This is a genomic window from Parasphingorhabdus sp. (assembly GCF_039968395.1).
In the GTDB taxonomy this organism is placed as follows: Bacteria; Pseudomonadota; Alphaproteobacteria; order Sphingomonadales; family Sphingomonadaceae; genus Parasphingorhabdus.
In genome coordinates, this window is record NZ_JBDVPV010000005.1 from 1,207,440 (window position 1) to 1,249,408 (window position 41,969).

General features: G+C 51.9%; 35 protein-coding genes (1 of these 35 only partly in view). 13 read left to right on the forward strand and 22 right to left on the reverse strand.

Annotated features, from left to right (window positions below):
* From ABJI30_RS16455 to ABJI30_RS16465, 3 genes are all read left to right on the forward strand, one after another.
* Window positions 1–584, forward strand: partial view of a PQQ-binding-like beta-propeller repeat protein gene (locus tag ABJI30_RS16455; RefSeq protein WP_348025465.1) — the final stretch only. The gene continues 1,300 nt to the left of window position 1, outside the view; the window shows 584 of its 1,884 coding nt (coding positions 1,301–1,884); its start codon lies beyond the left edge, outside the window; its stop codon occupies window positions 582–584.
* Window positions 581–1,663, forward strand: coding sequence for a VOC family protein (locus tag ABJI30_RS16460; protein ID WP_348017773.1), 1,083 nt, complete (start codon window positions 581–583; stop codon window positions 1,661–1,663). The genes ABJI30_RS16455 and ABJI30_RS16460 overlap by 4 nt, the downstream gene beginning before the upstream one ends.
* Window positions 1,664–1,746: 83 nt before the next feature.
* On the forward strand, window positions 1,747–2,364 hold the full coding sequence (locus ABJI30_RS16465; protein ID WP_348017774.1) for a TetR/AcrR family transcriptional regulator: 618 nt from the start codon (window positions 1,747–1,749) through the stop codon (window positions 2,362–2,364).
* Window positions 2,365–2,418: 54 nt separating this feature from the next.
* Here the strand turns inward: ABJI30_RS16465 and ABJI30_RS16470 are convergent, their stop codons facing one another.
* From ABJI30_RS16470 to ABJI30_RS16485, 4 genes are all read right to left on the reverse strand, one after another.
* Window positions 2,419–4,020, reverse strand: a complete 1,602-nt coding sequence (locus ABJI30_RS16470; protein ID WP_348017775.1) for an alpha/beta fold hydrolase — start codon at window positions 4,018–4,020, stop codon at window positions 2,419–2,421.
* Window positions 4,021–4,031: 11 nt separating this feature from the next.
* Window positions 4,032–5,042, reverse strand: coding sequence for an NADP-dependent oxidoreductase (locus tag ABJI30_RS16475; RefSeq protein ID WP_348017776.1), 1,011 nt, complete (start codon window positions 5,040–5,042; stop codon window positions 4,032–4,034).
* A 90-nt stretch (window positions 5,043–5,132) separates the two neighbouring features.
* The gene (locus ABJI30_RS16480) at window positions 5,133–5,987 is read right to left on the reverse strand and encodes an enoyl-CoA hydratase/isomerase family protein (protein ID WP_348017777.1); all 855 of its coding nucleotides are present in this window, start codon (window positions 5,985–5,987) and stop codon (window positions 5,133–5,135) included.
* A 15-nt stretch (window positions 5,988–6,002) separates the two neighbouring features.
* The gene (locus tag ABJI30_RS16485; protein ID WP_348017778.1) at window positions 6,003–7,157 is read right to left on the reverse strand and encodes a cupin domain-containing protein; all 1,155 of its coding nucleotides are present in this window, start codon (window positions 7,155–7,157) and stop codon (window positions 6,003–6,005) included.
* Window positions 7,158–7,239: 82 nt separating this feature from the next.
* Here ABJI30_RS16485 and ABJI30_RS16490 point away from each other — a divergent pair, with 82 nt between their 5' ends.
* A complete protein-coding gene (locus tag ABJI30_RS16490) occupies window positions 7,240–7,785 on the forward strand; it encodes a pseudouridine synthase (RefSeq protein ID WP_348017779.1) in 546 nt (181 codons plus the stop codon).
* 9 nt (window positions 7,786–7,794) lie between these two features.
* Here the strand turns inward: ABJI30_RS16490 and dgcA are convergent, their stop codons facing one another.
* From dgcA to ABJI30_RS16505, 3 genes are all read right to left on the reverse strand, one after another.
* Window positions 7,795–8,805, reverse strand: a complete 1,011-nt coding sequence (gene dgcA, locus ABJI30_RS16495) for an N-acetyl-D-Glu racemase DgcA (RefSeq protein ID WP_348017780.1) — start codon at window positions 8,803–8,805, stop codon at window positions 7,795–7,797.
* Entirely contained in the window at window positions 8,802–9,794 is a 993-nt protein-coding gene (gene dgcN, locus ABJI30_RS16500; protein WP_348017781.1) for an N-acetyltransferase DgcN, read from the reverse strand. The genes dgcA and dgcN overlap by 4 nt, the downstream gene beginning before the upstream one ends.
* 198 nt (window positions 9,795–9,992) lie before the next feature.
* Window positions 9,993–10,622, reverse strand: coding sequence for a helix-turn-helix domain-containing protein (locus tag ABJI30_RS16505; protein ID WP_348017782.1), 630 nt, complete (start codon window positions 10,620–10,622; stop codon window positions 9,993–9,995).
* Window positions 10,623–10,697: 75 nt separating this feature from the next.
* Between ABJI30_RS16505 and ABJI30_RS16510 the strand changes: the two genes are divergently transcribed.
* From ABJI30_RS16510 to ABJI30_RS16530, 5 genes are all read left to right on the forward strand, one after another.
* The gene (locus ABJI30_RS16510; protein ID WP_348017783.1) at window positions 10,698–11,105 is read left to right on the forward strand and encodes a c-type cytochrome; all 408 of its coding nucleotides are present in this window, start codon (window positions 10,698–10,700) and stop codon (window positions 11,103–11,105) included.
* Window positions 11,102–12,514 (forward strand): D-arabinono-1,4-lactone oxidase, encoded by a 1,413-nt coding sequence (locus ABJI30_RS16515; RefSeq protein WP_348017784.1) that lies wholly within the window; start codon window positions 11,102–11,104, stop codon window positions 12,512–12,514. The genes ABJI30_RS16510 and ABJI30_RS16515 overlap by 4 nt, the downstream gene beginning before the upstream one ends.
* Window positions 12,514–13,794: an alanine racemase gene (locus tag ABJI30_RS16520; RefSeq protein ID WP_348017785.1), complete on the forward strand. Its 1,281-nt coding sequence runs from the start codon at window positions 12,514–12,516 to the stop codon at window positions 13,792–13,794. The genes ABJI30_RS16515 and ABJI30_RS16520 overlap by 1 nt, the downstream gene beginning before the upstream one ends.
* Window positions 13,795–13,887: 93 nt before the next feature.
* A complete protein-coding gene (locus ABJI30_RS16525; protein WP_348017786.1) occupies window positions 13,888–14,415 on the forward strand; it encodes a cytochrome c in 528 nt (175 codons plus the stop codon).
* A gap of 6 nt (window positions 14,416–14,421) precedes the next feature.
* Complete coding sequence (locus ABJI30_RS16530) at window positions 14,422–15,096, forward strand: cytochrome b/b6 domain-containing protein (RefSeq protein WP_348017787.1); 675 nt, start codon at window positions 14,422–14,424, stop codon at window positions 15,094–15,096.
* A gap of 29 nt (window positions 15,097–15,125) precedes the next feature.
* Here the strand turns inward: ABJI30_RS16530 and ABJI30_RS16535 are convergent, their stop codons facing one another.
* Window positions 15,126–16,466: a prolyl oligopeptidase family serine peptidase gene (locus ABJI30_RS16535; protein WP_348017788.1), complete on the reverse strand. Its 1,341-nt coding sequence runs from the start codon at window positions 16,464–16,466 to the stop codon at window positions 15,126–15,128.
* Window positions 16,467–16,924: 458 nt separating this feature from the next.
* Between ABJI30_RS16535 and ABJI30_RS16540 the strand changes: the two genes are divergently transcribed.
* Both ABJI30_RS16540 and ABJI30_RS16545 read left to right on the forward strand, forming a co-directional pair.
* Complete coding sequence (locus ABJI30_RS16540) at window positions 16,925–17,728, forward strand: PEPxxWA-CTERM sorting domain-containing protein (protein WP_348017789.1); 804 nt, start codon at window positions 16,925–16,927, stop codon at window positions 17,726–17,728.
* 33 nt (window positions 17,729–17,761) lie between these two features.
* On the forward strand, window positions 17,762–18,001 hold the full coding sequence (locus ABJI30_RS16545; protein WP_348017790.1) for a hypothetical protein: 240 nt from the start codon (window positions 17,762–17,764) through the stop codon (window positions 17,999–18,001).
* Here ABJI30_RS16545 and ABJI30_RS16550 read toward each other — a convergent pair.
* The 5 genes from ABJI30_RS16550 to ABJI30_RS16570 all read right to left on the reverse strand — a co-directional run bounded on the left by ABJI30_RS16550 (window position 17,998) and on the right by ABJI30_RS16570 (window position 24,592).
* Complete coding sequence (locus ABJI30_RS16550) at window positions 17,998–19,035, reverse strand: hypothetical protein (RefSeq protein WP_348017791.1); 1,038 nt, start codon at window positions 19,033–19,035, stop codon at window positions 17,998–18,000. The genes ABJI30_RS16545 and ABJI30_RS16550 overlap by 4 nt on opposite strands.
* A gap of 5 nt (window positions 19,036–19,040) precedes the next feature.
* A complete protein-coding gene (locus tag ABJI30_RS16555) occupies window positions 19,041–20,426 on the reverse strand; it encodes a vanadium-dependent haloperoxidase (protein ID WP_348017792.1) in 1,386 nt (461 codons plus the stop codon).
* Window positions 20,427–20,559: 133 nt separating this feature from the next.
* Complete coding sequence (locus tag ABJI30_RS16560; RefSeq protein ID WP_348017793.1) at window positions 20,560–22,611, reverse strand: TonB-dependent receptor; 2,052 nt, start codon at window positions 22,609–22,611, stop codon at window positions 20,560–20,562.
* A 416-nt stretch (window positions 22,612–23,027) separates the two neighbouring features.
* Complete coding sequence (locus ABJI30_RS16565) at window positions 23,028–23,978, reverse strand: FecR domain-containing protein (protein WP_348025466.1); 951 nt, start codon at window positions 23,976–23,978, stop codon at window positions 23,028–23,030.
* 32 nt (window positions 23,979–24,010) lie between these two features.
* Window positions 24,011–24,592 carry a sigma-70 family RNA polymerase sigma factor gene (locus ABJI30_RS16570; protein WP_348017795.1) on the reverse strand — a complete coding sequence of 194 codons (582 nt, stop codon included), beginning with the start codon at window positions 24,590–24,592 and terminating at the stop codon, window positions 24,011–24,013.
* Between the two features lie 272 nt (window positions 24,593–24,864).
* Between ABJI30_RS16570 and ABJI30_RS16575 the strand changes: the two genes are divergently transcribed.
* Complete coding sequence (locus ABJI30_RS16575; RefSeq protein WP_348017796.1) at window positions 24,865–26,118, forward strand: cytochrome c peroxidase; 1,254 nt, start codon at window positions 24,865–24,867, stop codon at window positions 26,116–26,118.
* Between the two features lie 91 nt (window positions 26,119–26,209).
* Here the strand turns inward: ABJI30_RS16575 and ABJI30_RS16580 are convergent, their stop codons facing one another.
* From ABJI30_RS16580 to ABJI30_RS16605, 6 genes are all read right to left on the reverse strand, one after another.
* Window positions 26,210–27,961, reverse strand: coding sequence for an ABC transporter substrate-binding protein (locus ABJI30_RS16580; RefSeq protein ID WP_348025467.1), 1,752 nt, complete (start codon window positions 27,959–27,961; stop codon window positions 26,210–26,212).
* Between the two features lie 27 nt (window positions 27,962–27,988).
* Window positions 27,989–28,261 carry a DUF2160 domain-containing protein gene (locus ABJI30_RS16585; RefSeq protein WP_348017798.1) on the reverse strand — a complete coding sequence of 91 codons (273 nt, stop codon included), beginning with the start codon at window positions 28,259–28,261 and terminating at the stop codon, window positions 27,989–27,991.
* A gap of 29 nt (window positions 28,262–28,290) precedes the next feature.
* Window positions 28,291–29,067: a carbohydrate ABC transporter permease gene (locus ABJI30_RS16590; RefSeq protein ID WP_348017849.1), complete on the reverse strand. Its 777-nt coding sequence runs from the start codon at window positions 29,065–29,067 to the stop codon at window positions 28,291–28,293.
* 71 nt (window positions 29,068–29,138) lie between these two features.
* Complete coding sequence (locus ABJI30_RS16595) at window positions 29,139–30,014, reverse strand: sugar ABC transporter permease (RefSeq protein WP_348017799.1); 876 nt, start codon at window positions 30,012–30,014, stop codon at window positions 29,139–29,141.
* Complete coding sequence (locus tag ABJI30_RS16600; protein ID WP_348017800.1) at window positions 30,014–31,114, reverse strand: ABC transporter ATP-binding protein; 1,101 nt, start codon at window positions 31,112–31,114, stop codon at window positions 30,014–30,016. Before ABJI30_RS16600 ends, ABJI30_RS16595 begins: the two co-directional genes overlap by 1 nt.
* A gap of 2 nt (window positions 31,115–31,116) precedes the next feature.
* A complete protein-coding gene (locus tag ABJI30_RS16605; RefSeq protein WP_348017801.1) occupies window positions 31,117–32,214 on the reverse strand; it encodes an ABC transporter ATP-binding protein in 1,098 nt (365 codons plus the stop codon).
* Window positions 32,215–32,418: 204 nt separating this feature from the next.
* Here ABJI30_RS16605 and ABJI30_RS16610 point away from each other — a divergent pair, with 204 nt between their 5' ends.
* Window positions 32,419–34,107 carry a hypothetical protein gene (locus ABJI30_RS16610; RefSeq protein WP_348017802.1) on the forward strand — a complete coding sequence of 563 codons (1,689 nt, stop codon included), beginning with the start codon at window positions 32,419–32,421 and terminating at the stop codon, window positions 34,105–34,107.
* Window positions 34,108–34,279: 172 nt separating this feature from the next.
* Here ABJI30_RS16610 and ABJI30_RS16615 read toward each other — a convergent pair whose 3' ends face one another.
* The 3 genes from ABJI30_RS16615 to ABJI30_RS16625 form a co-directional block, all read right to left on the reverse strand.
* Window positions 34,280–35,551 (reverse strand): tetratricopeptide repeat protein, encoded by a 1,272-nt coding sequence (locus tag ABJI30_RS16615; protein WP_348017803.1) that lies wholly within the window; start codon window positions 35,549–35,551, stop codon window positions 34,280–34,282.
* Between the two features lie 1,532 nt (window positions 35,552–37,083).
* A complete protein-coding gene (locus tag ABJI30_RS16620) occupies window positions 37,084–38,655 on the reverse strand; it encodes a winged helix-turn-helix domain-containing protein (protein WP_348017804.1) in 1,572 nt (523 codons plus the stop codon).
* A 596-nt stretch (window positions 38,656–39,251) separates the two neighbouring features.
* A partial coding sequence (locus ABJI30_RS16625; protein ID WP_348017805.1) for an autotransporter domain-containing protein occupies window positions 39,252–41,969 on the reverse strand: 2,718 nt, incomplete at its 5' end.

A 41,969-nucleotide genomic window follows, 5' to 3' on the forward strand; every position in this document is an offset into this window, starting at 1 on the left:
TCATCCTGGCGGGTCAGAAATCGGGAATGATCTTTGGACTCGACCCGGATGATGGTGGGAAAATTATCTGGCAGACCCGCGCGGGCATGGGAGGATTTAACGGCGGCGTACACTGGGGCATGGCAACCGACGGGCAAACCCTGTTTGTCGGGATTGCTGATACTCCTGGCAACAAATTCGCGGAAGGCCCGGCGCGCCAGGGCATCCATGGTTTTAATCCGGCGACAGGCAAGGCACTGTGGAGCAGGCTTGAGCCTGACATCTGCGAAGACAAGGAGCATAAGTGCCGGACGGCCCTATCCTCCCCGCCAACAATTTCTGCCGGCATGATCTTCGCCGGTGCCTTGAACGGGATATTGCGGGTCTACGATTCCAAAGACGGCCAGATTCTCTGGACCACCGATACACGACGAGAATATGAAACGATCAATGGTATCGACGCACGTGGCGGTTCGATTGACTCCGGCGGCCCAGTGGTTGCCGGTGGATTGCTCATCGTCAACAGCGGCTATGACAAATTCGGGCAGATACCTGGCAATGTCATGTTGGTCTTCAGTGCAGATGACAAAGGAGCAGGACAATGAAGCATTTGGTTTTGGCGATGGCATCCGGTTTATGTTTAAGTGCCTGTGCGCAGTCCGAGACGGTCACAAGTGCGGGAGCGAAAGGCCCTGTAATCATCCAGTCCGCATTCTCCAGACCCGCAGATCTGGGTGACACCCGGATCAAAGGTGTGCGTTTCATTGGAAAAACCGTGTCAGATATCGATACGACAATCGCCTTTTATCAAAGCGCAGTCCCCTTTGAACTGGTCAGTCGTTATCGCCTGCCGGCAAGCGAAGCCTATCATCCGGGCATGGCGTCGAAAGAATATGGTGAAGTGGAAGTGGCACTGATCAAGACCGCCACGGTGTTCATCAAGCTGACCGATTTCGAGCCGGATGCCAAGACCCCGCCTTATGCAAAGCCTGTGAACGGGCCAGGCTATACGCATATCTGTTTTCAGTCGCCTGCCACCGATTCAGCCCTTCCCAAGTTTCGGAAAACCGGACTTGAGATGGTCACCCGCGGTGGCGGTCCTGTCGATCTGGGCGGATATGGTGTGACATATGCTTATGGGCGTGATCCCGACGGAACAATGATCGAAAACGAGACCGTCGACAAACCCCGACGCAGTGACAGCGCCTGGATCACGCATATTGGCGGAGCAACTTCCGACGTCGACCGCATGGTCGCTTATTATACAAAGCTGATCGGCTATGGTGCGCGCAGACGCGGCGAATATGCAAATAATCCGAAGCTGGACGACATCGCAGGAATCGATGGTCTCGTTTTACGCAGTTCCTGGTTTGTTGTCCGCAATCTGGAAATTGAATTCTGGGAATATGTCAAACCCGCCACGCCCGAACGCAACGTACCTGCGAAGATTGACGAGATTGGGTATAGCATGACCGCTTTTGAAGTGACCGATGCGGATGCCGAGCGCGACAGACTGGCTGCCCTGGGCATTGAAATGATCGGCGATGCGAAAACAAGTCGCGGCTGGAAAATATACTATGGATATGACCCGGACGGGAACGTAATTTCGCTGCAGGAAAACATATCAGCAGACAAATCGGAATCCATTGATGACATGATGTGGATTGACCCCACCACATTCTGATTGTCCGAAAAAGGCGCACGAACTATAAACTTGGCACTGACGGGATGGTTTGACAGCATCTCACCATGTATTGGCGGAACACGATGAATGAGCAAATTCCTGTAAAGCGCCGGCGTTTCAGTCCTGAAAAACGCAAGTCGCTGATTCTCGATCACACCGCCGAGATGGTTGCACGTGACGGAGTAGCCGTGCTGAGCATGGAGCGGATTGCCAAAACGGCCGGCATCAGCAAGTCGCTGGTTTATACCTATTATGACAATTTGACGGAGCTGCTCCAGGAATTGCTGCAACGTGAGCTGAAACGCCTTCGTAGGCTGCAGGCTCAAGAAGCAGAAGCAGCAGAAACATTTGAAGCACTGGTGCGCGGAGTAACGCATCAATATCTCAAATATATCGAAGACCGTGGATTGCTCATCGAACGCTTGCAGGCAGAGCCCAGCGTTTCCGACGGTCATGATCCAACCGACTATAGCCGTAGCGATGCGGTGGAATATGTTGGCAAAGTTGTCGCCAAGAATTTCGATTTACCGTTGGATTTTGCATATGCTGTCTCTGATATTGCGTTCGGACTTCCCGCCAATGCGGGAGCTTACTTTCTTCACGGAAACATGAGCAGACAAGAAATTGAGAACATCACCGTAACCATGATCCTGGGATCAATGGACGCGCTGAAACGCGAATATGGAATGCAAAACAAATAACCGCAATTTTGGAATGCCGAGTGCCCGTGAAAACCGATTTTGTATCCCTGCCATTTAGTTCAGAATGGCACTTAGCCTGTCCGCACAGGGATGATTTTCGCTGCTCGAAATGTCGACAGGTATTGCAACTCCTTTGAGTAATTCTGGCCAGTCTATCGAAGCTTCCAGAGTTGCAAAGGATTCAAATGCAGGACCGGCCTGCAATAGTTCGCACACGCGCTGATGCAAATATTCAGGATCGAGATTTGCGTTTTGACTGCGCGCTGCTTCCGGGTTTTTATTGAACCACGGCCAGTAGAATTGGGAATCCACGACCATTGCCCAGGCGGTCATCAGATGAGATCCGCTAGATTGGGGCGACATGTCCGGCAGACCTGACTCGATCAATTCTCGGCGTTCCTGCTCGGTATAGATTATCGGATCAATCAATTGTATCTGATTGATCTGCAATACTTTCATCAACTCCAGGCCGATCGCTCCCCCCAATCCCGCACCAATAATATCAACTGGTTCGTTTGTGAACTCCGTGATTGCCGGACCGATTGTTGCGGCCAGGGACTCAAGGCTGACGGCTTCTGAATCGATCGCCGATGACGCGCCGTGACCAGGCAGATCGATCAGCATGACGGGTCGGTTTCCAATATAAGGCTCGGCCAATCCGATCATCTGTTCGCTGGAACGCAGCGCATCATGGACAAGTATAACGGGAGCGCCCTGACCGGCCCTATTGGCAAGGGCGTGTACCCGGTGATCGCCGGAGCCGAAATACCGGCGCTCCAATTTTCCGGCAGAAACAGTGTTCGCAACCGGGTGCAAGGGGCCAGTGTCGCCAAGTTCCGAAATTGCTGACTGAAGTGCCTCGACCTGCACCGAAAAACGGGCTTCGACAGTTGGTTCTGCGTGCAACACTTGCATGCAATCCGGTACGCCTTGCGCAATCAGCGCGTCGGTTATCGCCAGTGCAATACTGCCCTGCCACCGCATCATCGTCGCCGGGACATTCAGGCCATCCATATGGGACCGGCTCTCGGTTTCAAATGCCGGACGGTAGGCTTTGGCATATCCTGAACCCGCTTGCAGATATCGCAACAACATGGTTTGCGTCACTGCAGCTGGCGGCAACGGAATTCCAAGACGATCTTCCGCACGCTGAGACTGCCAGGGGAATACAACAAACAAGTGCCGGCACATATCCCAGTAGGTCATCAAATGACCGCCGTCTCGCCGCGGTGTTACGTCCGGAAAATAACCATCCATCAGTCGTTCCCGGTCGGAATCCGAAACATGCCCGTTGGAATCCAGCATCACCAGCTTCACGCGGTCCGGATATCGCTTGCCCAACTCTATTGCTATTTGCGAGCCGGTAGCCGCTCCATAAAGATAGAAACTCTCCATCCCCAGGGCATCAGCGGTCGCAATCACGCTGTCAGCATAGTGGGACATGTCGGGATGCGATTCTGTGATGTCATCGGACAGGCCATAGCCGGGCGTATCCAGCGCATAACAATCACAGACTGCCGAGAAAGCCGTGATTGCTCCGATGATCGCTTCGGAAGATTGCGGCGAAGGGTGCAAGAGGATCATCGCCGGACCCGACCCGGCGCGACGGTAATGCACTTGGCGTCCGTCCGATAAGGTTACATATTCACAACGCATGTTAAATTCCCTCAGAGCGATTCCGGCGCGACTGCGACAATTGCTTTTCCGACATTTTCACCGCGCATCAGTTTCTCAAACAATATCGGCGCCTGATCCAGCCCTTGAACGCGGTCTTCGAGATAGGCCATATCGCCATTCGCAATCCACTGACCAATTTTTTGGGACACCATCGGCTGGTCTTCGGCAAAATCATAAACAACAAGGCCCATGACCTTGGCGCGCTTGACGATAAACACTCCGGGATTGGGTCCCGCTGGTCGTTCATCTGCATGATATTGCGACGCCAGTCCGCATAAAACAACCCGGCCATAATCGGCGAGATTGGCCAGCGCGGTATCCAGCAATTCTCCTCCGACATTGTCATGATAGACATTGATACCCTTGGGAAACGCGGCTGCAATCTGGTCTTTCCAGTCCGGATCCTTGTAGTTGATGCAATCATCAAATCCGTAAGCATCAGTGACCAAAGAACATTTCTGATCCGAGCCCGCGATACCGACCACATTGGCCGCTCCCATGATCCGCGCGATCTGTCCGACCGTTCCCCCGACCGGGCCGGCGGCAGATGAAACCAGAACCTGGTCTCCAGCCTTGACTTCGGCGAGATGATGCATGCTCGCATAAGCTGTCAGCCCCGGCATGCCGGCAACTCCAATCTGCGTTGACAGCGGTGCGATACCCGGGTCGACTTTTCGCATCTGGCCTGCAGAAACCAGAGCAAGTTCCCGCCACCCCATCTCACCCGTGACATAGTCGCCAACGAAAAATTGTGCGGAGTTTGATTCAACAACCTGTCCCAGAGCCTTCCCGGGAATCACGTCTCCAGGCTGAGGCTGGCGCGTCATATGGCGTCCCCGCAAAGCCGAACCAACGTAGGGATCCAGAGACAGATAGATCACGCGGACCATTAACTCACCCTCGCCCGGCGCTACTAGCTCCGACGCTTGCATCCTGAAATCACCGGCAACCGGCTTGGCATCAACGGCGCGTGCGAGGATGATCGCATTTGTTTGTGTCACTTTTCCATCTCCAGCAGGAATCGATTCCCGTGGAATCGTATCTTCATAAATGCTGTATATTTGTCCGGACAAATTGTGAAGCACTATAAGTCAAACTTCGCGATCCTTAAGTCCCAGACCGTTCAAGGACGCCGCCAACTTGTCGACTTGCAATTCGCCTGTCCGAGTTTGCCCGCCAATTTCGAGAAATTTTTGCATGTTCTCGCGCGCCGCATCGGTGCGGATCAGTTTCTGGAAATGCCAGGCCTCATCCAGCAGGCCAGCTTCTGGAGCACCCGATGCATTGTCGACAGATTGCTTGCCAAGCCGCACGGCTTCAATCGGATAGCTCGCAATCTTCGTGGCCAATGCGGCGACTTTGTCATCAATCTCGTCCGCATCATAAATCCGGTTCAGATACCCCCAGCGCTCTGCCGTTTCGGCATCAATATCCTCGCCGGACAGGATAATCTCCATGGCCCGGGCCCGTCCGACAATCCTCGGCAGATTTTGCGTTCCGGTACCGCCTGGCAATATTCCCAGCGGAATTTCCATCTGGTTGATCCGGGTCCTGTCCCTGACGCCGAAACGCATGTCCATGTTCGAAACGATTTCGTTGCCGCCCCCTCCCACACGTCCCTCGACCTGGGCGATGGTGATTTTATCCATCGTCCGAAAGCGGTTGCAAAGGATATGAAACGGATTTGGTTCAGTACTCCGCTCTGCTGGCCCTTCAATCGGAAAAGACAGGATCAGCTCGACATCAAAATGGGCGATAAAAAAGTCTGGGTCTGCGCTTTTGAAGACAATCACTGAAAGATCGGGGTCGGTGTCCAGCTCTTCACTCAGCGCCAGCAGTTCTTCGTACATTTCCAGGGTGATGATGTTGATCGGAGGCGCATTTATTGTGATATTTGCCAGACGGCCGTTTTTAACCACGTCGAACAATTGATAGTCATAGGGCATTTTCTGTTCCTTGCATCAGCTGTTCCCGTCTTCAAAAGTCACGCAGCCCCTATTGTAGAGATGGGCAATCAATGCCAGCAAAGCCTCCGAAGCTGTGCTTTTCTGGCCGATAGCAACCAGGTCGCGAGCGCAAAGTTCTTCTGCAAAAACCACCATGTCATCCGCGCAAATATGGGCTTCCCCGTCAACGAAAAGGGTTAGCGTATGGGCATCTCGCCGGACAAATGAAAACCGGCTGGCCGGATTTCGACGGATCAGATTTTCAGCATTGATCTTGTTCCGGACCGCCGATGAATCCATCATTTCTTCCGGAGCCCAATTCTGCTCGGGATATTTTGCTATGGTCTCAAATTTACCGAACCAATGAACAAAGGCGTCCCGGTCAGATATTTTTTCCAAAACCAGATCATGCAGTCGTGCGATCGCCTGTTCGGTGATTTCACCAGGATTTTCCTGACGGCTCAGATCCGGATCTTCATATCGATCATCATCCGATAAATTGTCGATAATCTCATCGCCCCAGTTTCCGATCAATTCCCGTCGCGAAGGCGCGCGAAAGCCGATCGAATAGGTCATGCAATCCTCCCCGACAGCAACCCCGTTGTGGGATATGCCGGGCGGCACGTAGAGAATGTCGCCCGGTTCACATATCCATTCGTCGGTAGGCTCAAACTCGGCCAGCAGACGGAGATCATCATGCGGCAGCAACCGGGTTTCTGAATTGCACGCATCGCCAATTTGCCAGCGACGCCTGCCTGATCCCTGAATCAGGAACACGTCATATTGATCAAAATGCGGCCCCACTCCTCCGCCGTCGGCGGCGTAGCTCACCATCACGTCGTCAATGCGCCAGTTCGGAATAAAGCGGAAAGGTTCGATCAATGCCGCGACATCAGGCAGGACCTGATCCACAGCCTGAACCAGCAAAGTCCACTGTCGCTCACCAATCTTGCCAAATCGCGATTCCGGAATCGGGCCGTTTTCAACGGACAGCGTATCGCCTGACTGCGTAATCAGTCGCGATTCAATCTGCTCTTCACAGGCCAGTCCTGCCAGTTCATCGGGCTCGAGCGGATTGCTCCAGACCTCCCACGGATTGCAGATCATCATAGGCTTCTTCTGCCAGTAGTCGCGGAGAAAAATGTCAGGATCGAAATTTTTAAGCTGCATATCATTCCGCCGGAAAAAAGAGAGACCGCAAAGTCCGTGCAATGGCATTGCCGACATAAGTCTCAGCTGTCAAAGAGACGGCATGGCCCAACTGATCCTGTTCAACAAACCATATGAAGTACTTTCGCAATTTACCGATCGCGGAACCGAAACGAAACGTGAGACGCTTTCGGACTACATCGATGTACCCGCCGTCTATCCTGCCGGGCGGCTCGATCGGGACAGTGAAGGATTGTTGTTGCTGACCGATGATGGAAAGCTGCAAGCGCGCATCGCAGATCCCAGGCACAAAATGCCAAAAACCTACCTCGCCCAGATTGAAGGCGAAGCAGATGAAGCAAGCCTTGACCAGTTGCGTAAAGGGTTGCGTTTGAAAGACGGCATGACGCGGCCCGCCGAGGTGGAACGAATTGATGAACCCGCCCTCTGGCCGCGCAATCCACCGATACGAATACGCAAAACCATCCCGGACAGTTGGTTGCAAATTACGATCAACGAAGGAAAAAACCGGCAAGTTCGCCGAATGACAGCAGCTGTCGGACATCCCACATTGCGTCTCGTGCGGTGGGCTATCGGCGAGTGGAGCGTTGCAGATTTGGAACCGGGCCAATGGAAGCTCGCTCCATAACTGCAGGCTTTAACCGGGCGAAACAGGCTTTCCGCCACCGCCCCAAAGCTCTGGCGACAGCGGTGATACCCTGCCATCACTGATCTGAATGGCGTGTTCGCGATCCTCAGCAAGCAATGCGGGTGCGTCAATATCGACATATTTTGCGGTCGTCGCCAAAAACATTGCAGGCGCGATTCCTAATGACGTACTGACCATGCATCCCAGCATGATGTCGAACCCTTCCCGTGATCCGGCGTCGGCCAGACGGATTGCTTCTGTCAGACCACCAGTTTTGTCGAGTTTGATATTTATACCCTGATATTTGCCTTTCAGTTTCGGCAAGTCGGCGCAGGTATGACAGGCTTCGTCAGCGTAGATGGGCAAAGGACCGGAATAATCTGTCAGGTCATGATCCGCATTTGCATGCAAAGGCTGTTCGATCATTTCCACACCTAAACGCGCCAGCTCCGGCGCGACTTCCCGCAGGATGTCGATGGTCCAGCTTTCATTGCCATCGACAACAAGTCTGGCATCCGGTGCGTTTTCGTGGACGGCTGCAATGCGCTCGACGATCCGCTCTGCGTTCGCTTTCACCTTGATCACCGGAAACCTCGCCAGTTCTCTGGCCTCTGCACCCATTTCTTCGGGTTCAAATATGCTGATTGTCTGTACCGTCTGGATATCCGAAGGCCAGCCGAGGCCGGACAACTGGCCCACATCCTGTCCGGTGCGCTTCGCTTCCAGATCCCAAAGGGCGGCATCGATGGCATTGCGTGCAGCTCCGGCGGATATCGCTTGCTGCAGCGTTTCGGAGTTCATCTCGTCCACCAGTGCGTTGGTCATCGCTTCAATCTGGCGCGCGACCGATGCGCTGGATTCCCCATATCGGGGCAAGGCAACAGCTTCCCCCCTGCCGATCAGGTCTCCGTCATGAATTGTTACCGCAACCGTTTCCGTTTCATGCCGTGTTCCCCGGGCAATGACAAACGGCTTCCTGAGTGGCCATTTTTCAATATCAATGGAGATGCGTCTGGTCATGAAAGTAGGTCAATAAATCCGCCGGCACCGTGAATCATCGGATCGAAGCAAGGCACCGAAAATTGTTCCTCCAGTTCGTGACACAGACGATTTGCCTGATCCGCACCTACCAGCCTACAGTTCAGCGAGATAGCCCCCAATCTTGCTTCAGGATTGGTCAGGCGAGCCATTTTCAGATTTGTCTCAATACAATCTTGCATGTCGGGAATAGCATAACCCGGCTTGTCTTTGATCTGCTCTCGACCAGCTTCGTGACACATCACAAGCACATCCGCCTGCGCCCCGTGCAAAAGACCCAGAGAGACGCCGGCATAGGCAGGATTAAACAGGGAGCCCTGCCCTTCAATCACATCCCAGTGAGCGTCATTGCTGGCCGGGCAAAGATGCTCGACAGCGCCCGCTATGTAATCGGAGACCACGGCATCAATGGGAACACCTTCCCCGGCGATCAATATTCCCGTCTGACCTGTCGCGCGAAAATCGACGTTAAATTCCCGGGATTTCATTTCCCTTTCCACGGCCAGCGCAGAGTACATCTTCCCCACGGAGCAATCCGTCCCGACCATCAACATACGTTTGCCAGATCTCTTCTGGCCAGTACCGATGGGCAATTCGCCAAATTGATGCCGAACATCGTGCAGCCGGACATTTTTCCGTTCCGCAGCCACACGGATTTCTTTGATGTCGCGCAAACGCTGGTGCAATCCGTTGGCAATATCCAGTCCGGCATCAATTGCAGCAAGAATGTCCGGAATCCAGCCTTTGGAAATCTCGCCGGTTGTGTTGGTCAGACCAATCACAAAAGTCCGGGCTCCCTTCTCGGCGGCCTCACGGGGATTAAATTTGGGCAAATCCAGTGTGAGCTGACTGCCATTTTCCCCGATGCACAGGTCCGGTCGCCACTGCGCGATGCCTCTTGAGGTCTTGATGGCCAGTGGATTGGCCTCATGTCCAAGAAACAGCAGATAAGGGGTTTTCAGGTCAAACATATATCTATTCCAAAATGCAAGTCATCGAGGCCTGAATGAGAATTTGCACGCAGACGCCAAATTGAAAGATGCATTATCCTATTCAAGTTCAACAACAATCATAGAACAGACGATTATCCATCCATTCATAATATTTCGAGCGAACATCATGCGTCTACGGCATGTCGAAACTTTCGGTGCCGCCAGCGGAGCAGGCTGCTACGCGTCACCAATCGGTAAATCTGCCAGCAGCATCGCCATCATCCGGGCAGCATCTCGCAGAATATCGTCCACCGACAAGTCGGGATTATCGATGAGCATCTCGAGCATGGCATAGCCGGTTTCCGTCGTGATCCGGAATTTCCGTTCGGCAATGGATCGATCGAGATCCGGTGTAGTTTCCAGTTGGCGCAGTACGAGTTTCTCAACCATCAGATCATGAGATTGCAGCCGCACATTTTCAAGCAAGGGAGACGCGTGAAGCGATCGCATGATCCATGGTCCGCCTTTACGGGCGCAGGTGATATCATATTGTCCACGCAGAACGGACTGCAGACTTTCCGCTTCGCGCAGGCTCTGGACGTCTCCTTGCAGCCATTCAAAAACGGCTTGATTCTGTTCGGCCATTAGCTGCTGTCCGAGCTCTTTCAGCACCGCATATTTATTCGGAAAATAGCGATAGAGCGCAGGCGGCGTCAGGCCTGCCCGTTCGCAAATCAAATTGGTTGAAAGCTTGTCGAAGCCGACCTCTTCCAACAACACGGCGGCGGTTTCCAATATCAGGTCGAACGTTTCCGCAGCGCGCTTCTGTCTCGGACGCTGCCGTGTATCCTGCAGAATGCCAGCCATCGAGATTCCCATACTTGACCTAAACAAATTAATTATGATAGTAATAACTATTGTTTTGGAAATTTGCAAGGAATAATGATGCGAAACTTGCTCATATATGGCCTGATTCTAGCGACTACAGCGTGTAGCGGCGAAAATGGAAAAAGCGATGCTGGCCAGACACAAACCAGCAAAAATGAAACAATCACGGCCACAGCTGAAGATATTGCGCTGGCCCAAACCCTGGTTCCGGATGACCCGGCCCTTGCAGCAAAATATGATCGATCCTGTCGCACGTGCCACAGTCTTGTCGATGCAAAAGCACCGCTGACCGGCCATGTCCCGGACTGGCGTGTCCGCCTTGATGGAAAAGCCTCGGAAATCGTTCTTGCGAACATCAAAAACGGTTTGAATGCCATGCCGCCAATGGGATTGTGCAATGATTGCTCCGATGACGAATTGATCGCGCTAACCGACTTCATGTCCGGAGATTCCAGCCAATGAAAATTTCTCGCAGAACGCTTTTACTGGGCGGGGCAGCGACTGCCGTTGCAATTCCTGTCGGCAGTCATTTCTGGTGGAGCGGCAAGGACTATGTCCGTGACGATTATGCCCCCGGCCTCCCTGAAGCACCGACCGGCGAAAGCGCTTGGTCCAACTGGTCAGGAATCCAGAAAGCCACGCCCAGACAGATATTGGCACCGGCTTCGACGGAGGGACTTGTTGACCAGATTCAGACTGCCGCAACGCCTATTCGCCCGGTTGGTAGCGGTCACAGCTTTACCGGTCTGGCCCCGGCTGAGGGAACGATGATCGATATCAGCGCCCTTTCCGGCCTGATCACGCATGACAGTGCCAGGCAGACCGCAAGCCTTGGTGCCGGCACGCGATTGCAACAAGCCGCCAGGCTGCTGAGCGAACAGGGCCTCGGTTTCGCCAACCTGCCGGATATTGATGTTCAGACTCTTGCCGGTGGCTATGCGACCGCGACCCATGGAACAGGGCGCGAGCTTTCGGCGATTCATGACTATGTTCAAGGTTTTGAACTGGTTACGCCTGAGGGTGAAATCCTCGAAGCCAGTGCCTCTCAAAACCCCGAACTGTTTCAGGCCGGAAAAGTTTCACTGGGCGCACTCGGCGTCATCACGCGCTATGATCTGAAACTGCAAAAGGCATTTAACTTGCGTCGTCAGGCCGGTCTCGAAAAACTGGACAGTTTGCTCGGCCGCTTTGATGCTCTGTCAAAAAAGCACCGCAATTTTGAAATCTATTACTTCCCCCACACCGGATATGCTGCCTGGATTATTCATGACATTCATGAAGGTCCGGTCGAAGGCAAACAGCCGAGTGAAGACGAGGACATATTGGGCGGCCTCAAGCATCTGCGTGATACGCTGGGTTGGTGGCCCTGGTTGCGCCGCCGGATTGCACAGGGAGAATTTGAGGAAGGACTGGTCGAAGACACCACAGACGCTGCCTGGAAACTTCTTTCGACAAGCCGGCCGACCAAGTTCAACGAAATCGAATATCACATGCCTCTGGACGCCGGTCTGGACACCTTGCGAGAAGTCATTGACCGGCTGGAAATGCGCAAAGACAGTTTCTTTCCACTGGAATGCCGAATCACTGCGCCTGATGCGGCTTGGCTGAGCCCGTTTAATGATGGCCATCGCATTTCAATTGCTGTCCATGCCGCTGAAAACGAAGACTATTCCTATTTCTTTGATGATATTGAACCGGTATTTTTGAACAATGGCGGACGCCCGCATTGGGGCAAGTTACATAGTCGCGTTGCGCGGGACTTTCGTGAACTTTACCCGAAATTTGATGACTTCAATCGCCTCCGCAAGGAACTGGATCCACAAGGAAAATTTGTCACTCCCTATATGGCAAAAATTCTGGGAGATGCATAATGCCGAAACTCAACAGACGAACCGTGCTGGCTGGCGGCGCAGTTCTGGCCGGAGGAGCAATAGCCATGAGCCGATCATCAGATAAGAGTGGGCCGCGAGATCCGTATTTCATTCAAATGCAACAAGCATTGATGGCAGCCAATATCGCGCAACCCACGCTGGTTGTGGACCGGGCAAGGCTGAACGCCAATATCGATGGACTGATGACGAGCCTGCCTGACGGCATGGGATATCGCATCGTCGCGAAATCCCTGCCCTCGCTGGATCTCATTTCTCATGTCCGACAGCGCAGTGGCACCGATCGTCTGATGACATTCAATCTCCCCATGCTGCTGGCTTTGGCACAGGCGATGCCGAACGCCAGCCAGCTGATCGGCAAGCCCTTGCCAGCGGCGGCCGTGCGCAATTTTTTCAATGAACTCCCAGCGGACAATGCGGCTGCGGCGAGCAACATCCAGTGGCTGGTTGATACGCCGCAGCGCGCTGAACAATATGCCGAGATCGCCGAAGCGGCCGGGGTTGATATGGCGATCAATATCGAACTGGACGTCGGCCTGCATCGCGGCGGCATGAAGCCTGGCGATGACTTGAACGGAATGATGGAAAAACTGCGGCAATCCAATCGACTTCGTTTTGCCGGGTTCATGGGCTATGAGCCACATCTGTCCAAGCTACCCACGGCCTTGGGCTGGCGAGAGCGCGCGACCAATGGCGCCTGGGAAATCTACCAGGCCGCCCTTTCGGCAGCCAATTCCATTTATGATGATGCGACCATGCAGTCCGCAACCCGAAACGCAGCAGGCAGCCCGACATTTCGCTTGTATGAGAATACCGATCTGGCCAATGAAATTTCGGTCGGATCCGCGTTGGTCAAACCGACTGACTTTGATACCGATATGCTGGAGTCATTTACACCTGCGTCATTCATCGCAACACCGGTGCTCAAGACAAGCGATCAAACTCAGATCCCTGGTCTCGAATTTGCGGATGATGCGCGGAAAGTGATGGACCCCAATCTCGACAAGACGGTCTTTATCTATGGTGGTCACTGGCTCGCCCATCCGGTTGACCCTCCGGGCCTGAGTTACAACAGCACATTCGGTCGATCGAGCAATCAGGAGATGCTGAACGGCGGCAGTGAGCTATCCATAGCCCCGGATGATTTCGTCTTCCTGCGTCCCACGCAAAGCGAAGCGGTATTTCTGCAATTCGGAGATATTGCAGTATATGATGATGGAGAAATCGTGGATCGCTGGCCAGTGTTCCCCGCTTCTGCCTGAGCCATGATCCTTTGCGCCAGTCTGTCGGGGGCAGGCTTGTAATTCTCTGAGATCGTTCTATTCCTTGAGTTTCCCCTCTAAAAGGAGTTCTGGATGAGAAATTTCAAGGTACAAATTACAGTTGCCGCCCTGGCAGGATTGACCATGCTTAGCGCATGCGGACAAAGCGGCGACACGGACGCAACTTCTGAAGCAACGGAAGAAACAGCCAGTGCGACGCTACCCAATGGAATGACTGTCAAGGATCAGATAGAAGCGCGTCAGGGGCAGCTGAAAAAAGTTGGCAAGGCGTTCAAGACGATTATCGATCAGTCGAAGTCCGATAGCCCTGACATGGCCGCAATACAGGCTGCAACGGCGAGTATCACCGCAGAAACCGAGGGCATGGCAGACTGGTTCCCCGAAGGCACGGGTCCGGACTCCGGGATTGAAACCGACGCGCTGCCAATCATCTGGGACGAAAAAGAAGACTTTCTCCAGAAAGTATCTGACATGCAGGAAGCCGCTGCAAAACTTGATGCAGCTGCCCAAAGCGGAGACGCCGAAGCAATTGGAGCTGCCTTTAAAACGGCTGGCGGAACATGCAAATCCTGTCACGACAAATATCGTCTGGACGACTAACCGGCAATGACAAGCGATCCGGCACAACGCCTTGTTTGGGACTGGTCCGTACGCCTGTTTCACTGGCTGATTGTGCTGATCGTGCCCTTGATGTGGTGGACGGCTGAAGAAGGCTGGATGGACTGGCATCGGCGGCTGGGCGTGACGATGGTTGGGCTGGTTGTTTTTCGACTATCATGGGGGTTGCTCGGAACATGGACCGCGCGCTTCCTGCCCATGATCAGACGGCTTGGCTCAGTAGGCACTTATACCGGTGAATTGCGCAGACGCCAGCACAAGCCGACATTTGGGCATAATCCAATTGGGGTGCTGAGCGTTTTTGCCATGCTGACAACGTTGTTGCTGCAGGTTAGCACTGGCCTGTTTGCGGTCGATGTTGACGGGCTAGAGTCCGGCCCACTGGCGGTATTCGTCTCGTTCGACACCGGGCGGGAACTCGCGGAATGGCATGAATTCAACTTTGATGTTCTCGCGACGTTCATCACTTTGCATGTCGCAGCCATTGTCACCTATCAGTTCATTTTAAAGGACAATATTGTCCGCCCGATGGTGTCCGGTCGCCGCAACAGTTCTGATTTTGCAGCAGATACAACCCAGGATATCACGATGCGCCCGGTACGGTTCCTGTTGGCTGTCAGCATTGCGGCTGCCTGTGTCTTCGCCATTTTGAACGCCGGCTAGGACACGGTATCTAAAGGGTAGTTGGACGACTATTCTCCGGCGACAGCATGATGCATTTCCAGACCGGCGGCCCAGCGGCGCTGAAAGCCCTTCCAAAAGTCTTGCTCTTCCGAACCAGCCAGTTTTCCGTTGAGCTGTTCTCCAAAACCAACCGGCCAATTGCCTTTGTTTGAATCAACCGTCGGCACATTCAGATAATCAGCCTTGTCCTCCTGGCCTTTCAGTTTCCAGTCGAGAAACGCGGTCACAAAATGCTGGTTGATCGCGTTTAGTCGATCGCTCCGCCAGACCGGCTCCTTGAGAAACTCTATCGCGCTGAATGCAAAATCAGACTGAACGTCAAAGTCGTTACCAACAATATTGTGCCGCGCTTCACGATAGACCAGCATGTAACGCTCGGTTCCGGTCAAACTGGCATGGAGCCATTTCACGCCTTCCTCATAATTCACCACATCATCCTGATTGCCGGAAATCAACAGAACAGGGGCATGGATTTTCGACAGGTTCTCCGCACTCCATGCGCGATTATCCGGCTGTCCGCCCCACGGAGCAAATGTCACCAGTGCCTTAATCGGAGCAGGTTCCTTTGATATTTCCTGCAACTGCGCCTGAGCCACTTCGGGGATGTTAGACATCGGACTGTTTTCATACACATAGGGCGCGCCCGCGGATGCAATGGCACCATAGCCGCCCATCGAATATCCAATCAGACCAACCGTCTGCGGATCGATCAGCGCCGAATAGCCAGTCGAGGCACTTTTGGTGTTCTCCAGTATCTGTGTCAGGATCTGGCGTTGATCAAGCGTCCGATCCACCAGCACATTACCGAACGAGAGGATCGCTGATGTCACACCATCCACCGGAGCGTCTCCGTGATGGATAGATGCAACCACATATCCCCGTGATGCGAGATGCTCCCCCAAATTGCTGAACTGCGAATTCCAGCCACCATAGCCATGCGACATCAGAACAAGAGGAAATTTCTCCCCTTCCAAAGCCTCTGCATCTGCATGGGCATACCCGCTGCTGACGATATCAAACGGGTCTTTCCCCGGAAGATTCATGCTATGCACATATTGCGCAGTTTCGTCAGTTGATCCTGCTTTGGCAGGGAACCAGAAACGCACCGACAAGTTGCGGTCTGCGGATTCCAGATTACCGGTCAGCGCCCCCCAGCCCGTGATCCTCTGGCGGTTGGTGAGCGTGAAGTTTTTCGCGACCGTTCCAACCGCATATACTCCAGTTCGCCCCAGTTCGGGAGCTTCACCAGTTTGTCCTGCGTGAACGGTGGGCGTGATCACATAAGCAGTCGCCCCCACCCCAACAGCCAGGACCGCCACTATTCCGGCAAATAAATGTCGCTTTTTCATCCAATCTCCCATTGAACAACCGGACGACAAATTCAAGGCTGTTGAAACCGAAGCAGGATTTTGGAGAATTGAGCCGGTTAGTCCATTTTGTACAATGCGACTCATTCAACTGCTGCTAATTCAACTCTCGGAACGGTAATTGCGACCCGCTGTTCCAAAGCCCCGCTCGACAATATTTGTCGGCGGGGTTTTTACATTCATCAACAACATGCTCAATCGTGGAACCCAATGTACATACCGTTATCCGCACCAGGGCAAAAGCGTAATCAGATTCCGGATTCAACTGAAACGGGGGACAATCTAACTGCCCGTGTCTCCAATTTCACGTATAAAGCAATTGCTCTCTGACCGAAAATTGGTAAAATCAAAATCTCGGATCCGCGAATGGGCAACGCGTATCTCGTCTTTGATTACCCAGCCCGATTAGCAACAGGGTCGCTAATTGAAGGGATGTTTCCATGAAAATAAAACTGATGCAGTCCATGGCTGCGATCGCGATAACCGGAGCAGCAGCAAGCACTTCTGCCCAAGCCTCAACGGTACTCTACGATCAGGATTTTGAGAGTCCCACAGGCTTCGTCAACGATGGCGGCGATATCAACATCTTCAACCCCGTAAACGACCTCTATGGCGGTCAACCAGCCGGGTTTTCATTCGCGCAAGCGTTTACGGTCGAAACTTTGCTACTCACCGGGGATCAGGCGTTTGGTACAGGCTATTCCGATCCAACAGGCACAGGCGGCAACTACGCAATCGGAATGTTGTCAGATCGCCAGAATGACCTGCTTGGCCTTTCATTCAATGTCGGTTCGTTCGATTTTCTGAATTTGCGAGCGGATATTTCAAGCATTGATCTGGATCGATTTGGCGGACCGTTCATACCTGCTGGCGGCCTGGCTCCGGTCTTCCGTTTCTCGCTATATGACAATCCGACAGGCGCTGTGGGTCTTGGCACCGGTCCCGTTTTAGACATGTTTGATGTGACGGGAACCACATCGGCGCGAGATACATTTGACTGGACTGAAGCGTTAGGAGGCCTCGATGCCACCGGATCAACAAATGGCGAGGTGATCTTGCGGATCGATCTGCTGTCTGGTCAATACGCTGCGTTTGATAACTTACGAATTGTCGCATCAAATACGCCAGGTGATGTTGGCGGAGTACCCGAACCAACGACCTGGGCAATGATGATCTTTGGTTTCGGCTTGATCGGAAATGCAATGCGCCGTCGCAAGACGAAGATACGGTTCAGTTTCGCCTAGCGATGCAGAGGGTCCGAGATTGGAAAACCCCGCTTGAGCAATCGAGCGGGGTTTTCCATTGGTGGTTTCGGTAGTCCATTGTCTCGATTGCTGAACAGCAGAACTGCTCCCGCGATTTTCATGGCGACCGAAGCGACATTGTTTGTTGAAAAGGTCGGTGCTGCTGCTTCGGCCCTTGAGGGAGAGACTGGTTGTGGCCATCGCAGCAGCACCTTCGCCGCAAACCAGACAGGGATATTCTGGTTTATCTTGCGGCGTAACCTGGAAATTTAAAAACTGAACCGGATTGACAAAAGCCCCTGAATCTCATCGGAATCGACAATGTCCACACCTCCGGATGTAATGCTCGCCTCCTTGTAATTGAGGCCCGCATTCAGAGAGAGCCCGCGACCGATTGCATAAGCTGCGCCGAGTGATGCAGATTTTTCGCTTTGGCCATCGACCTTGCCGTAATGCGCTTCCGCAGAAAGTGTCAGATTGTTAATCTGGGTTTGTGCGCCGCCCGACAGGAACCATCTATCAACATCAACCACGGTCGACTCAAGCCGTTCGTAACCGGCACCCAAATCGAAACGGGTACTGCCATAAACGATCTCGCCCAATGCATTAATGCCCTTGGTGTCAAACTCGGTGGTTAGATCGGACGATGTATATCGGCCATTGGCAATGCGTGCGGACAATCGGATGTCGTTTTTGTCAATCGGCCGCTGAAAAGTTACGCCAAGTTCAAAATCGCCATTTTCATCTACGGTTGTGGAAAAGATGCTGGGTCCGAACCGCCCGACATAAGCACCGCCCCAATCGTCCAAACCACCGTAGAAATTATCGAAAGCGAGAGAGGCATTTCCAACTCCGCGGGCACGACGTGTTTGCTCTCGCACCTGGCCAGCGGTGTTACCCCCAATAAACGTACCAAAACTGGTACCGACAAATCCTGCAACATTGTCGCTGTATTCATCTACATCGTCAAACACGCTGTTAGCATCACTGGCATATTGACCGAAATAAGCGACGCCCAATGTCCAGCGATTGTCAAGTTGCGTCTCTGCACTGATCTGGAAATTGCCGACAAAGCCGATACTGGTATCATCCGCTCCGTCGGCGCTTTCGATATCTATCGCCAACGGAACATCGACCAACCCTGTCAGCTCGACCGTTATTCCGCCAATATCGGTGGCGAGAGGTTCTTCGAGCGATGACAAGGCATCGTAATTCAAGTTAACTTCCTGTGCATGCGCTGCATTTGACGCAAGTATAGCCGAGGCTGCAGCCGAACCAATGAGCGGCCCAAATTTAGCAATTTTCATGTAATTCAGACCTTTCGGGGGAACATGGTTTGATGCGCATGGCGAGCGATCTGGCGTCCCGCCTTCATTGCCGCGTCGTGATCGGCTTTCCAGTGGACACCGCCATAGAGACGGCTCCAGCCATTCTCTTCAGCCGCCTGCTCGAGGCTGGTCCAATGACGGGTCTTGCCTTTCAGTTCTGGCCACAATACCTGGTCGGGCGATTCATGGCTGAAACTGACCTTGTCCGTACCGATCAGCAATTTTGTCATCTCGACACCGGTAGCTCCAAAGGTCGAATGGCCCGATGTATAGCCCGGAAAATTTGGTGTTGGGATATAGCTTTGCCAATTGCGCTGCTCGACTATTCGAGGATCTTTACTGCCAAACTCGCTACAGCGGGAAAGTATCGCTGTTTCCGGACGGATCACGTCGTGATGATATTTGTTATCCCACGCATTGATCGATGCGTCACATTGAGTTGCGCCCAGCAGAGCGAAATTGCGAGCCATATCGAGAAAATCAAAACCACGATCCTGCATGACTTGCATGGCGATGTACAAAAAATGCCCCGGCGGGGTGATGCCCCACGGTCCATCTTCCCAGAATAGCGCAATTTCAGATTGATCAGCGGTACGGATAGCACTGTCTTTTCCGCCCAACCGACGGATCAGATCGAAATCTTCTGCAAATTCTGGGCTTGCAGGATCCAGAAACGGGTCCGACCGAAATTGTGACCCGCTGATCATGGTCCAGGGCTTGATCTGGCCATGACCTGGGAACAGACCGCGGTCGTAGCTGCCAACCGAGGGGCCCGGGGCAGCACTATAAGCAGCACCTGTCGGAGTCCATTTCAGAACATCCTTGCGGCGCGGATAGCGACCAAGAAAATAGTTCACTCTATGTGGTTCAGATCCATCATGAGTGCGCATCTTGTTTATTTGCAGGCCGACATAGCGCCCCCATTTCACGCCCAGATTTTTCGCTTCTCCATCCGGGAACCGGTTTTTGAAACTGCCCCGCTCCATCAGGAACGGTTGCTGAAAACATTCCGAAGCCACAGTGGCAAAGGCCACACCATACGCAACTTCCGGATCGGCGCCCTGCGGTGCCGGCCCCAGTCCATAGGGATCACTATATCGCCCGATTATTGCATTGGCCGCCACAAAACCGGCAACCATGGGACCCGCGAAATCATAAGCGGCACGCGGAGGCGGCACACGCTGATCACGTACCTGCTGCATGGCGATGTCTACCCAGTGATATACTGTGTTCTTATTCTTCGGGTCGATAATCGCTGTCGCATAGCTGGAGCGGCTTCCAAACGAAGCGGTCGAGCACGCTGGCAAAACCGACAACGCGGTTGCCGCGACTGAAGTTCCGAGCAGCTGGCGCCTGTTCACCTGCATCATGATATTTCCTTTTCTAACCCCGCAACTGGTTTCACGCCCCTTCATGAAACACGACGTCACGACGCTTTCAGACCCGCACATCTGATGAAAAAAAGTAAAAGTAAGTTGAAAAACGCTTCTTTTTCAGAAGGTTTCAGAGTTGAATTTTTGCTGAAAGCCGAACGTTAAACGGCCGCAATGGGACTTGCTGGTCTTCCTGTCGAATTTGAAAAGGATTGCCGAACGAGAAGCGATTGCCGCGCGTATCAGTTATATTATTGGCTTCGAGACCGATTTCCCACAACGGCTTTCGCCATGTCAGTGAAATATCGGAGCTGGCAAAATTACCCTGCCTGACCTGCCGCAAAGCATCGATATCGAGCACCGACTCTCCGGTATATTCCAGACTGGCCAGCGCAATAAGCTCTGAATTGTCGCCAATATTATGACGATAGCGCAGAGCCAGTCGGGCACCATAAGGTGCAATGTTCGGCAGCATGGTGCTGAACGCTGAGTTTCTTGGCGTAGATCGCATCACACGCGATTGGTTCAGGAAAAAAGAACTGGAAAGGTTCAGATCACTGGTCAGCTGTGCGACATTTTGCATCGTCAGTCCGAAAATGTCCGCATCTCCAATATTGCGGGTCAAGGTAAAGCCGTTTGGATCAATGAGGTCGGCCTGTACGTCTCGCCACTTCATGTAGCTGGCCGCAAGACTAAAATTGACCGGTATATCGGTATTGAGCATTCCCTTCATCCCGACTTCCACGGAATCCACCTTGTCCGGATCGAAACGCGATATCCGTGGATCGCCATTGACCAGTCTTTCGACTGTGATGCCGTTGGTGCGATACCCCTGCTGAAAGCGAACATAGCTGGTGACATCATCCGAAACGCGCCATGACAGCGCTGCGGTCGGCAGCAAACGTTTTGATTCTGTTTCCGGCTCGACAGTGTTTGCCGCACCAAATGTCCGCCGGGTCTTGCCTTGCGAATAGAGCAGCCTGCCACCCACGGCCGCTGAAAAGCGATCACTCACCGCATAGTTCGCCTCTCCAAAGACAGCATATTCGGAAATCGTATAGACAATATTCGCGAACGGCGGCGGCGCATCGCCATTAGTGTTCGTTATCAATTGCCGATAATCATCCTGGTGACGCAGTGCGCTGATTCCAATCAGCCAAGAAAACGGCCCGCCATCATTTTTTGAGAGTCGCGTTTCGTGGCTAAACATCTCGATTTTGCGGGTTTCATCATAAGCCTGTTGCGGCAACATGCTGGGTATTCCGCTAGAATCAAATCGTGTATTCAAATCATGATCGAGAATCCCGGTACTCGACACGATCTGATGACTGCCGATCACACCGTTAAGGGTTGCATTTACCCCCCAGATCTCTGCACCGAAAGGCTGCGCGGTTGAATTTCTCTGGCTCAGCCCGGGCAAACGCGCATTGATATACTGCCCGTCGCGTGCTTCGGTTTTTTGACCAAAACCGGAAAGGTTCAGCGACCAGTTCGATGACAATTCCGAACGAAATGCCAGTCGCCCGCCCGTGACTTCAGTCTCGTTGATATTTTTGAGATTGCGGAGACTATCGTCAATATAACCACCGGATTGTCCACGGTAGAATACCCCGCGCAACGCTTCATTCTCTGTGATAGGCAAATTGGCCATGGCTGCGAAATCATATCCTGGCGCACCGCCGCTTGTCGCGGTGCCGGACACCCAGAACGTGACCGCACTGCGATCCAGGCTTGGTGCAGTGGGTGCCAGCCGGATCACACCGCCAATCGATCCCGCACCATAAAGAGTTCCCTGGGGGCCCTCCAGCAATTCCAGGCGTTCCATATCGTATAGCCGCAGATCAGGATTGGATGCGCTGTAGGTCAGACGCTGTTCGCCGAGATACAGCCCGATTGTGGACTGGGTCGGTCCATTGAAACTGCTGTCGGCGATACCGCGCACAAAAATTTTATTCTGGCCGGAGCCCAGGGCGGTACTACTCGTAACCGGCAGTTGGGAAAGGATCTGGTCGAGACCGCCAGCGGCCTCTCCCAAGGTAATATCCTGAAGGGAAACGCTTTGCGCCGAGCCGGAATAGTCACGAAGCGTGTAGTCCAGTTTTGTCGCGTTCACGACAATTGGCACCGGTCTGGGCTGTTGTGCAGGGCGAGGACGAGCAGCCTGCGCAGGATCGGTTCGCATCGAAGCTTGCGGGTCTGATCTTGGTATTGCGGGTCGACGTTCAATTCGAAACGAGCGGCTGTTAATTTGCCGGGCGCGGTAAGGGGTTGTACTAAGCAAACGCCGCAATGCTTCAGCTGCCGTTATATTTCCTCGAACTGCTGGCGTTCGAATTGCAGACAAGCCTCTACTCGCGCCTATCACCGAAATATTGGCCTGTTTGCTTACAACTCGCAATGCATTGCCCAGACGCCCCGCAGGGATATCAATCGCAATCCGGTCCTGTGCATGCAATTCTCCGGTCAGCAGAAAACAAGAGGAAACAACCAGTACAAGAGCCGCGCAAATTCGCTGAGCTAAAAAAATGTTCGGGAGCTGCATCATGCGGATTGAAGCACTATGATATTGAGATCACTCGAGCAAGAATCAACTCGAGATCAGTTCCCTATAATCCATCCGGCTTCGGTTTTTTGTGCGGTACTTCCCAGAATAGCTGCGACATCAGTGATGACCGTGGCTTCGCCATTTTCCAAACTGATCACGCCCGATACATTTTGATCTGACACATTGTCAGACACGGATATGCGGGTTCCAAAATTGCGTTCAATATCATCGATGACTTCCGCAACCGGTCGATCTTCAAACAACAATTGTCGGCCTTGCCAGGCAAGAACTGCGTCCAGCTCTACATCGCTGCGCATCAACGTTTTATCCTTCAGCTGCATCTTGATTTGTTCACCAGCCGTCACGAGTATTTCAGAACCTTGCGGGTCAATCATCACGGCGCCTTCGATCACTGCAACTCTCAGATTATCGTCGTCTCGGATAACGTTGAAGACCGTGCCATAGTCGACGAGAACCAGGCTATCGATCTCCACTCGCAATGCCCCGGGCTCCGGACTGTTCACGCGATAAGTGGCCTCTCCATGCTGCATCCGCACGGTAGCGGATTCCTTGTCCAGCGTCAGTTTGCTATTGCCGTTCACAACCATCGAGATCGAAGAATTGATCGCCACTTCGCGAATTTCACCGACTTCGGTTTGCAGTGTTGCAAATTGCGGAGATGGTGATGCTGGCCAGAATACTACAAAGGCCAAAAGCACGGCTGCCAAGGCACCGAAAGCGGGCCAGCGCGACAATAGTCCGCCGCCATTGTCATTCGCGGCCACACTTTCATCGGGATCACGGTTTCCGTCGCTAGCTGGTGTCAGCTTTTGCCCAACGGTGGCCAGATCATCATCCGCCTCCAGTACCCGGTCATAGGCAGTCAAATGCTTGGGATCCGCCTCGAGCCATTCGGTGAAAGCCGTCCAATCTGTCGCTTGCATATCTCCGTCACGCTGGCGCAAGACCCATTGGATCGCTGTCGCGGATATAGCATCGGTCAAGACGGGTTTCTCATTCATATGTGAGTCAGACGTCATGGTCTGTTCAACCCCGCATCATCTTTTTTGCGGTAATCCATAACCACACGATAGGCGCGCTGGAGATGCTTCTCAACCGCGCTGATACTAATGTCCAGATTTGCCGCAATTTCCTTTTGGGTAATTTCGTTCAGGCGAAAGTCGATAAATATCTGACGCGTCCGGTCCGGTAGTTTTTCCAGTTCCAATAGTGCGTGTTTGAGCTGGTCGCGTTCGAGTGCAATTTTTTCGGGGGTCAATTGGTCGCCTCGCTGAGCGAAAATATCCGACTGGCTTTCAGACCACAGGGTTTCGCGCGCCAGCTTGCGGACTTCTGACCTCTTGGCATCACGAACCACATTTTCGCACATCTTGAAAAGATAGCCCAACGGATTGTCAATCGGACCGGATTGCGTGTGTGTGTCGATCTTGATCCAGACATCCTGCAGCAAGTCTTCGGCCTGAGAGGGATCGCGTGTGCGTGCGGTCAAGAACCTCAGCAACGCCGAGCGATTATCTTCAAAAACTTGAGAAAGGCCGCTTTTATCTGAGTGCAAAGGTGACTGTTCCAACGTTGACTTCGGAAGGTTCACTAACACGCCCGATTGAATTTACAAACGGCGTGAACAACATTTTGATTTTGACCAGCCAGTCTTCCGGCAGTCTCAAAACCCACGATCAAAGTCTAAGACACTCTTCCAATCTGATATGTGGACCTTCTAGGTCAGAATAATAAATATCATTGTAAATCAACGCTATACGGATTCACAGCCGAAAAAATTCTTTCAGACATGCGGGTTGTTCATTCTGGCGACGTTGTTTCATCAAACAGGGGCAACCAATCCCCGACAGTTTGATGGAGAGTTTAGTTGTGTCTCGGTATCTCGTTCAACGTACAAGATTTTCGACTTTCACCATCGCTTCCTGTTTGTTGTTGCAGGCTTGCGGTGGCGGGGATGGCAATGGCGGTGAAAATTCATCCGTGACCCTTCCGGTGACGGTGACCCCTGTCCCCACACCAACACCAGCGCCATCCCCCACACCTACTCCGACCAGTCTGGCACAAATTGTTGCGCAGTTTACGACCATTGATCTTGATAATCTGCTGAACTACGCCAACCCAAATCTGCCTGCTTATTATGACAACACCGTTGTCAATCGGGACAATGAACCAGCCAATAATCAACTGGAAGACCGGATAGCAACGCTTGGCCGTGTGCTGTTTTACGATACCCAGTTGAGCATCAATAACACCAAAAGCTGCGCTTCCTGTCATCAGCAATCGGCGGGCTTTGATGATCCGGATCGATTTAGCACCGGATTCGCCGGAGGTACCTTCACGGCAGCTCACGCGATGCGACTTGGAAATGCACGATATTTCCAACCCGGTTCCGCCTTTTGGGACAAACGGGCAGATTCCCTTGAGGAACAGGCGACGGAACCAATCAAGAACCCGGTTGAAATGGGCTGGGATGATGCCGCAGGTGGGATAAATGCGCTGATCACGCGAATGGAAGGTCTGGAATATTACCCGGCCCTGTTCGAATTCGCCTTTGGCAATGCCACGATTACCGAACCGCGCATGCAGCAAGCGCTCGCACAATTTGAAAGAGCGATGATCTCTTCGGACAGCCGCTGGGATCAGGCTTACGCACAGGTCTTCAATCCCAATGCCCAAAACCGAAACCTCAATGTTAATCTGCCCGGATTTACAGCTTCGGAGAATCGCGGGCGACAATTGTTCATGTCTGGTCGGAACAATGGTGGTGCCGGGTGCTCATCTTGCCACCAAGCGCCAACTTTTGCGCTTGCGGGAAATAGCGACAGTAACGGACTGGATGCCGGTGAGACGATCGAATTTAAATCTCCGTCGCTGAAAGGCGTCGCGCTCTCAAGCTTCTTCATGCACGATGGCCGGTTCTCGTCCCTTGCTGAAGTGGTGGAACATTATAACAGTGGAATCCAGGATGGTCCCGCTCTCGACAATCGTTTGCGACAGGGAAACAACCCCCAGAGACTCAACCTGTCGGATGCAGACAAGCAAGCTCTGGTTGATTTCATGGAAACCCTGACGGACAATAGTCTGGCGTCCGATATCCGGTTTACCAATCCTTTCCGCCAGTGAAACACGTCCATCCACCATTTCACTGATTGGCGACCAGGACAGTCGCGGCTTGTTTTCCAACCCATGTTGATCAGACGTGTGAACAGCCTCTCTACTGCCAGGTAGCGATCAACTCGTCATACTCGATTGTCAACGGTTTGGGATTCTCGTTGGCCAACTTGGGCTTCGGTGATCCCGGTTGATTCAACCAATAGGCATTTCCGCGCTCCTTATCGAGCTTCGGTCCGAGATCCCCCTGCAATCCCGATCTCTCCAGACGGCTGAGAACGCGTTCTTGCTGCTCACACAAGGAATCAAGTGCGGCTTGCGGCGTTTTGGTCCCCGAAGAGGCATCGCCAATATTCTGCCACCAAAGCTGTGCCAGTCGAGGATAGTCAGGAACATTGGTACCGGTCGGAGACCATTGGATGCGCGCAGGAGAACGATAAAACTCCACCAGCCCGCCCAGTTTGGGGGCACGTTCCGTAAAACTGTCATGTTGAATGGTGGATTCCCGGATGAACGTCAGACCGACATGGGCTTTTTTGACGTCTACTGTTTTTGACGTCACAAACTGTGCATAGAGCCATGCCGCTTTTGCCCGTTCAGTGGGTGTCGACTTCATGAGTGTCCAGGCTCCGGCATCCTGATATCCGACCTTCATGCCATCTTGCCAATAGGCTCCGTGGGGACTGGGTGCCATGCGCCATCTCGGTGTTCCGTCATCATAAAGGACAGCAGAAGCATTTTCTCCAACCATGTTTGCCGTGAACGTTGTGTACCAGAACATCTGTTGCGCAATGGCACCTTGCGCCGGCACGGGCCCTGCTTCGGAAAACGTCATCCCGGCTGCAGACGGGGGCGCATAATCTGAAAGCCATTTGGAATATTTGGCCAGCGCATATACCGCGGCCGGAGAATTGGTGGCCCCTCCCCGCGCAACACACGATCCTACCGGCTGAGAGTTCTCGTTTACACGGATTCCCCATTCGTCAACGGGCAAGCCGTTGGGTTCTCCGACGGATCCCATGCCTGCCATCGACATCCACGCATCCGTAAAACGCCATCCCAGCGACGGATCTTTCTTGCCATAATCCATGTTGCCATAGACTTTTTTCCCATCAATCTCTCTGCCTGTGAAGAATTCTGCGATATCCTCATAAGCTGACCAGTTGACCGGGACTCCAAGTTCATAGCCAAATTGCGCCTTGAAGTCGGCTTTGATATCGGGATCAGTAAACCAATCGTACCGGAACCAATAGAGGTTCGCGAATTGCTGATCGGGCAATTGATACAATTTTTTGTCCGGGCCGGTTGTAAAGCTGGTGCCTATGAAGTCTGCCAGATCAAGCGTTGGGCTGGTCACATCAGCACCTTCTCCGGTCATCCAGTCCGTCAAATTGCGGACCTGCTGATAGCGCCAGTGCGTACCTATCAAGTCGGAATCATTGACATAGGCATCATAGATGTTTTCGTTCGACTGCATCTGTGTTTGCAGTTTCTCGACCACATCGCCTTCTCCGATAAGATCATGCGTCACCCTGATCCCGGTAATCGCTGAAAAGGCCGGGGCAAGAACCTTGGACTCATACTCGTGCGTGGCGATGGTCTCTGAAACGACCGAAATCTCCATTCCCCTGAACGGTTTCGCTGCTTCCGTAAACCACGCGAGTTCCGCTTCCTGTTCAGCTCTGCTCAGACTTGATAGCGCTCCAATTTCTTCATCGAGGAAAGATTGGGTCGCCGCCGCCGGGTCCGACATGTCCACGGCATTGACGCCGCCATTGCCAGCTTCTTCTGAATCCGAGCACGAGAATGTCGCAAGGCTCATGCAAAGGATTGCGGTTGTTCGCATGTTTTTCATTTCATTGATCCGATCTTTTTTTCCGTTCTATACCCAGCGAAACACGCAAACTGCAAATAACCCACAGATTGCGAGCGCCCCATATTGCGGCGCGTCCAGCAAGCCAATCCATGCAAGATTGATAAAGGCAGAGCCAAGCAGTGTAATGAACAGCCTGTCGCCACGCATCGTTTCTATGCCTAACACACCAACTCTCGGGACGCTGGGATATTTTCTGTGCAACAGCGCCATGCCAATCAAAGTCACGGCAATGCAGATGAAGAAAATTGCAGTGGGCAATGTCCAGGCCATCCATTCCATCTAGTCATTCTCCCCCATGTCAAATCCCCTTAAACCCGCCCAAGGGCGAAACCCTTGGCAATGTGATTACGGACAAAATAGATCACGATTGCTCCGGGGATGATGGTCAAAACACCGGCCGCAGCCAGGACCCCCCAATCCAGTCCGGACGCCGAAACAGTTCGGGTCATGATCGCCGTAATGGGCTTGGCGTCGACGCTGGTGAGCGTTCGGCTCAACAACAATTCAACCCAACTGAACATGAAGCAAAAAAACGCGGTCACGCCAATTCCGGGCGCAATCATCAGAATGAAAATTTTTGTGAAGAATCTGGTAAATCCATAACCGTCAACAAATGCGGTTTCGTCAATTTCTCTTGGGACACCGCGCATGAAGCCTTCCAATATCCACACGGCGAGAGGAACATTGAACAGACAATGCGCCAAGGCAACGGCAATGTGCGTGTCGAACAGTGACACACTCGAGTATAGTTGAAAGAAAGGCAGCGCGAAGACGGCAGGCGGTGCCATGCGATTTGTGAGCAACCAGAAGAACAGATGATTGTCGCCGAAAAACCGATACCGACTAAATGCATATGCTGCTGGCAATGCAACCGAAAGGGAAATAACCGTATTGAGTGACACATAAATGAAGCTGTTTACATAACCCATATACCACGAAGGATCCTGAAGAATGGTCTGGTAGTTCTTCAAGGTAAAATCACTCGGAAAGAGTGTGAACGAACTCAAAATTTCGGAGTTCGACTTGAAGCTCATGATGACGAGCCAGTAAATCGGGACAAGCAGGAAAACCAGATATACTATCATCACGACATTTGCTGCGCGCCTGTTCGGCAGCGACTTTGAGTTGCGGTTTTTGGTAGGTGAGAGGCCCTTGCTCATTGCTGGGCCTCACTTTTCTCTACGGTAATCATGACCGTGTAGAAGACCCAGGATATGAGCAGAATAACAAGGAAGTACATGAGCGAGAATGCGGCTGCAGGACCTAGATCAAATTGCCCAAGTGCCATTTTCACCAAATCTATCGATAGGAATGTAGTCGCATTTCCTGGACCTCCACCGGTTAGAACAAACGGCTCGGTATAGATCATGAAACTGTCCATAAAGCGCAGCAAAATGGCGATCATCAATACACCACGCATTTTTGGCAGTTCAATATATCTAAAGACACTCCAGCGGCTAGCCTGGTCTATTTTGGCGGCCTGATAATAAGCGCTCGGGATCGACCGTAATCCGGCATAGGCGAGCAGTGCGACCAACGATGTCCAGTGCCAGACATCCATCATGATCACGGTAACCCAGGCGTCAAAAGCGTTCTGTGAATAATTGTAGGAGATACCCAAGTCGGACAATAGCCGGCCGAGAAGGCCGATATCTGCGCGTCCGAAAACCTGCCAGATCGTTCCGACAACATTGTATGGAATCAGCAACGGCAAAGACATCAGAACCAGGCAGATCGAGACTGATAATCCTTTTTTTGGCATGCAGAGAGCGACCAGCACACCCAGCGGTATTTCAATCAAGAGGACAATGAAAGAAAATAGGAGCTGTCGTCCCAGCGCATGCCACAGGCGTTCGGAATGGAGCAGTTCCCGGTACCATTCCAGGCCAACCCAAAAGAAAATATTTTCTCCGAAACTATCCTGAAAGGAATAGTTGACCACGGTCATCATGGGAATGATCGATGAAAAGGCAACCAGGATCAGTACCGGTAGAACCAAAAGCCAGGCGCGCTGATTAACAGGCTTTTCCATCAGGCAGAGCCTCCTCGGGGATCATCGACAAATTTGCCGTCGATGCGCCAGTCATCGCAAAAAATACCAATCTTGGTCCGATCAAAATCCACGCTGGTCATGTCAGTTTCAATTTCAAATCCCTCTTCGGCAGAGATCGTGATTTCGACATCAAACAGGGTTGCGGTGATAAATTTATGTCTTCCGACATCCTGAACGCGATTTACTTGAACCGGCAAACCATCGCCTTTTGTCAATCGGACGAACTCTGGCCGTATCCCCAAAAGAAGTTCACCGCCCGGATCCGCATAATCCACGCCTAATTCGATCGTTTCCCCATTTGTGCGAGCCTGGTTCCCTGCAACCGAAACGGGAATAAAGTTCATTCCGGGAGAACCGATAAAATAGCCCACAAATACATGTGCCGGAGATTCAAAAAGCTCTTTCGGCGTGCCGATTTGTACCACGCGGCCGTCATGCATCACCACGACTTTTTCGGCAAATGTCAGCGCTTCGGTCTGATCGTGAGTTACATAAATCATGGTGTGCCCAAATTCCCGATGCAAGGATTTGAGTTGTGTCCGCAATTCCCATTTCAAATGGGGATCAATAACCGTCAGCGGTTCGTCAAAAAGTATCGCATTTACATCATCACGAACCATCCCGCGCCCGAGCGAAATTTTCTGTTTGATGTCGGCAGTCAATCCTCGCGCCTTTTTGTGCAGCTCTGCTTCCAGGCCAATCATGTCCGCGATCCGCTGTACCCGCTCGGACACATAGTCGGGTGTCATACGTCGGTTACGCAAGGGAAAAGCCAGGTTTTGGCCAACCGTCATCGTGTCATAGACAACCGGGAACTGAAAAACTTGCGCAATGTTGCGTTCAACGGTCGATGATGCTGTGACATCTTTGTTATCGAACAAAATGCGTCCGCTGGTTGGAGTGAGCAAACCGGAAATCAGATTGAGCAATGTTGTTTTGCCGCAACCGCTGGGGCCCAGCAAGGCATAGGCCCTGCCATCCTCCCAGGTATGATGAATCTCCTTGAGGGCGAAATCCTCATCTGCCCTGGGATTGGGAAGGTAGCTGTGCGTCAGATTTTCAAGTGTGAGAGATGCCAAGCCTAACCCCTCGCCTTGTCAGGTTCATGTTTTGGTGATGCCACCAGCTTTTCGTCCTTGTCAAAAAAGAAGATATTCTCAGGGTTTAGGCACAGGTTCAGAATTTGCCCAACCTCAAAAGTCTGAAGTCCGGGAATCAACCCGATCCATTTTTCACCCAAAGCATCAAGGTGAACAAATGTATCTGAACCGCCAAGTTCAGTGACGGTCAGTTTTGTGGAAAATTCAAGAGCACCCGGCGAAACACTGGTTGTTTCTAGATGATGGGCGCGAAAACCTGCTCGATATTCTCCATCGGGTAATCTGGTCATATTGTCGTTCAGTGTTGTCGATTGCCCATCCGGAAACCTGGCCGTGGCTCCGCTTTTTCTGACCGGCACAAAATTCATTGGCGGATCGGAGTAAACGCGAGCCGTGGTCTCATCCACAGGATGGCGATAGACATCCATAGCAGCTCCATATTGGGTGATGCGGCCATTCCAGATTGTCGCCGTGCTTCCCCCCAACAGCAAAGCTTCTTCCGGTTCCGTTGTCGCGTAGACAAAAATGCTTCCGGATGCCTCAAACAGTTTCGGGATTTCGATGCGCAACTCTTCGCGCAGTTTGTAGTCCAGATTTGCAAGCGGTTCGTCCATCAGAACGAGGCCGACATCTTTTGCCAGGGCCCGCGCCATCGCGCATCTTTGTTGTTGCCCTCCGGAGATTTCATCCGGCTTGCGATCAAGAATGGAATTGAGCTTCAGCAAGTCGGCCATTTCTCGAACTTTCGCATCGATCTCGTCTTCCGGCTTTTTTTGCAGCTTCAGCGGAGATGCGATATTATCGCGTACGGTCATCGATGGGTAGTTGACGAACTGCTGATACACCATTGCGATATCGCGATCCTGCACGCGCTTTTTCGTAACGTCCTTCCCATTCCAAAAGATCTTGCCGGAATTTGGCTTGTCCAGACCCGCCATCAGTCTCATCAATGAAGTCTTGCCAGACGAGGTCGGCCCCAGAAGAACGTTCATCGTTCCCCGTTGCAGTTCGATATCGGTGGGATAGATATGCGTTTCAGCACCAACGATTTTTGAGATTCCTTCAAGTCGCAAGCTCATGAAGTGTCCTCAGTAGATGCGCCAGCCGGTCGGATGACCATGGCTCCGTTTCCATAAACAGCAATTCTGAGCATCTTTCCCCCACCAAGAACTTGCCGCGCGATTTTTGAAGGATTGGGCGACAACCGATCTATGGCATCAAATGGCGCGCAACGTATATAGAAAATCCATTGCAATTGACCGATTGGCTCTTAGACCCAAGTGATGAACGCATCGCGCATTGCTTTGATTTTGTTATTGCTGCTTGGCTTGGCTGTTTCAGCAGCAGCCTGGTTCACCCAGGATATCTCGGCCGATACCGGATCAGAAACATCCATCACCGACACCAAAAAATTGCAACTGAATGTCATTGCGCAAGTCGGCCCCTGGCCCGTCGCTTCGCGGTTGATCGGATATCAGGGGAAATTATGGTTTGCCAATTCGGTCAAGGGTCGCAATCATAATTCAGCCGACATCTGGAGTTTCAATCCGAAAACGCGCGAAATACGCTATGAACGTCATTTATACAGTCAGGATGCCGGACACCCTTTGATCTTCAAGGGACTGATGTACTGGCCTTTCGAGGATGCCCTGCAATCCGCGGGCAATGGTATTATCGAAGTTACCGACGGCAAAACCTGGCAACCGTTGATCATTTCCAATCCCCCCATCTATCACACCAGTCAGTTGCTCGAGTGGAATGGCGGATTACTGGCAATCACCGGAACCCGAAACGCCGGCATGCAGTTATCTCGCGACGATGGCCGCAACTGGCAGGAATTCTATATTCACCCAACGCCCTCAACCCATGTCAGTCGGATCAAGGAAATGATCGTTTTTTCCGGCGCTACATATGCCTCATTGAATGACGCCAAGGTAAAGCGTCTTGTCCGTTGGACTGGTTCCGGATTCCGAAACGTCAGTAGCTGGCCGCTTAATCGTTACTTCAATGGTCTTACGGTTCACCGGGATGGACTTTTCGGCATTGTGGGGCGTGGTCGGGAGAGAGAAATCTGGCGTTTTGACGGGCGAAGATCTGTCCGTGTCGGATTTACCGGTCCGTTCGTCGATCTGGCCAGCGACGGGTATCAACTTTGGGTCGTGTCCAATGACGGACGGTTATGGTCGAGCCCGAAGGGAAATTCCTGGTTCCGTCATGGCGATCTCGAACAAGGTCGACCTGTGTCCATTCAAGCCGTTGCCGGAGCAATTTATATTGCCGGTGCCGGAGACGACGGACGCGGAATTGTCTGGGGACCGCGCAAACATGACATTCCAGTTGGTAATCCTCCCCCCGCACTCGTCTCGCAGAGTCCCAACCGGAAGGTCGCAACAGATTGGAAGGCCGCCGGTCGCAAAATTGATGCACTGCTGGCCGATCCTGCCAGCTACGCCGGAAATGGCATCAGCGAAGCGCGTCAGCTAATCGCCCAGGCTTCCGTCAACGGGGCGCCTTCCGGCTTTTTTGCAGAACGTCTGAAAGCAGAGTTGCCGTCGGTGACGATACGAGCCTTCGGTGGAGGCATGCAGCTCAACGCAAAAGAATTTGCGCGCTCTTTGGTTTTATCGGGCATGGAGAAGGCTGGTCATGCCAATGTACCGATTTCTTATCTGGCCGCCCCCTGGACCTCTAAGCCAAATAGTTATGAAAAATATTTTGAGGTGGTATTAAGCGCATTGCGCGCGGTCGCAGCATCTGGTCAGAATGATCGAAAAACGCTGGAAGCGCTGTTGGCCAGAATGGATTTTGCAAATGACCCGCCATGGCTTCGCTCACAAGTAATCGGTACTCTCACTGCGGTGAGCGGAAAGCATTTCGGTTATGATATTGGTGCCTGGAAAAATTGGGCGGGATCAAGGAATGAAACAACTATGAGGACGGCCGCAAGTTACCAAGAAAGCACCATAAATTGAACATGCAGAATAAAAGCTAAAAGAAGCGAAACAAAGCGCAATTAGCCGTTTGTTCATTATCTAGATATCCGATTTCTGCTCCAGGAAAAGCCACAGTCAGAATTGCAAATTTGTGAGCAGCTCAATTTTCCTAAAGTGGGGTTGCGAAAATGATTATATGGTTTTTTCAAACCTAACCTTCCGGAATACCGGCTTTGCGAAGCCCCGCCAGACATCGATTGAGACTTTCCTTATCTTGGAATGGTTGATGCACGGCGAATGTTTGCACAGTATATTCCGGATTGATTCTGAGGATGTTCCTGGCCGCTAATGCGGCGTCTTGATCACGACCCAATTCACAATAGACGATTGCGAGAGTGCAATATGCGTAGAAATAGTCAGGATCCAGTTCAAGGCATTCATTGGCAGCCACAATTGCTTCATCGTATCGCTTCATCAACATCAGTGTTGCTGCCAGAATTTCAGGATTTCCTGCCTTGTACAAAGGGGCAAGTTTCATTGCCTTTCTGAGCATGGATTCCGCCAGTTCAAGCTCATTGCAATACATCTTTATGGCTCCGGCACAGCCAATTGCATAGTTGTTGTTCGGCCCAAATTCGATTGCGCGATGGGCTAGTTCATTTGCGGTTTCATATTGTCGCATTGATATCATCACCAGTGCAAGCAATCCGAGCATCCCAGCATTGGTTTCATCAATCTCCAATCCTCGTTCTGCCGCCTCTTTTGCCAAGCTCAATGCCAGTACAGTATCGTCTGACCACCCTCCCAGCGTTTCGGCCCAGTAGGAATATCCTAACCAGTTCCATGCTCCACCATAGTTTTCATCCAATGCGATTGCTTTTTGTGCCAGTTTGCGTCCGGCGATTACATTGAACTTTCGACGGGTCAGGCACAGTTCCCGCGCCTTCATTACGGCTTCCCAGGCCTGATAATTTGTGGTTCCGCTCGACCACAAGCGGGCGTCTTCTCCGTCTACCAATTCGACTTGGAGCGCGGTTATAACTTCTCGGGTCATTTCGTCTTGCAGAGCGAAGATATTCTGCATTTCCCTATCAAATCGTTCGGCCCAAATGTGATCACCCGTCGACGTTTCGATAAGCTGTGCCGTTATTCTGAACCGGTTATCTGAACATCTCACACTGCCCTCAAGCACATATTGGACATCAAGCTCGCGCCCGATTGCTTGTATGTCGACGGGACGATCCCTGTAGTTGGAAAGAGAGACACGACCGAGAACAAACAAGCGAGGAACTTTTGTCAGCGCGGTAATTATGTCTTCACATATTCCGTCGACAAAATGGTGATGCTCCAGATTTTCTGACATGTTTTGAAACGGCAAAACCGCAATAGATGATATTCCAAAAGGCGGCCGGGCGAGCAGGCGATTCACTTCTTCATCGGAACCAATTGTATCGCTAATATCGTGACCGGGTTCGTTCTCCAAAACCGCTTCCGACGGAGAGGCCCGATGTGTGATCAGCTTCGGCTCTGCTATGAATCTGAACCCTCTGCTATGAACGGTCTTTATCAGACGCTGGGTCTTACCCCCGTCATCAACTGCCTGTCGTACAGAATAAATTCGGCTGTTTACTACCGACTCCGAAACGATGCGGCCGCCCCAAATCCGCTCGTTTATCTCATCTTTGGTGACGATACGATGATGGTTTGATACCAAAAGCTCCAACAGAGCAAAGACCTGTGGTTGCAGCTTTCTGGAAACGCCCGCGCGAAACAACTCTTGCTGTTCAGTGTTTAACTCAAAATCTTCAAATTTGTATATCATAGGGTGCACAGCGATCTGACAAAACGCAAAAAATATTACTACACAAACATATCGATTGGTAACATAGCGCAAAAGAAATTAACGCTCCAAACAATGTCATTTGCTCCGAGAGCCGGTGAATTCTTGATTAGTACATTTTCATTATCCGGACGAGCGAAAGATTGCGGAGGCAAGCATCGTTTCACTCAATTTTTAAACGACCCTGCAGCGAAAGTTATTGTTCTGTGTCAATTGTAACAAGGTTTTTTACCGTCGACGGCTTCTCTGAGGAGGGTGAATTTGCCAACATGCGAAACTCTTGGGAACCACTGCTGTAACCACCGTTACGCCGCTTGATATATGTCTTTTTCCCTGACAGCATTTCGAATAACAGTCGAGGAGTACGAACGACAATCCTGACAAAGAAGACTATATGCGGAATGAATTTTCGGATCACATAGAACATCGGGAAAAAAGCGAAAAAAAAGAAGTGTTTCCGAAAAAATGTGACCAGCTTTGTATCCTTTCCTATCCTGACGTAAAGCGCTGTAATTATGAAACTAATCATTAGATAAAGACCGATGATAGCCATTATGTCAATGAGCATATCGCGCTTCCTTTTCCTGAAGAGATGTCAGCCTGTTTGTCACAATCCCTCATGCTTGTAGGCCAGCAGAACTGTTATGTTCCGGCCGCATGGAACAGAACAGCACACTACCTCAGTTTGATGGGTTGTATTCAGCCTCTGCCAATCTGTGAAATTGACCACACTTTGCGCGCGATGATACAGTTACATCTATACAGAGTCTGAACATCATATTCAAATTGACCAAATGACTTATCGATCTGCAGCAAAAAATTCTTCTCCACTTTGAGTCCTCCCGATTTTGTCAATTGCAATCAAATTTTCCGGCTTTTGGAAACCGTGTCCATTTTGGTCAAATGATGTATTTTGTTGAGTAAAGCTTTCAGAAAGTATGTAGAAAAACCCTAGATCATCTCTATTTTTTAAATTGGTCCGATTGATGATCGAGCATTTGAGAATTGGTTACTTGTGGCTGCAATGGAGGTTTGACGAGCAAATTCGAAGGCAAACTCTAACAAGTTCAAGGATTTACGAATATCTAAGGGCCATCTCATCCTATTCGGCAGGTTGTTTTGTCGCAAACCGCTATTCGCAGCTACGGTCAAACATAATCTTCTGTTGAATAATTCTAGTCGGGCACGCCCCCGTTGCGCAAGCCAGCCACAAATCTAATCTTTGAAGCAGGTTCACGAATAGGATGTGAGTTGGCAAACATGCCAGTCGTATAGCTCGGGTATATTCTGAGAATTTCTTTGCCAGCGTTACGTGCCGCTTCATTCTGCCCGGTTTCGGAGTAAACAACTGCTAATATACAGTAAGCGTAGTAATAGTCCGGATCAATTCTCAGGCAATTTTTCGCTTCTGCAACAGCTTCTTCATTTTTGCCAACCAGCCATAGAGCGACCGCTAGAATCGCAGCGGTACCGGCGTTGTACAGCGGTGCATATTCCATTGCCTTCCTCACGACCGGAATGGCATCTTTCGGTCGACCTGAATATGCCAGCACAAAACCTGAATTCGAAAACGCATGGGCATTGCCGGGTCCAAAAGTGATAGCTTTTTCCGCCTTCAATATGGCCGTCTCATGTTCGTTCAATGAAAGATGTACGAGCGCAAGCAATGAAAGAAGGTTCGCATCAGTTTGATCAATAGCCAGTGCCTGTTTCAAGATTTCCATTGATCGCTGAAGGGCGGATTTTGAATCAGGACTCCATCCATCACGTGATTCCGCCCAATATGAATAAGCCAGCCAGTGCAGCGCCGAAACATATGTTGGATCAAGGCTGATTGCACGTTTTGCCAGTGCGCGGCCTTCCATCACATATCGTCTTCGGTGCGTTAGACAAAACTGCCGTGCTTTCACGAGGGTTTCCCACGCTTCAAAATTGCGTGTTCCGCTAGACCAGGCTCGCGCCTGTTCGCCGGATGATAGTTTTACCTGAAGCGATGACACAATCTCACGCGTGATTTCGTCATGAAGGTCGAAAACATTCTGTCTTTTGCGCTCATAGCGCTCGGCCCAGATATGAAAGCCCGTCGATGCATCCATCAATTGGACGGTAATTCTCAGACGGTCATCAATCCGCCTCACGCTTCCTTCAAGAATATATCCCGGATCCAGCAGATCTCTGCTGGAGTCAATTTCTCCTGGTCGAGCTGTGCTTTTAAAAACAGAATCACCCGAAGCAATCCTAAGCCTGGGGAGCTTCGCCAACGCAATGATAATGTCCTGACAAAGCCCATTGGCGAATTGATCATGATCCGGCTCATCAGACAGATCATTAAATTCCATGACCGCGATAGAGGTCTTGCCTCGTTTACAATCACTTGATTTGTTTTTTGGTACGGCAACCTTGCTACTATCGATGACCTGACCAACGAAACGAAATCCGCGATTATGAATGGTCTTTATGAGCCGCTGGCCTTTGCCGTCATCACCAATCGCAAGTCTGGCCAAACGAATACGACTGTTAATCGTCGATTGCGAGACTATTCGACCATTCCATATTTTTTGCAAAAGCTCGTTCTTGGATACCAGACGACTATGATTGGAGATCAACAGGTCTATCAGTCTGAAAACTTGAGGCTCGAGTTTCACAGGCACGCCATCTTGACGCAATTCATGGTTAAGTGAATCAAGTTCAAAATCTTGAAATCGATAAATCATAGAAAAAATGCTGGCCCTAAGGTTATTTGCCATAAAGCAAAGAAGTCCGGGGGTCCAGACTCAGGTTTGACAGAAAAGTTCATCTTCGGTCATGATATCCTGTTGAAAGCATCTCCAAACAGTCACTTGAGAACCTCTTGCAAACGATACTCTGCTTCATAAGCTTGATGCTCCCTGCCGCCAATGCGCCCACAATTAAAAAAATTACGCCATTTTTCATCTCGCAATGAGCATCGTGACAGGAGGATTGCTGCATGGGCTGATTGGTTAAAATCAGGATACCGGCTGAACAATCGCACGGATTATGCTGAGGTACTTCTATATTTTTTTGGCGAGAACTTTCACCTAATCTTGTGAAGCCGCTCCTGGCCAGAAGACTGCGTCAGAGTAGGCTTGCTCTCCGCATTCCGGTTTTACGATCCCGTTGATGCAAAGAACATCTTTTCATTGAGATAGGGAAGCGTCTTTTTCGGTTGGTTGAGGGACATGCCGTTTCAGCGAAGAGACCGGGTAGTTGGAAGTCCACGGCCTCTTCGCCTTTAAGGTTATCCAGATTCTCTTTGTGGCAGTCATGAGTTTTGCGAATGGCTCCGGACTGGCTTCACGCTCGGGCTTGGGGTTACCGGATATCAGAATTTCTTGCGCAATTTCAGCAAGCCTCCAACCGCTTCCAGATCACCAAACTCCGCAAACCCGTCTGCAGACAAAATCCATCCGTCTCCGAAGGCCTTTTCAAATCCAGCTTCCACGACATACTGGTTCCTGATGTTTTCACCAGTGGTCAGGAAACTCGATTCACCGTTGCTATTCTGACCGAATTGCGATGTCAGCCCAATCTGAGTGTCCCCGACATAATGATAACCGCTGACCGATGCATTGATTGTGATGCCGTTATTCCATTTGTGGTTCATCGACAGTCCATAGCCGAATGTCGTCCGATCAAAGTTACCGCTTTCTGCTGTGAACGCCGTAGGGCCCGATCCGATCGTGAATAGATCCTGATGGACGTTATCCCACGCAACCAAGACATGCGGCTTGAGCATCCAGTCATTATCATCAAATCCATCAACGGTGAGCCTTATACCGGCGCCAACGTAATTAACGTCGGTGCTGGTGGATTGCGCAGTGGCAACTCCCGCTGCGGGTATGACCAGGTTCATACTTATATCGTGGGTACCTGCTGCCCAGGACGCTGTCCCGTCAATATGGGCTTGTAGACCGCTATCGGAAGGATTCATGTTGGCGCTGGCAGTCATTCCGGCGCGGAAAACCTTGATTGTGGAACTGTCAGGTGCAGTTACGCGTTCTTCGGTTTCAATGTCTGCATAGCCGACTGCAAATCCGAACGATACATCGCCCAACGCAAGGTTGGATATACCGGCAGCCAGTTCGTAGCTATTGGCATAATAGTCCGGATTTGAACCGGTACCGTCTTGCTCATGATACACATATTGAATTTGACCCCAGACCTGCTCGCCCGTTTTCTGTACCGGCGCATATAATGTATCACCCAATGCTGCAGTTTCGACGGAGCGGGTCTGTCCTGTCTTGACCCCATTTTCATTCGCAAGACGATTAAGAAACAGGTTTTGGGAAGAACGGAACACTTCCAACCCGCCGATTGCAACCTCAGGACGCAGCTCGGTCAGCGCACTTTCCAGTACCGGGAGGCTGTCGATCAGACCAATGTCAAACGCTATCAGTTCGAAACCGTCTGCAAGGGTATCATTCTGCAGTCCCGTCAACAGATCGGCTGCGACCGAAATGTCATCCGGATCGGTCAATCCATCAATCTCGTAGAGATTGTTGACTGTCGTCGTCAGCAATACATCGAAGGCACTGGTGTCATAAACCAGTTCCTGAGTAATGAGGAGGCCGCTGACGACGCCATCAAACGTACCGTTCAGTCCTGTTCCACCGTCTATCAGGCGCACATCATCTTCCGTGAAGCTTGTCTGATTCAGCGTTAGCGACCCTGCCAGTGTGACATCACCGGAAACAACCAGCTGGTCAAAGTGAATCGGATTAACATCGCTCAAGACAAGGACACCATCGGACGTTTGCGTAAAGTCCCCGGTAACCTCAAGCGCGCTGCTGCTGGTGGCCAGAATGTCCATTGTGCCGCTGTTCACGAGATTGCCAGTCAGGGACGCACCCTGGCTGATATCAACCGATGCCACGCTAGCAATGGTTAAGCTGGTTGATTCCAGAGCCCCTGCCCAAAAATTGGTGCCTGCATTGAAATTGATCTCTGTCAGTCCGGAATGGGTTCCTTCGAGAGTATATCCCCCTCCGTTGAAGTTATAGATTTCAAACGCATCTATCGCGTCGCCATCTGTTCCACTTCCATCAAGCATTCGGCCCGTGCCATTGAAGTTGACCGTATCAATACCCTCGCCGCCGTTCAGTGCACCGCTGGCCGTTCCGTCCAGGTTCAGTACGTCATTGCCGGCGTTCATGTTAATCGTGCCCAGTGCGGTCCCTCCGGACGCCAGCGTGAGACTGTCATCCCCTGCCCCGGTGTCAACCGCATCATTCAGCAATCCGCCGTCCGACAGGATCAGTATGTCATCTCCTTCGAACGTTGAGACCGGACCGTTGACGATGCCCGCAATGGTCACCTGGTCATTGGTCGTCAGACTGTTGTTACCGGTCCGTGTGGCAATACCATATGTTCCACCTGTCACCGTCTGACCAGATGCAACAGTCAGCTGCACACCATTTTCGGTCCAGGTGACAATTCCATTCTCACCGCCGGTTACATCACCGTCGATAGTGAGCGTCAGCGCACCGCTGCCCGCATCTGCTGCAATTCCGGAAACGCCGCCGGAGACGTCGCCGTTCGTGGTGATTTCAACCGCCTCGCCATTGGCACCACCCGTTACTGAAATTCCGTCACCGGATGTGCCGGTTACAGATCCTGCGGTCAGGATGCTGGTGGCGCCAGAGCCGAGATTGTCAGCAATTATGCCATTACTGCCGCCGCTCACCGCGCCGGATGCCGTGACAGTCAGATCCGTACCGCTGTTAACAACATTGATACCATCTCCCGTCCCGGCGGTAACGCTCGCCACATTCACATTTTGCACGGCACTGCCTGCATTGTTACTCACGATGCCGTTGGTTCCGCCACTAACCGCGCCGGTAACCGAAATATTCACGGCATCGCCGCCAGTGCCAACATCCACCTGGATTGCCGTAGTGCCGCCGGTCACTGCGGCCGCGCTGACGCTGGTGGTGCCTGTGCCGGTGTTTGTTGCATACATGCCGTAAAGGCCGCCGGTCACCAGATCGCTTGCGGTTACGCTCAGCTCGGTGCCCGCGCCGCTGGCGAAGATGCCATTGCC

Excerpts from the sequence above, each read along its gene's own strand:
- ABJI30_RS16460 (WP_348017773.1), top strand. The coding sequence starts at position 581 with ATGAAGCATTTGGTTTTGGCGATGGCATCCGGTTTATGTTTAAGTGCC.
- ABJI30_RS16465 (WP_348017774.1), top strand. The coding sequence starts at position 1,747 with ATGAATGAGCAAATTCCTGTAAAGCGCCGGCGTTTCAGTCCTGAAAAA.
- ABJI30_RS16470 (WP_348017775.1), bottom strand. The coding sequence starts at position 4,020 with ATGCGTTGTGAATATGTAACCTTATCGGACGGACGCCAAGTGCATTAC.
- ABJI30_RS16480 (WP_348017777.1), bottom strand. The coding sequence starts at position 5,987 with ATGCCCTATGACTATCAATTGTTCGACGTGGTTAAAAACGGCCGTCTG.
- ABJI30_RS16485 (WP_348017778.1), bottom strand. The coding sequence starts at position 7,157 with ATGCAGCTTAAAAATTTCGATCCTGACATTTTTCTCCGCGACTACTGG.
- ABJI30_RS16490 (WP_348017779.1), top strand. The coding sequence starts at position 7,240 with ATGGCCCAACTGATCCTGTTCAACAAACCATATGAAGTACTTTCGCAA.
- dgcA (WP_348017780.1), bottom strand. The coding sequence starts at position 8,805 with ATGACCAGACGCATCTCCATTGATATTGAAAAATGGCCACTCAGGAAG.
- dgcN (WP_348017781.1), bottom strand. The coding sequence starts at position 9,794 with ATGTTTGACCTGAAAACCCCTTATCTGCTGTTTCTTGGACATGAGGCC.
- ABJI30_RS16505 (WP_348017782.1), bottom strand. The coding sequence starts at position 10,622 with ATGGCTGGCATTCTGCAGGATACACGGCAGCGTCCGAGACAGAAGCGC.
- ABJI30_RS16510 (WP_348017783.1), top strand. The coding sequence starts at position 10,698 with ATGATGCGAAACTTGCTCATATATGGCCTGATTCTAGCGACTACAGCG.
- ABJI30_RS16515 (WP_348017784.1), top strand. The coding sequence starts at position 11,102 with ATGAAAATTTCTCGCAGAACGCTTTTACTGGGCGGGGCAGCGACTGCC.
- ABJI30_RS16520 (WP_348017785.1), top strand. The coding sequence starts at position 12,514 with ATGCCGAAACTCAACAGACGAACCGTGCTGGCTGGCGGCGCAGTTCTG.
- ABJI30_RS16525 (WP_348017786.1), top strand. The coding sequence starts at position 13,888 with ATGAGAAATTTCAAGGTACAAATTACAGTTGCCGCCCTGGCAGGATTG.
- ABJI30_RS16530 (WP_348017787.1), top strand. The coding sequence starts at position 14,422 with ATGACAAGCGATCCGGCACAACGCCTTGTTTGGGACTGGTCCGTACGC.
- ABJI30_RS16535 (WP_348017788.1), bottom strand. The coding sequence starts at position 16,466 with ATGAAAAAGCGACATTTATTTGCCGGAATAGTGGCGGTCCTGGCTGTT.
- ABJI30_RS16540 (WP_348017789.1), top strand. The coding sequence starts at position 16,925 with ATGAAAATAAAACTGATGCAGTCCATGGCTGCGATCGCGATAACCGGA.
- ABJI30_RS16550 (WP_348017791.1), bottom strand. The coding sequence starts at position 19,035 with ATGAAAATTGCTAAATTTGGGCCGCTCATTGGTTCGGCTGCAGCCTCG.
- ABJI30_RS16555 (WP_348017792.1), bottom strand. The coding sequence starts at position 20,426 with ATGATGCAGGTGAACAGGCGCCAGCTGCTCGGAACTTCAGTCGCGGCA.
- ABJI30_RS16560 (WP_348017793.1), bottom strand. The coding sequence starts at position 22,611 with ATGCGAACCGATCCTGCGCAGGCTGCTCGTCCTCGCCCTGCACAACAG.
- ABJI30_RS16580 (WP_348025467.1), bottom strand. The coding sequence starts at position 27,961 with ATGAAAAACATGCGAACAACCGCAATCCTTTGCATGAGCCTTGCGACA.
- ABJI30_RS16585 (WP_348017798.1), bottom strand. The coding sequence starts at position 28,261 with ATGGAATGGATGGCCTGGACATTGCCCACTGCAATTTTCTTCATCTGC.
- ABJI30_RS16590 (WP_348017849.1), bottom strand. The coding sequence starts at position 29,067 with ATGATAGTATATCTGGTTTTCCTGCTTGTCCCGATTTACTGGCTCGTC.
- ABJI30_RS16595 (WP_348017799.1), bottom strand. The coding sequence starts at position 30,014 with ATGGAAAAGCCTGTTAATCAGCGCGCCTGGCTTTTGGTTCTACCGGTA.
- ABJI30_RS16605 (WP_348017801.1), bottom strand. The coding sequence starts at position 32,214 with ATGAGCTTGCGACTTGAAGGAATCTCAAAAATCGTTGGTGCTGAAACG.
- ABJI30_RS16610 (WP_348017802.1), top strand. The coding sequence starts at position 32,419 with ATGAACGCATCGCGCATTGCTTTGATTTTGTTATTGCTGCTTGGCTTG.
- ABJI30_RS16620 (WP_348017804.1), bottom strand. The coding sequence starts at position 38,655 with ATGGCAAATAACCTTAGGGCCAGCATTTTTTCTATGATTTATCGATTT.